This is a genomic window from Adonisia turfae CCMR0081, assembly GCF_011009555.1.
Taxonomy (GTDB): domain Bacteria; phylum Cyanobacteriota; class Cyanobacteriia; order Phormidesmidales; family Phormidesmidaceae; genus Leptothoe; species Leptothoe turfae.
Window position 1 is genome coordinate 6,326,737 of sequence record NZ_QXHD01000004.1, and the last position, 52,101, is coordinate 6,378,837.

General features: G+C 44.9%; 34 protein-coding genes, 3 tRNA genes and 1 pseudogene. 9 read left to right on the top strand and 29 right to left on the bottom strand.

The genetic code is table 11. The features are described 5' to 3' along the window. Positions 1–5,850: DUF4114 domain-containing protein (locus DXZ20_RS30875; protein WP_250565987.1), on the bottom strand; the 5,850-nt coding region annotated here is incomplete at its 3' end. 504 nt (positions 5,851–6,354) lie between these two features. Here DXZ20_RS30875 and DXZ20_RS30880 point away from each other — a divergent pair. From DXZ20_RS30880 to DXZ20_RS30905, 6 genes are all read left to right on the top strand, one after another. After that, a complete protein-coding gene (locus DXZ20_RS30880) occupies positions 6,355–7,626 on the top strand; it encodes a tetratricopeptide repeat protein (RefSeq protein ID WP_163702732.1) in 1,272 nt (423 codons plus the stop codon). Positions 7,627–7,759: 133 nt separating this feature from the next. Next, positions 7,760–8,842, top strand: coding sequence for a hypothetical protein (locus DXZ20_RS30885; RefSeq protein ID WP_163702733.1), 1,083 nt, complete (start codon positions 7,760–7,762; stop codon positions 8,840–8,842). Positions 8,843–9,198: 356 nt separating this feature from the next. Beyond that, on the top strand, positions 9,199–11,028 hold the full coding sequence (locus DXZ20_RS30890; RefSeq protein WP_163702734.1) for a ShlB/FhaC/HecB family hemolysin secretion/activation protein: 1,830 nt from the start codon (positions 9,199–9,201) through the stop codon (positions 11,026–11,028). 30 nt (positions 11,029–11,058) lie between these two features. After that, positions 11,059–16,011 (top strand): two-partner secretion domain-containing protein, encoded by a 4,953-nt coding sequence (locus DXZ20_RS30895; protein WP_163702735.1) that lies wholly within the window; start codon positions 11,059–11,061, stop codon positions 16,009–16,011. A gap of 50 nt (positions 16,012–16,061) precedes the next feature. Continuing rightward, positions 16,062–20,528 carry a two-partner secretion domain-containing protein gene (locus DXZ20_RS30900; RefSeq protein ID WP_163702736.1) on the top strand — a complete coding sequence of 1,489 codons (4,467 nt, stop codon included), beginning with the start codon at positions 16,062–16,064 and terminating at the stop codon, positions 20,526–20,528. Positions 20,529–20,597: 69 nt separating this feature from the next. Next, on the top strand, positions 20,598–23,378 hold the full coding sequence (locus tag DXZ20_RS30905; RefSeq protein ID WP_163702737.1) for a CHAT domain-containing protein: 2,781 nt from the start codon (positions 20,598–20,600) through the stop codon (positions 23,376–23,378). Between the two features lie 318 nt (positions 23,379–23,696). On the opposite strand, the gene DXZ20_RS30910 is transcribed toward DXZ20_RS30905, so the two are convergent. The 12 genes and pseudogenes from DXZ20_RS30910 to DXZ20_RS30960 form a co-directional block, all read right to left on the bottom strand. Continuing rightward, positions 23,697–23,936: a hypothetical protein gene (locus tag DXZ20_RS30910; protein ID WP_163702738.1), complete on the bottom strand. Its 240-nt coding sequence runs from the start codon at positions 23,934–23,936 to the stop codon at positions 23,697–23,699. 48 nt (positions 23,937–23,984) lie between these two features. Beyond that, the gene (locus tag DXZ20_RS30915) at positions 23,985–24,320 is read right to left on the bottom strand and encodes a type II toxin-antitoxin system RelE/ParE family toxin (protein ID WP_264315410.1); all 336 of its coding nucleotides are present in this window, start codon (positions 24,318–24,320) and stop codon (positions 23,985–23,987) included. 1 nt (position 24,321) lies between these two features. Beyond that, complete coding sequence (locus DXZ20_RS30920; RefSeq protein ID WP_163702739.1) at positions 24,322–24,582, bottom strand: hypothetical protein; 261 nt, start codon at positions 24,580–24,582, stop codon at positions 24,322–24,324. 219 nt (positions 24,583–24,801) lie between these two features. Further along, complete coding sequence (locus tag DXZ20_RS30925) at positions 24,802–25,815, bottom strand: tyrosine-type recombinase/integrase (protein ID WP_250565988.1); 1,014 nt, start codon at positions 25,813–25,815, stop codon at positions 24,802–24,804. Positions 25,816–25,827: 12 nt separating this feature from the next. Beyond that, positions 25,828–25,971: pseudogene (locus tag DXZ20_RS38795) on the bottom strand (Arm DNA-binding domain-containing protein); the annotation flags it as partial. A gap of 279 nt (positions 25,972–26,250) precedes the next feature. Continuing rightward, a tRNA-Gly gene (locus DXZ20_RS30930) sits at positions 26,251–26,322 on the bottom strand. Between the two features lie 144 nt (positions 26,323–26,466). Continuing rightward, complete coding sequence (locus DXZ20_RS30935; RefSeq protein ID WP_163702741.1) at positions 26,467–27,891, bottom strand: ferredoxin:protochlorophyllide reductase (ATP-dependent) subunit N; 1,425 nt, start codon at positions 27,889–27,891, stop codon at positions 26,467–26,469. 127 nt (positions 27,892–28,018) lie between these two features. Next, entirely contained in the window at positions 28,019–28,375 is a 357-nt protein-coding gene (locus DXZ20_RS30940; protein ID WP_163703670.1) for a DUF5331 domain-containing protein, read from the bottom strand. Positions 28,376–28,502: 127 nt separating this feature from the next. Next, positions 28,503–29,366 (bottom strand): ferredoxin:protochlorophyllide reductase (ATP-dependent) iron-sulfur ATP-binding protein, encoded by an 864-nt coding sequence (gene bchL / locus DXZ20_RS30945; RefSeq protein WP_348918737.1) that lies wholly within the window; start codon positions 29,364–29,366, stop codon positions 28,503–28,505. A 600-nt stretch (positions 29,367–29,966) separates the two neighbouring features. Further along, a complete protein-coding gene (locus tag DXZ20_RS30950; protein WP_163702742.1) occupies positions 29,967–31,001 on the bottom strand; it encodes a hypothetical protein in 1,035 nt (344 codons plus the stop codon). 269 nt (positions 31,002–31,270) lie between these two features. Then, positions 31,271–31,483 (bottom strand): CHAT domain-containing protein, encoded by a 213-nt coding sequence (locus tag DXZ20_RS30955; protein WP_163702743.1) that lies wholly within the window; start codon positions 31,481–31,483, stop codon positions 31,271–31,273. Next, complete coding sequence (locus DXZ20_RS30960; RefSeq protein ID WP_163702744.1) at positions 31,480–32,043, bottom strand: tetratricopeptide repeat protein; 564 nt, start codon at positions 32,041–32,043, stop codon at positions 31,480–31,482. Before DXZ20_RS30960 ends, DXZ20_RS30955 begins: the two co-directional genes overlap by 4 nt. Before the next feature lie 340 nt (positions 32,044–32,383). On the opposite strand from DXZ20_RS30960, the gene DXZ20_RS30965 reads away from it, so the two are divergent. Continuing rightward, on the top strand, positions 32,384–33,097 hold the full coding sequence (locus DXZ20_RS30965) for a DNA-binding response regulator (RefSeq protein WP_163668924.1): 714 nt from the start codon (positions 32,384–32,386) through the stop codon (positions 33,095–33,097). Positions 33,098–33,100: 3 nt separating this feature from the next. On the opposite strand, the gene DXZ20_RS30970 is transcribed toward DXZ20_RS30965, so the two are convergent. The 9 genes from DXZ20_RS30970 to DXZ20_RS31010 all read right to left on the bottom strand — a co-directional run bounded on the left by DXZ20_RS30970 (position 33,101) and on the right by DXZ20_RS31010 (position 43,315). Beyond that, on the bottom strand, positions 33,101–34,738 hold the full coding sequence (locus tag DXZ20_RS30970) for an acetolactate synthase large subunit (RefSeq protein ID WP_163702745.1): 1,638 nt from the start codon (positions 34,736–34,738) through the stop codon (positions 33,101–33,103). Positions 34,739–34,844: 106 nt separating this feature from the next. Next, the gene (locus DXZ20_RS30975) at positions 34,845–36,224 is read right to left on the bottom strand and encodes an NAD-dependent succinate-semialdehyde dehydrogenase (RefSeq protein ID WP_163702746.1); all 1,380 of its coding nucleotides are present in this window, start codon (positions 36,222–36,224) and stop codon (positions 34,845–34,847) included. Positions 36,225–36,910: 686 nt separating this feature from the next. Further along, entirely contained in the window at positions 36,911–37,861 is a 951-nt protein-coding gene (locus DXZ20_RS30980) for a Sll0314/Alr1548 family TPR repeat-containing protein (RefSeq protein ID WP_163702747.1), read from the bottom strand. A 153-nt stretch (positions 37,862–38,014) separates the two neighbouring features. Continuing rightward, positions 38,015–39,601: a glycosyltransferase family 39 protein gene (locus tag DXZ20_RS30985; protein ID WP_163702748.1), complete on the bottom strand. Its 1,587-nt coding sequence runs from the start codon at positions 39,599–39,601 to the stop codon at positions 38,015–38,017. Between the two features lie 52 nt (positions 39,602–39,653). Further along, positions 39,654–40,019: a dihydroneopterin aldolase gene (gene folB, locus DXZ20_RS30990; protein WP_163668933.1), complete on the bottom strand. Its 366-nt coding sequence runs from the start codon at positions 40,017–40,019 to the stop codon at positions 39,654–39,656. Positions 40,020–40,130: 111 nt separating this feature from the next. Continuing rightward, complete coding sequence (locus tag DXZ20_RS30995; protein ID WP_163668935.1) at positions 40,131–40,382, bottom strand: hypothetical protein; 252 nt, start codon at positions 40,380–40,382, stop codon at positions 40,131–40,133. A gap of 175 nt (positions 40,383–40,557) precedes the next feature. After that, positions 40,558–41,871 carry a glutamate-5-semialdehyde dehydrogenase gene (locus DXZ20_RS31000; protein WP_163702749.1) on the bottom strand — a complete coding sequence of 438 codons (1,314 nt, stop codon included), beginning with the start codon at positions 41,869–41,871 and terminating at the stop codon, positions 40,558–40,560. Between the two features lie 64 nt (positions 41,872–41,935). Next, on the bottom strand, positions 41,936–42,751 hold the full coding sequence (mazG, locus tag DXZ20_RS31005; protein WP_163702750.1) for a nucleoside triphosphate pyrophosphohydrolase: 816 nt from the start codon (positions 42,749–42,751) through the stop codon (positions 41,936–41,938). Between the two features lie 39 nt (positions 42,752–42,790). Next, the gene (locus DXZ20_RS31010) at positions 42,791–43,315 is read right to left on the bottom strand and encodes a metal-binding protein (RefSeq protein ID WP_163702751.1); all 525 of its coding nucleotides are present in this window, start codon (positions 43,313–43,315) and stop codon (positions 42,791–42,793) included. Between the two features lie 179 nt (positions 43,316–43,494). Here DXZ20_RS31010 and DXZ20_RS31015 point away from each other — a divergent pair. Next, positions 43,495–43,567, top strand: a tRNA-Val gene (locus DXZ20_RS31015). A 50-nt stretch (positions 43,568–43,617) separates the two neighbouring features. Beyond that, positions 43,618–43,690 (top strand) — tRNA-Val (locus tag DXZ20_RS31020). 111 nt (positions 43,691–43,801) lie between these two features. Here the strand turns inward: DXZ20_RS31020 and DXZ20_RS31025 are convergent. The 7 genes from DXZ20_RS31025 to DXZ20_RS31055 all read right to left on the bottom strand — a co-directional run bounded on the left by DXZ20_RS31025 (position 43,802) and on the right by DXZ20_RS31055 (position 51,921). Then, entirely contained in the window at positions 43,802–44,968 is a 1,167-nt protein-coding gene (locus DXZ20_RS31025) for a glycosyltransferase (protein WP_163702752.1), read from the bottom strand. Then, on the bottom strand, positions 44,965–46,083 hold the full coding sequence (locus tag DXZ20_RS31030) for an acyltransferase family protein (RefSeq protein WP_163702753.1): 1,119 nt from the start codon (positions 46,081–46,083) through the stop codon (positions 44,965–44,967). Before DXZ20_RS31030 ends, DXZ20_RS31025 begins: the two co-directional genes overlap by 4 nt. A 76-nt stretch (positions 46,084–46,159) precedes the next feature. Then, the gene (locus tag DXZ20_RS31035; RefSeq protein ID WP_163702754.1) at positions 46,160–47,221 is read right to left on the bottom strand and encodes a glycosyltransferase family 4 protein; all 1,062 of its coding nucleotides are present in this window, start codon (positions 47,219–47,221) and stop codon (positions 46,160–46,162) included. After that, a complete protein-coding gene (locus DXZ20_RS31040; protein WP_163670873.1) occupies positions 47,221–48,378 on the bottom strand; it encodes a glycosyltransferase in 1,158 nt (385 codons plus the stop codon). The genes DXZ20_RS31035 and DXZ20_RS31040 overlap by 1 nt, the downstream gene beginning before the upstream one ends. An 82-nt stretch (positions 48,379–48,460) precedes the next feature. Then, the gene (locus tag DXZ20_RS31045; RefSeq protein WP_163702755.1) at positions 48,461–49,753 is read right to left on the bottom strand and encodes a glycoside hydrolase family 17 protein; all 1,293 of its coding nucleotides are present in this window, start codon (positions 49,751–49,753) and stop codon (positions 48,461–48,463) included. A gap of 4 nt (positions 49,754–49,757) precedes the next feature. Further along, the gene (locus DXZ20_RS31050) at positions 49,758–50,228 is read right to left on the bottom strand and encodes a hypothetical protein (protein ID WP_163702756.1); all 471 of its coding nucleotides are present in this window, start codon (positions 50,226–50,228) and stop codon (positions 49,758–49,760) included. A 247-nt stretch (positions 50,229–50,475) separates the two neighbouring features. Next, positions 50,476–51,921 (bottom strand): O-antigen ligase domain-containing protein, encoded by a 1,446-nt coding sequence (locus DXZ20_RS31055; RefSeq protein WP_163670878.1) that lies wholly within the window; start codon positions 51,919–51,921, stop codon positions 50,476–50,478. Positions 51,922–52,101 lie beyond the last annotated feature (180 nt).

Genomic DNA, 52,101 nt, shown 5'->3' on the forward strand with positions numbered 1-52,101 from the left:
CAGGTAGGAAGCAACTAGGTCGGGAGCTGCCAGAGCATTGCCTTCACCTTCAGGAAACGCATTGAGGCGGAAAGTATTGTGAGTTTGCCAGCTGTTCTCGGGGTTCGTGGGGATGGTGCCGTCATCGTTGACGTTATTAATGCTATAGGCGTGCTGGTTCCAAATCTGACGGGTAGAGACCCAGGTATCGTTGCGATCTCCAATCACGAAAATGCCCGTTTGCGGACCAAAACCAGCAAGTTGGTTAGCAACTGCGACAATTTCGGCATTGCCATCTGCATCTACATCAGCAATTACGGGTAATTCATAGGTGGTACCTGAGCTTTTGGGCAGCTCATAAAGAACCTCTCCATCAGAACCGTTGTAGATTCTCAAGAATAGCTCATCACCATAAACCACCTCGACTTGGCCATCCCCATCAAAGTCAAAGACGGATGAACCTGTCACATTAGAGCTATTATCACGAGTCTGTTTCTGCCATTTAACCGATCCATCGGCTTCAAACACAACATACCTATTTGCACTAGCTACACCAATTTCAGGCTCTCCATCTCCATCCAAATCTGCAATTGTGGGAGGACCGCCTCTACCACCACCAGGAATAATGACATTGCCCCACTTTAGTTCACCAGTGTATTCGAGCAGGTGAACCCGTCCGCTCGAAACAACAACAATTTCAGGATTTGGGTCATCATCAAAGTTACCGATAGCAGGGAACCCGTCCCTAATGGTCGCATTCCAATACAGAGATCCGTCTGCTCGGTAAGCGCTTCTACCTGCGACGACTTCTGGAGTGCCATCCAGATCTAAATCTGCAACCGTGGAAAGTGGCCCTCCGCCGTTATTTCCCTGGCCAAGACCGCCAAACGTGTTACCACTCCAAAGTAATTGCCCTTCATTATTCAGAACATTTGCTCCAATAATAATTTCTGGAGTGCCATCTTGGTTCAGATCGGCAATTGAAGCTCCGCCCCAATGAGCAGCTCCCCAAATGGCATCGCTCTTCCATTTGAACGTACCATCGTTTTCAAAAGCAATCAGACCACCATTCTCATAACCGGCAATAATCTCTGGTTGATCATCATTATCAATATCACCAATGGCGACGCTAGCAGCAGCAATGACTTCATACTCAGGATTAGTGACGGTCCAAATCTCACTACCATCCGCACCGCTAATGGCTCGTAATTTTCCGTTAGCATTGTAGATGCTACCTGTATACGTACTGAAGACAACATCAGGAATTTCATCTTCATTTACGTCGATGACGGCAGGAGTCATCATTACCTGATTCGAGTTAGGTTCGACGGTGAACTCCCGCTTGTTCCACTCCACTACTGGGTCAAATTCACTGATAGACTGTGCAATGCAGTCATGGCTACTAAAGGATAAGTTATTTGTCTCGTCAGTTTCGGTAACTGCATTGTCACTATCTACAAATCCCCAAATGGGCACACCCAAGAAGCTAACCGTTCCTGCCAGATCAGCCGTGACAGTTTGAGAGGCACCAGCTGCTAAAGGAGCCGTAATGGTTGTGCTACCCAGGACATTATCAATATCCTGGTCATAGGTTTGATTAGCATTAGTGTCCTCAAAGAAGAGAACATCAAAGGGTTGGGTGAGGTTATTATTTCCGTTATTGGTGATTTCAGCCGAAGCAGAGCCGGTTAAGGCTAGGGTTTGACCATTAACAGCAAGGTTGCTAGGAGTGACTTCGTCAATTGTCAGGTCAATATCTGGGGCATCAACAAACTGAATCGTGAATTCTTGTTCATCAGCTCCGCCGCGACCATCTTCAACGCGAACAGTAACATAAGTGCTGGTGTTGTCAGTCTCAACACTCAATCGGGCAAAATCAATGAAATAAGACTCATTAAATTGTTGGCCTGAATCGGTTTCAACACCTCCTTGAATGAAGACATCAAGGATACCATCGGAGGTAAAAGAGGTTAATTGTTCATCTGATAGTACAAAATCAACTAGACCAGTTCCTGTAGTACTTTGGTCTAAGTCATCAAATGCATTTGTCACTTCAATGTCTTCGATGAAGAGCCGATCATCGAGCCCTCCGGTTCCAAATCTATTTCCTCCATCTTCAATACCACCAATGGCAATTTCTAAGCTTGCTCTACTTGGAGTTAGACCTGCTAAAGCTTCTGACAAATCATGGCTCCACTCAAAGTCATTGTTACCTTCAGGGCGGAAGCGCTTGTTGAATCTTGCATCTAAGTCTGTAAATGATGGATCGTTGGATTCTTGATTATTAAATTCGATTTCTGGAACAGGCTGGCCAATATTTCCTGAACCAAAGCCAAAGAAATCCTCATCTCCAAAAGTATCGATAATTATTTGGTTCTCAATAGGCGAAGGGAACCAAGAGATCTCTCCTGTCTCTGGATTAATCTCCATGCCCTCTGGTTTTTCCACCAAAGAGTAGGTCAATGTGTCATCATCAGGATCGATCGCATCAACGTCATAGTTATAATCGCCAACCCTAAGCGATTGTCTTGTGAATCCACTATAAACAAGATCTGGTTGAGAGAAGTTATAGAAGCCAAACTTTCCAGACGTATAAGTATCATCTTGTAAGGTTATAGATTCTATAACTTGATCATCTTGCTGAATTGTGATTGTGAACTCACCTGGCGTAAAGTCTAGAAAGAATTGGTAGTCGGTAAAGTGTTGATATGAAATATCATTTTGAAAAATAGTACGAACCCGTTCGCTACTATTTTCCGTGGGCCACAGGTCAGTAAAACTAATAGGAGCATCAGAATCAACTACCTTGATACTCATACCTTGTTCAGCGATACCCCAACCCGGTTGATTTTGGGTAGCCTGCTTCCAGTCAAAGAGATAAAAATGATCAGGATCTTGATATCCAAATACAAATCCCATCAAGTCATCATCAATGTCTGTATCTACACGCCAGCTACCTTCAATACGATCATTTGTTAGATCAAAGTCACTTAAGAAAATAGAAGGATATGCATTTACAGTTTGTCTGACTACTGTGCTGTCTTCTTCAAGAACCCAATTTGCAGAAATAAGATCATCGGGCTTATATTCTATAACTGACCATTCAGAGAGGTTAGCCGGAGCTGCTTGATCCAGAGTCGAAGAGAGTTGTAATTTTACAACCGGTTCACTCACAATTACTGGATCATGGTTGCCTTCTTCCGGCAACACATTCACCACATAGTTCTGCACTGCCACACCACCCTGGCTATCGGAAACCTCAATGGACACCTCATGCTGACCACCGTTTTCTGCTGAAAGACTTTCTGCTGTTGGTGTCCAAGTGACTTTGCCTGTACTTGGATCAATCTCCATCCCTGATGGATGTTTCAACAACCCATAGGTCAGCTCGTCATAATCGAGATCCGTTGCATCTGCATCATACTCATAGGCCGTATTCACCCGTGCATCCACCACCGGTCCGGTCGTAAACACTGGTGGTCGATTGGGCGGTGCATCGCCTACCACTACATCAAACAACTGCTCTGCCACACCACCACGCCCATCCACTACCCGCACCGTAATACTCTGGGTACCCCGATCTGCTTCTTGGGGAGCCCACTCAATTTCCCCAGTTTCTGGGTTAATAGTCATTTCCCTCGGTGCTACCACCAGAGAGTAGGTTATCGGATCTCCCTCAGGGTCAGTGGCGTCCACATCATAGCGATAGGGCTTACCAATCAACCCTTCTACATTAGGCTCAGAGGTAATTACTGGCCCGTCATTTAGGCTACCTAGAAACACCAAATCATAAGTAAACTGATTCCCTTGGGGATTCTTAAAGCGAAGGGTAGCACTTTTGGTTGCATTGCCCGGAGCCAGGGTACTGTCTGTAACCAGATTAGAAAGGTTGTAGTAGGGCAATCCATCCAGGGTAAGTCCATCTGCTTCCAATACAGTTACGGTTGGGTCGCTAATGTTAGTGACTGCCACGATCAAAGGCTTATCAAGCCCATACTGACCAGTGTTGCGCGCCGTAAAGTCTGCAAATAAGGTCTCAGTCTCTTCATTAAATGACGTTTGATCATAGTCAACTGCAAGACTGGCAGACACATCTTGAATACCTTCAAAGATAAAAGACTCTGCTAGGTCTTGCGTCGGTGTAGGAATGCCCTCTGTTGGGGGCAGCACATCAGCCGCTAAGGTTTTAATATCCCTGATGCGGGCCTGTGTAGTCGTATCGTCATCATTATTAACCAGTCGCAGAATCAATGTGGCCTCTGTACCTTCTGCAATGCTTGCCAGGTTAACAGTAATGGTTTGCCCATCCTGACTAACGCCATTGGCCAGTTGGGGAGTTTCCCCTTCGGTCCAGTTAAAAAATGCATCTCGACCGTTGGTAATGGTATGGACCAGGGAATTCCCCTTACTATCCACCAGAGCAGCCTCAAAGGCATCGTTGATGGCATCATCATCGGTTGTATCAAAGTCGAGATTTGCCAGCGTAAACTGCAGCTTTGACGGCTGCTCTGAAACGACGATTGATTGCCTATGGCTAACCTCAAATTGGCTACCTTCTGCCAGCGCAATTTCCCCCTTAACCTGTGGAGGTGCCTTTAACTCATAGCTAAAAATAAGGTCGTTATAGTCGCGATCTCCCCCACCGGTCATATCCTCCCAGACCATTTCATTGGCAGCCTGGAAGTGAACATGACTCAGTCCGTCTGGATTTGCACCTGGGTGGGAAAAGAAAGCAATAGGACCTCCATCCAAGCGGTTGTAGGGGTTCTGGGTAAGAAATTCTGTTGTTGTTGCATCTTGAATTAGATACCACCCCAGGAACTTACCCGCAGGAATCTGATATTGACTAACCGAGCCTGCATTTTGCCCTCTAGCAAAAACTACCTGCCGATTTGCTTGAGACAGTGCAGCAACGGCATATCCCTGGGAACCGGGTTTAAGATTACCAATGTGCCCCTCAGCATCATCCACTAAAAAAAAGCCCATTTCATTACGGAAACCTGCTGATTGACTTAGTAGATCTACCGTTAACGTAGCGAATTGACCAATGTCTCCAGGAATTTGTACCCCAGCTTTGCTAACCAGCAGTACAGCATCATTAAAATCTTGATCGCCACCACCCCATAAATCTTCCCAGGCAAATCGCTGAATGTCCTCACCAAAAGATTGACTACGGACATGGTCAACCCCATCCGGATTGGCACCATCTAATGAGAAAAAGGCCGTAGGACCTTGCCCTCCTTTATTATCAGGATTATGCGCTAGCCAATCTGCAGTACTACTGTCTTGGACCAGATAAAATGCAAGCCTGTCTCCTGCTTTGAAACTCAACTCTTTCCAAGCACCCGTTTGCTGTCCATGGGGAAACAACACCTGTCGAGACGGGCTATTCAGAGCGGCTTTGGCAAAGCCTGTATCTCCAGGGGCCACACCATTAACCTTGCCATCAGCATCAATGGCAAACACTCCAATCTCGTTGTTTAGTTTAGCATCCTGATAGGTCCACTGAAATCGTAGCGTTATCGTTTCACCCGCATTCCCAGATACTACAAATAAGTCACCAATGGCGCTTGTATTATCAGCTAGCAAACTGCCATCAGTAATACCGGTTAACGTATCACTTTCAGGGACATCTGATGTAGGGATAATCTGTGAACTATTAACATCAGCAGCTGCGATTAACGGGTCTTCACTGACAACATCCGAGAAAAACGTTAATGGTTCCAATACATGGTCATTTTCCGGCAAGCTAACATGGCTATCCGCTGGAGTATTGAAACGACCATTCTTTTGAGTAGTCCCTGGTAAATTAGGACTCTCTTGCAAGGGCAACAGGCCTTCATCGGAGAAGGACGAATCCAATCCGTTCATGTTGTTATCTACAGGGGGCAGATCAAGCGTTGGAACTAAACCGCTAAGTACGTAATTTCACGATTACGTACACATAAATGATCGGTAACTAGATTGAAAGATCCGGATAATTATTGTTAAGAAAAAATATTAAGCTCTAACAGCTAATTTCTAAACATGAGTCAAATTTTGAGGCTTTGTAAGGTCTGACTTTTGTCTAAGAATAGGATTTGGAATTGCTGAGACGGTAAACAAGCTAGATGTAAAATATGTTCGAAGCCAATAGCTAGTCGGCACTAATAGCTAGTCGTTACGTCTATATCAATGTCAGTTAATACATGGGAATTTTGACCTAATCAGTCTTAGCTTCTTGCTTATAATTTTTTGCGCTGGATGCATTCGGACTGTACTTATGGTTAAAACTCATTTTGAAAGCATTAATCTACCTATATCAGGGCTTTCAGCTTCTATAATTTCCGGCTAAAGGTTGGAAATCCTTGCATCTTCCAGAAATGTGTACTTAGTATGGGTGCTTCAGCTCTCTCTGATTTAGCAAAATTACTTGAGCAGTATGAAAGCATGCTGTCACATCTTCAAATCGAAGAAAAGTCAAGCATTGATGACATTTGCTTGAATATCTTAATTGTCAGAGATCAAATCCAAGACTTGTTTCAATCTCAACGACCTCTATCTAGCAAATATTTACCAACACTAAGTAAGTTAGACAAAGAGCTTAAGCAAAAAAGCGAATTAATCATTCAACATATCCCCTTAGCAGAGTGGCGAGAAATCATTAAACCTTCTGAGTATGCCTGGTGGTGGCATTTCGAAAAGAAACCTCCAGCTCATCCATGGAATCGCCTAAATTGGCTATGGGAAGGTGCAACACTAATTACTTTAACTATTGACTTTGCATTGGTAGCAGCCATTTCATCTCGTTTCTTGGCAGGTGGTCCAGATACATTGAGTGCTTTAGCTATTGCAGGACAAAGTGCTGTTGCTTTGCTGGTAGCAGGTGGCCCCCTAACCAAGATTGGTCAGCAGGCTATTGAAAGGCTCCTTCAAAGGATGAAGCTGCCTAAATACTTATGGCATGAAGCAAAGCTAATAATGGCAGTAGTATTTTTGCTTTGCTTAGTGGGATTACAAAATTCATTACCAAGGTTTGCTAATTTTTACGTTAAACGTGGCATTAAGTCACAACAGAAATTTCAAACTACAAGTGCCTTAGCTAACTACAAGCGTGCTACTGAGCTAGACCCTAGCAATACAGAAGCTCATTTTCGTTTAGGGAGTACTTATGAACAGTTGTTAGATTTAGAACAGGCTCGTTCTCAGTATCATATTGCGATGTTAGGGGGTTGCATTGAAGCCTATAACAATTTAGGCAGACTATATCTTATTGAAGATGAAGATTTCCCTGCAGCTGCTTTATTGTTAAAGCAAGGATTTGCATACCTTGAAAATGATATACGTATAACAGAATGTATTTCAGCAGATGAGAATGCTCTTAAATATGCATTTCTTAAAAATTTAGGTTGGGCTGAGCTAAATCAAAGCCGTTACGGCGAAGCAAAAGGCGATTTACAGACAGCAATTGAGCTAAATGATGAAAAAGCAGCTGCTTATTGCTTGTTAGCTCAAGTTCTAGAAAAAGAAGGACATCCAGATACCTTGTCAACTTGGAAAGCTTGCCTTGGTAGAGCGAGCGAGTTCAATGCTGATGAGGCTCAATGGATTGATATGGCCCAGCAGGCTATTGAAGCTAACACCTCAGTTAAAAATACTAGACCTTAGTCGTATTCAAAGTATATTTTGCATCAAGTTTTTTCCCAGAAACACTAATTTACTCACGTATCCCTATATAAGTTCTAAGGTCCATCTACATCATTACAAAGTGTTTCTTTAACCCTGTAGATCGATTAAGTATATGCCCCTTCAAAAATATGTTGTACATGCGCTTTTAGCAAGTGGTGCCGTACTGGTTTGCCCGTCAGCTGTACTAGCAGCCAACAGTTATCGAATTATTGAAACTCAGGGAAATGTCTGGGCTCAATATCCAGGACAAAACCATTTCCAAATTGTCAGGACTGGAATGCAATTCCCAGCCTATACTCTGTTAAAAACTGGTCCAAATAGTCATGCTCAGATTGGATGCCCTGGTTCGTCAGTTTGGACGCTGAGAGCCAATCGTACATCAGGAATAGAGGCAGAGTGTTTAGAACATGCTTCTGATGAGGTGATACGGATAGGTCTTCAGACTGACAACCTTCTGGGAGGTATCAATTCAGAAATTCCTTATGTTACCAGTCCACGTCGAACATCGATTCTTGGTTTAGCGCTGACTCTTCGTTGGAATCCTGTCGAAGATGCATCGGGCTATATTGTGAGAGTAATGGAATCAGGCAATGAGGAGATTTGGATAGAACAAGTTACTGGTTCTGAGGTGAAATATTCAGGAGAACCGTTAACTCCGGGTAAAAGCTACAGAGTCATTGTGGAAGTCATTGACGGATTATCCTCTCAATTAGATGAAGGAGCAGATGAGTCAGACTTTGAGCTACTTTATCCGGAACATGTAGCACGGGTAAACACTGAAATCGCCAAAATAAAGGAACAAAATCTGCCAACTAATATGCAGGCATTAGAGTTGGCATACCTTTATATGGAGGAAAACTTATTGTCAGAAGCCATTGATGTACTTGAGTCTGTTACAAGTACTGCTGATAGCAATTCCGAAGTGTTTCAGGTACTGGGAGACTTGTATCGCTACGTAGGACTTAATTTATTAGCATTATCGAGCTATGAACAGGCCATTAGCATCGCAACCCAACAACAAAGTATCCTGGGGCAAGCAAATGCAAAATCTGGTTTAGCAGAAATAAAAGTATTGCTAGGTGAATTAGATAAAGCCCTTCAGCTTTTAACTGAAGCACAGCAAGCTTATGATGAGTTGGGCAATGCAGACCGTTCTGAAGAGCTGCAAGAACGTTTAGATGTACTAAGTCCTTAAACAGACTGTCCAATAATTTTTTCTATTAACTACGAATACTGCAGGAGCTTTAAATGATGGGCTGCTCTCGTCCTGCTTGTTATCTGCCAATAAGCATATCAATTTTCTCAAGTGTTCTATCTGGTACGGCTTATGCAAAATTGATAGAACACTACTCGCCTTCTCCCTTTTCTTCAGCGCCATCTGAGGATTTAAATACTACTAATGAAATAGAAATTACAACATCTAATCCTGGTGTTGCTGTTATTATAGATGAGACTACTGTTACATTCACTCCCAAGTTTTCGTCTGAACTAAGTCCCACAACGCCAGAGCAAAACAATATACAGACAAATGTGGAGTCTGAAGTTGTAAACTTGCCTACTGTACTTGACTCGAAAGATACGATAGAGGATACAACAGAACTTTTGGAGCTACAACAGTTATCCACCTCGACTTCTACTATTAGCCATGCGCATAGCACTGGAGACATAGCAGAGTCAGTTTCTATAGAGCGATTAGATGAAGTCAACTCTGTCAGTCAAATAGCTCAAACGCTTCCTCCGTCAATCCCTGATTTATCTCCTGATATTCAGCGTATTCCAGAGGATAGTGGTCCTGAGGAAATTGAACTAGCTCCTACCTTACCTGAATTAGATGAACTATTCAGTCCAGAAACGCTATCTCCTGTTGAAGATTCTGATATACCAGCCACTGAAGAGGAAACAATCATCATTCAGCGTTTTGAGGTTATTGGTAGTACAGTGTTTTCCTCAGAAGAATTAGAGGCTGTAATATCTGAATTTACTGGACGCCCCATTACGTTTACTGAAATTCTGCAAGCTCGTTCGGCCATTACAAAACTCTATGTTGAGAATGGCTATATTACGTCAGGAGCTTTTTTCCCACCCCAGCCATTACAAGATGGTGTTGCAAGAATTGAAGTCATTGAAGGTAGTTTAGAGGATATTGAGATTAATGGCACTCAGCGTCTTAATGATAGCTATATCCGTAGTCGTTTAGAAGTAGGGATTGAACCTCCTATCAATAGTGCTGATATTCTAGAGCGACTACAACTTCTGCAGATAGATCCTCTAGTAGAAAGCATATCAGCTGATTTACAGGCAGGTGTAGAGCCTGGGACTAATCGATTGGTTGTCTCGGTAACAGAAGCTGACAGCTTCAATGTAAATTATGGTGTTGATAATAATCGTTCTCCTAGCGTTGGTAGTGTACGGCATCAACTGCAGCTTAATCAGGCAAACTTATTAGGGTTGGGTGATAGCCTTAACCTCGGCTATTCGTTGACAGCAGGTAGTGACGATTTTGATTTTGCTTATACGCTTCCTATTAATCCCAAGGATGGAACGTTAGCATTTGCGGTCAGTCACTCTGATAGTGAGGTCATTGAAGATCCTTTTGAACCACTGGATATAAGTTCGGATACAACACTATATGAACTGACTTTACGCCAACCCTTAATAAAGAAGCCAACACAAGAGTTTGCGTTAGGTCTGACAGCATCGCATCAGGATAGTCAAACATTCTTAGGTTTTGATGAGATTGGTCCTTTTCCGCTCTCACCAGAGGCTGATAGTGATGGACGGACAAGTGTTTCGGCTGCACGTTTCTTTCAAGATTGGACTAAACAAAGTTCGAATCAAGTGATTGCACTAAGATCGCAGTTTAATCTTGGTTTAGATGCTTTGGGGGCAACGGTAAATGATGATGCTCCGGATAGTCGTTTCTTTTCTTGGCAGGGACAGGCTCAATGGGCTCGTTCACTGGGGCCAGATGCGTTGTTATTGCTCAAGGGGAGTTTGCAGCTAACGCCTGACTCATTGCTATCGCAGGAGCAGTTTGGTATTGGTGGTCAATCTACTGTGCGGGGGTACCGTCAGAATCAGATTTTGACTGATAACGGTGTGCTTGGTTCAGTTGAGGTGCGTTTGCCTGTCTTAGGTAATAGTCGTAATGGACCTTTATTACAGGTTGCACCTTTTTTAGATATTGGCCATGGTTGGAATTCGGGTGGTAATAATCCTGATGATAATACTTTAGTGGGTGTAGGTACCGGGCTGCTATTTAGTACTAATAACCTAAATGCTCGTTTAGATTGGGGCATACCTTTGATTTCGGGTGACTCAGATCGAGATTCTCTACAAGAGAATGGTATCTACTTTTCATTAGATTATTCATTTTTCTAAGCGTGTACTTTGCGCATAGGATGCTGTCTCATGCCTTCTCGAAAAAGTATGTCAAAGATTTCCTGGGGTTTAGTTGTTTTGGGTAGTAGTTTGCCGGTAACTGCTCAGGGTGCAACCGTGCCAATGGAATTATCTGCTTTAGATCAGAATATTTTGGATGATATCAATGTGGTGTCAGATGATGCAGCATCAAACAATACTTCAGAAGAAAGTGTTTCTTCGTTACCAATAGTCCCAGAATCATTGATAGAGCCCCGTTTTAGTTATAGTGATTCTCAAAACGTTTCAAGATCAAAACCATCTACTACCGCAGAATTAGAAAATTCATTAATTGCTCAAATCCTACCAGATACTACACTTGGTAGTGAAACATCTATAGTTACCCCGAATGTTGCGATTAACGGAGACTCAGCTGATCAAATTGAGGGAGGAGCTGTTCGTGGAGCCAACTTATTTCATAGTTTTCAGGAGTTTAATGTCAACTCAGGTCAGCGAGTTTATTTTTCAACACATTCTGGAATTCAGAATATTCTCAGTCGAATAACGGGTGAAAATGTCTCCAATATCGATGGTCTACTGGGTGTAGATGGGTCAGCCAATTTATATCTTCTAAATCCCAACGGAATTGTGTTTGGTCCAAATGCTGAATTAGACATTCGAGGGTCTTTTGTCGCTAGTACAGCAGAAAGCATCGAATTTGGAAATGGTATTGAGTTTAGTGCTACAAATCCAGAGAATGCCCCTTTGCTAAGTATTAGCGTTACCCCTGGACTGCAATACGGTAACCACACTACATCGATTACTACTGCTGAAGACAGTAATCTGCAAGTTGAACAAAATTTGATCTTAGGAGCACAACGCTTAGATTTAGCAGGACAACTAAAATCCGGACGAGATATTATCCTGCAAGGAGAGGAACGGCTCCTTAGTAATGCAAGGTACACTACAGGTGGTTATTTGTTCACTCAGGATCTTAGCGGTGAAACTATAGATTTCTTAATTCCTCATGAACGTGTGATTACAGCTAATGGAGATTTTCAGCTAAATAGTAACTACGATGATCAATCACTCTACATAATGGCTGGTGGTCAAGTTACCCATGAAGCAGCAAATAATATAATTTTTATTCGAGAGGAACGTGTTCGAGAGGCCAGTGGCAGCAGCATCACACAAGAGATTGATGATGGGATAGGTGGGAGACAATCCATTACAGTCAATTCTAGCAATGAACCGATTGTCGATATCCGTAGTGGTATTGACTGGGATCAATGGGGAGGAGTACGAGGGAATACACCAACCGGTTTAGGAAGTTTTGGCAATGAAGTAGACCCTAATGCTGTCACTGGTAAGGGAATAAACTTAGGTTTCATCCAAATCGAAAAAGGTGGAGGAGCGATTACGCTCATTGCCCAAGGAAATGGTGATATCCAAACAGGGTCTCTAAACACACGCTCCAACTCTAATGGATCAGGAGATATCATAGGTGGAGATGGCGGTAATATTATCTTATCAACCAAGGGGAATATTAATATTAGCCATACTTTCGACCCTATAACAGCTTCTGGTATAGACGCTGGTTCAGATACAACATCAACTACGGGTAATGCTATCGGAGGAAATGGTGGCGATATAATCTTCTTAGCTGGTGGAAATATTGACATTGATTTTGCTACCTCCCTAGACAAAATAAGCTCAAGAGCAAACGCTGGTTCAGAATCAAATTCTCAGGGCAGTCTTCAAGTTGGAGAAGCTGGAGATATTACTCTCTCAGCAGGAGGCAATATTAATATTCCTGTTGGATACCTACAAGCATCCTCATTTTCGGTTTTGGGTCCTCGTGATTCAGAGAATGTAGAGGTCACGAATGAAAATATAATTAAATCGTCTACATCTGGATATGGAGGCAATATTAACCTCTTAGCAGGAGGCAGTATAAATATCCCTGATGGATTACATACTCTGTCAAGAGTAACAGTTCAGCAAGATGTCTCGAACTTAGATTCGCTGATAGGTGCAGAAGGAGGAGAGATTAGTGTTGATGCTGTTGGTGATATATCAGTTGGAGAATTGGTTTCCAATGCATTCTTACTATCACTATCAACCCAATCTAGAGTCAATATCGATCAAGGAGGTAATGCAGGCAATATTTACATGAAAGCAGATGGTGATATTCAAACTGGAAATATAGAAGCGGAGTCTTTGTCAAGGGTGGGTGCAGGCGGTTTCATCCAAGGAGGTGACGGAGGTGATGTATCTATTGAAGCCAATGGTGATATTCAAACTGGAGTTTTACGTTCATACTCGTATTTAACCTCAAATCTTCCAAATGAATCTTCTAATACAGGGTTAGATAATGTTATTGGAGGTAATGGTGGAGATATCACCTTATTGGCTGGCAGAAATATTTCTACTACTGATTTTAATTCATTTGGCAATTTTAATTCATTTTCGTTGGCGCTGTCGGATGCTGGAGATGTCATAGCCGGTAATGGCGGAGATATTTATTTGTCCGCCCAAACTGGTGGTATTCAAGCCCAACCTGTTAATAACTCTGCCCGTCTCTATTCTTTTTCTTTTGGAGAACAAACCGAGGGAGGGATGGGAGGTAATGGTGGAGATATTCGGTTAGAGGCAGCAACTTATATCAATGGTTTAGAAATTTTAACTTTTTCACCATCGGCAAAATCTGGCAACATTCAGATTGATGGTCTACAAGATTTGGATGTTATCGATACCAATATTATTGCCAGTAAGCAGTTGACAATAGAAATACCATCTCCTCCAGAAGGAACATCACGTATTACTATACCCATTGGTGGCCAGGGACAGTCAGGTGATGCAATTTTAACTGGTCTCGGCAATCTCACTTTTACTAACAGTTCTTTCCTTAATAATACTAATAGCTCCGATCCTGCAGGGGAGATTATTATCCGTAGCCCAGAATGGATTATTTTTGACAACAGTTCAATCAACAGTAGTACGAACGATGCAGGACAAGCAGGTAACATTAATATTGATGCAGGTCGGGGGGTTCGCTTCACTGGGGCTGATACTCAGCTACAAGCTCAGACCAATGCTAAAGGAGATGCTGGCAACATTGAAATTCAGGCCCCTCAAATTATTGCTGAGCAAGCAGCCCAGATTTCAACTGCGACCAGTAATCAAGGAAGAGCAGGTAATATTACTCTGAATACCGATGTTCTCTCACTAAACGATGGAGGTGAAATTCGTGCCTCTACATCTGGATCAGGCAACAGCGGTACCATTACTGTTAACGCTTCCAGTGCCGTGAATTTGGGTGAAGGTGTGCAAAATTTTGAACCTATCATCTCGGTTGTTACCAGTGATGCAGGCCGAGCAGGCAATATTATCATCAATACTCCCGACTTTACTCTTTCTGAAACTGCCCGCGTTACCGCAACCGCAACTACAACCGCTACAAATTCAGAAGGAGGCGGTAGCATTACCCTTAATGCCGATCAAATGGATTTAGCTGGCACTGTTGGTATCTTTGCAGAAACTGAAGGTCAATCCCCTGGGGGAGAACTTACTCTCCAACCTTATGAAAATAACCCTGACTTAGATGTTACCCTAGCTCCAGGTGCTAAGATATCAGCGTCTACCTCTGGTACTGGTCAAGGTGGTAGCTTACGCGTGTTAGCCCCAGAATCAGTTATTATCAGTGGCCCTGGTCAGCTAGCCGTGGAAACGATCGGTCCTGGCCAAGCAGGCAATATTGCAATAACGTCTCAGCAACTCTTTCTTTCTGATGGTGTGACAATTTCTGCCTCTACTCGAGGTTCAGGCAAAGCCGGTAACATTACCCTTACCGGACAAAACATTACTCTCAACGAGGGTGCCCAAATCAACAGCAACACCAATAGTTCAGGCGCTGCTGGGGATATCGAGATTACAGCAACCGAAGGAATTTCAATTCAAGGTGTAACAAGTGAGGCTGAAAATAGTGGCATCTTCGCTCGCACACTTAGCGATGGTCGTGGCGGCAATATAAGCTTAAATACACCGCAAGTCACTTTGAGTGATACTGCTGAAATAACTGCTGCCACGACCAACAGTAGTCGAGGTGGTAATCTAACAGTTCAGAATACTAGTCCCATTAGAATTAAAGGGGCAGGAAGACTGTCTGTTGAGAGCCAAGGGGCAAATAGTGGCCGCTCAGGTGACTTGGATGTGATTGCTCCCAGTGCAGTCTTAGATGATGGTGTGATTATTTCTGCCTCTACCGAATCCCAACAAGGTGGAGGTATTATTACCTTTGATATTCATGATGTCTTACTACTGCGACGTGGAAGTCTCATAAATGCCGAAGCCACCAATGCGACAGGTGGTACTGCTGGCAATATTGATATCGATGCTGGCTTTGTCGTTGCAGTGCCCAATGAAAATAGTGACATTATTGCTAACGCCAATGGTGGCAATGGTGGTCGTATTGATATTACTACTAACCAAATATTTGGTTTTGAAGAGCAAAGCGAAGTTAGATTTACCACCAGTGAACTAAGAGACAATACAAGCAGCGATCTCAGCGCCAGTTCCCAGTCTGGCCAGCAGGGCATCATTGCCATTTCGACGCTAGCCCCTGACCCTAACCAGGGGTTAACTGAACTACTACTCATATCTCCTGCGCCCCCTATTCAGCAAGGTTGTTCTGCTGCCTCAATTGGTAATAGCAGCTTTACCGTGACTGGACGAGGTGGACTTCCTCCTGGCCCTGCTAGTGAACTTAATATAGAGCGACCCTTAGCTGATTTGGGTCCTGATGTCTTACCACCAGATACATCGGTCAGTTCTTTATCAGATGTATCAATACCAAAGCCATCTACTCAAATCCTGGAAGCCCAAGGATGGATTACAGATTCCGATGGACAGACCACCTTTGTTGCCCATACTCCAAACACAACATTTGATAATGACCAACACCCATCCATTCAGTGTTCAGGCAGTGTTGTAACCGACCTCTAGCTGCACACATTTGAAAGATTCACGTCCTATACATCTCAGGATATTGCCCCATGTCTCATCAGAAAACGTCTTTCAGAATCCCCCTTGGTTTAGCTATCTTAAGTAGTAGTTTACCGACAACTGCCCAGGCAGCAGCGTTGTCAGTAAATCTTTCTATGCCAGCCCAAGACACTGATGTAGTTTTAGATGACGTTACATTCAGTGATGAAACAGAGGTATCTATCCCAGCTATATCCACTTCTCCAGAAAGTTTATCAAGTCCAAGTTTTACACCGAACCATTCGCAACAGAAAAAATCAGACGATACTTTACTTGCACAAATCTTACCAGACAATAGCCTGGGAGCTGAAGCATCAGTTATCACACCCAATGTTTCAGTTAATGGAGATTCAGCTGATGTCATTGAGGGTGGTGCTGTTCGTGGTTCAAGTTTATTTCATAGCTTTCAAGAGTTTAATGTCAATGACGGAAAACGTGTTTATTTTGCCAATCCGGCACAGATTAGACAGATTTTAGGTCGGGTAACTGGAAATAACGGCTCTGACATATCAGGGACATTAGGTGTCAATGGTCCCGCTAGTCTATTTTTGATTAATCCTAATGGAATTATCTTTGGCCCTGATGCAGAACTAGACATCACTGGCTCATTTATAGCCAGTACAGCAGAGAGTTTTATATTTCCAGATAGCAACGTTTTTAGTGCAGTCAATCCAGACTTAGCACCATTTCTGACCATGAGTGTAGCTCCAGGACTACAGTACGGTGCAGCAGGAGTTCAGCCACTTATTAGTGAAGCAGATCTGAGTGTAGGACAAGATCTAACACTCTCTGGCGGAGCAGTAACCAGCAATGGTGAACTATTTGCTGGAGGAGAGTTGATAGTAGAGGGAGTAACTGGAAATGTACAAGTACAGTCAGTTACTGGCCGCACTGCATTCTTTTCTGCTAATGGTGATTTACTACTCAATGGTAGTCAGTTAGAGACAGTAGGGAATTTAATCCTACAAGCAACTGATGACGTGTTGATTCAAGATAGTTTAGAAGATCCCTTTATTGCATCAGCCGGTGTTGATTTAGTAATACAAGCTGACCAATCCATCAATACGCAAGATTTAGAGAGCCTGGATAGTAGTAATCCAGATAGTAGACTGACATCTGGACGTGATTTAGTGCTGCGATCTCCTCTTTTACTGCTGGGGAACCGGCCTGATCCAAATAATGCCCTTTATGAGGTTGGCAGCTATTTCAGAACAGAGCAGCTAGATGGAACCATCACTGATTTATGGATTCCCTACAATGATGCTCAGGTAGTAAGGGCTAACTCTGATATCGAATTTACTCAAGACTACGATGGCTCATCGCTGTATATCTTGGTTGGAGGACAGGTTACGGCAGAAAATGATATTACTATTGATACGATCGAGCAAGGAAGTGTTGTAGCGACTCTTTTGAATGGGCAAGACATTGTTTTACAATCTGTTAATCTCGGAACATTTGATATTCGAGCAGGGGAAGAACAACTAATATCAGAAAGCTTTCTAGGAACTACGAATCTTCCGTTTATTAACACCTCAATTCCTGAAGTTTCACTCATAGGCTCACCAACTGGCTCAGATATTATCCTTGGTAGTTTTGATGATGGTGAATTTATTGGCAATAATATTATGAATCGGGGTGGAAATGTTGTTCTAGCCAATCATCGATCATCAGACAATCTTGTTATAGGGCGGATTGACGTGTCATCAGATGATGGAGCAGATGCAGGAGATATTATATTAAAATCAATCAACGATATTATTATTTATGGAGATTTAGAGTCAGGCTCTGTAAACTCCTCAGGTAGTGCAAGAGATGCAGGATCAATTTATCTCTCATCTGGCAATAATATTACTACTCAGGGCTTTTTGTATGCAACTTCTTCCGCAAGTTCATCGTTTTTTGGTGGCTCGGGAAATGGTGGTAATATTTCTCTCTTAGCTAATGGCGATATCATTACTAACGACTTTTTGAGCGCAGGGTCTATTACTGCATCAGTTTTCGGGAATACAGGTAATGGAGGAGCCATTACCCTTTCAGCTGGGAGAAGTATAACTAATAATTCTAATGTAGATGTTGCCAGTATATCTTCAGGGGTCTCATCAATCTCAGCTTTCGGTGATTCTGGAAATGGTGGGGCAATTTCTTTCTTGGCAGGTGGAGACATAACAAGCAATATCCCTGTAGACTCGACTTCATCAACAACATCATTCTCTAGCAACTCTGGAAATGGTGGGGCAATTTTTTTCTTGGCTGATGGAGATATTAACACTAAAAATTTTCTGAGTTCAGCCTCTTTTTCCAATTTTGGTGACGCAGGAAGTGGAGGAGGAATTATACTTTTTGCTACAGGAGATGTGACTGCAGGTGGCAGTATACTTAATGATGGTAGGCTTGGAGCCGAAATGGCTTCTGTTGGTCTCAACACAGTTTCACTATCGCAGCTAGGTTCTTCAAACAGTGGGGGAGAGATTAATATTATCTCTGGCGGTACGATTACTACTGAGCACATTTTAAATTCAAGTTCGATTTCGCGCTCTCGGATGAACGCAACTAATGCAGGAAATGGAGGAGAAATAATACTTTCATCCGATGAAGACATAGTTACTAAAAATATTTTAAATTCAAGCTCAACTTCAAATGTTGGTACTGCGGGAAATGGCGGAGATATTTCCCTCTCTGCAAGTCGAGATATTTTGACTGAGGGAATAGATACAGGACTCTCATCGAATCAAAATATTAACACTAATAACTTCGTTTCCATAAATTCATCCTCCTTTTCGGGTTCGGGTACTGCGGGGAATGGTGGAGTGGTATCCCTTGCTGCTGGTAGAAATGTTGTATCTGATGACTTACTCTCATTTTCAGTTTCTGAAACAGGTATGACTGGAAATGGAGGCAATGTTTCACTTATTGCCAGAGAAGGTGAGATTGTCGGCAATAGTGCCAGATTACTCACACTATCTGTGGCTAATTCAGGAGGTGATGCAGGGGCTGGAGGAGCCCTAACGCTTGAAGCTCAAGATAGTATTTCAGGATTTGAAATTACTACGCTTTCAAGTACTGGACAGTCAGGGCGTGTTGATATTGCAGGTTTAAGTGATAATTTTGCTATCAACGATTTTCGTCTAATCACTAGTGGTCAGACAGAAATCGCTAATCCCATAGAAGATCCTACTGATCCTACTGATGACAGTATCACCCTAAATCTTAATGATTTTGGTCAAGCAGGTGACACATCCATCATCGGTGCTGACAACTTAATTTTCAACAATGTTGAGATTCAAAGTGACTCTAATGGCAGCAGGCAGGCAGGTGGAGTTTTTATTGAAAGTCCTGGGCAAATTATATTCAGCGATAGTCGCATCGACAGTAATGCTAACAGCACTGGTACCGCAGGCAATATTGAAATTATCGCAGGCGAAGGGATTACACTTCAAGAGTCAATCAGTCCTATAGAAACTGGCATCTTTGCTCGCACTATTAACGATGGACAAGGTGGCAATATTACCTTAAATACGCCACAACTAACTTTCAACAATGCTACTGAAATATCTGCTTCAACGACCAACAGCGGTATTGGTGGAAGTATAACAGTCCAGAGTTCTAATCCTCTTAGAATGGAAGGTGAGGGACGCCTTGCAGTTGAAAGTCAAGGAGAGAACAGTGGTCGTGCAGGCAATCTAAATGTGTTTGCCCCCAGTGCAGTGTTAGATAATGGTGTAACTGTTTCTGCCTCTACCGAATCCCAGCAGGGTGGAGGAATTATCAACTTTGATATCGATGATGTCTTACTACTCCGGCGTGGTAGTCTCATCAATGCCGAAGCCACTAATGCAACCGGAGGCACTGCTGGCAATATTGATATCGATGCTGGATTTGTCGTTGCAGTACCTGATGAAAATAGCGATATTATTGCTAACGCTGATGGTGGTAACGGTGGTCGTATTGACATCACCACCAACCAAATATTTGGTTTTGAAGAGCAAAGCGAAGTCAACTTTACCACCAATGAGCTAAGAGACAACTCAAGCAGTGACCTCAGCGCTAGTTCTCAAGCTGGTCAGCAGGGTATCATTGCCATTTCAACGTTAGCACCTGACCCTAACCAGGGGTTAACCGAGCTACCAATTCCATCCCCTGCCCCTCCTATTCAACGTGGATGTTCCGCTACATCCATCGGCAACAGTAGTTTTACCGTGACTGGACGAGGAGGACTCCCGGCTGGTCCTGCTAGTAACTCAAATAATGACCGCCTTTTAGTGGATTTAGGCCCCGATGCCCTCCCTCCGGATGCATCTGCAAATGCTTTATCGGATGAATCAATCCCTACTCCATCACCTCAAATTATAGAGGCTCAAGGATGGGTTACAGATTCTGATGGTGAAGTAATCTTTATTGCCCAGGGTTCAGGTACTTCATTTGAAGAGAATCGACAACCATCTATTCAATGTTCAGGCCATGCATTATCTAGTCTGTAATTGAACAAGTTGGAAGTAAGAAAAACAGTTCGGCTATCTAGAACGATTAATACTTAAGAGGCAATTCTTATGTTAAGGAAACGCTTGATAGGTTTTAAATTTCTGAGCCTTTGTCTTGTCACCCTGTCTTTGACTTTAACTTTAGCTTGGGTAGAAGCTCCTACCTTAAGAATAACTAACAAAGTTCAGGCAGCTATAACTGCTCCTGATAATACTCTGAATCAGGATCTGCAGCATTTAGTACAACAGGGACGTGATTACTATCGTGATGGTCAATGGGAAGAAGCTTTAACTATCTGGCAACAAGCAGAACAAGCGTTTGCTGATCAAGAAGATACGCTTAGTCGCTCAATGGTACTAAGCAATCTAGCTCTAGCCTATCAACAGTTAGACCAGCTACCTAATGCTCAACGGTCGATTGACATCAGTCTAGATTTACTCAATAACTATTCACCTCAGGCATCTGCCAATAAACAGCGAATTCTAGCTCAAGTTCTCAACACCCAAGGCCATATTCACCTCGCTAAGGGAGAAGCCAGACAAGCACTTGACACCTGGCAAAGAGCAAATAAGCTATATACTGAACTTAAAGAAGAGAGTGGTATTGTTCAAAGTGCTATCAATTTAGCTCAAGCTCAAAGGACCTTGGGGTTTTATAGCCGTTCTCATAAAACATTAGAAGAAACAAAAGAATATCTTGATAGCCAACCAGATTCTTTAATCAAGGCATTAAGTCTATATAGCCTTGGTAATACCTTGCGTCCAATGGGGCTATTAGCCGACTCTCAAATATCTTTAAAGGATAGCTTACTAATTCAGCTTAAATTGCTAAGTCAGGTGAATAACCCTCAAGATTTTGTAATAGGCAGCTGTCGACAGCAAAGTGATGGACTTCCTCGCAGTATTTCTATTAAAGAAACGATAGTTTCTTCTCTAACCAATTCAGATATTAGTGCAACAATTCTCAGCCTGGCGAATACTGCTCGACTGCAAGGTTGTAGATTAGAAGCTCAAAAGCTATATGGTCAAGCTGTTATGACAGCAGTAACTGATGCTGAGAGAATAAATGCGCGAATTGATGCTATAGGCTTCTCTATAGAGTTGGGCTCTTCTAATGTTTTGAAAAATGCTTCTCAGCTTGCAACTCAAATTAATGAATTACCATTACCTAATAATCGTTCGGAGCTGTACACAAGATTACATTTTGCCCAAACTGTAATCAAGCTCATAAAGGATGATCCGAGCTTAACCAACTCCATAGCTCCTATACTGGTACAAGTTCGTGAACAAGCTTATTTACTTAAAGATAAGCGCTCAAATTCATACGCGCTTGGGTATTTAGGAAAGTTATATGAACTGCAACAGCGATGGCCTGAGGCTTTAAGTCTGACACATAAGGCATTAGAGCTATCTAATCAATTAAATGCACTAGAAATTTCCTATCGTTGGGAGTGGCAACTTGGACGTATTTATAAGGCTCAAGGAAATACCACAGACTCAATTTCTGCCTATCAAGCATCGGTCAACTCTCTGAGCGCTATTCGACAAGATTTAGCTATTATCAGCTCTGATGAGTTTTCTTTTGAGGAGAATATAGAACCTGTATATAGGGAACTAGCTAGTTTGCTGCTAAAAACACCTCAAACAAAAGCAAGTAGCAAAAATCAACCTCTATTCAATAATTTAGATCAAGCACGCAATGTCATTGAGTCTCTACAAACAGCAGAACTAGATGATTTTTTTAGGCAGGCTTGTTTGGAAGTAAAGACAGTTAACACCAATGACGTTGATCCCAATACTGCATTAGTATATGCGATTGTCCTGGATGGACAGATTAACGTTATTACCAGTGTGCCAAATCAACCCTTACACTTTCACACTACATCTCTTTCTTCTGGAGAACTAGATCAGTTACTAAAAGAAACAGAAGAAAAATTAAACAGAAATCCTAGTAATGACTCAGTCGAACGCCAAATCACTGATAGAAAACAGCTATTAGAACGATCACAACATTTATATGATTGGATAATTCGTGACTCTGAGCGATACTTGAAAGATAGCGATGTTACAACCCTCACATTTGTTCTCGATGGGCCTTTGCGTAATATTCCAATGGCTATTCTCCATGATGGGCAAAAGTATTTAATTGAAAAATACAGTGTGGTACTTAGTCCTGGGCTTCAGTTGTTAAATCCAAAGCCACTGCCCCGTCAAGAGATAAAGGCATTAACAGCAGGTATTTCAGAAAAAATTGGAAAATATCAAGCGCTTCCAGGTGTCCGTCTTGAACTGGATGCTATTAAAGCGGTAATACCCAATATTCAAGAACTATTTAATTCAGGCTTCACAAAAACGGCTCTTCAAAAGAAGCTTGATAAAAATCACTTTCCGATCGTCCACCTAGCAACTCATGGTCAATTCGGATCAAAAGCAGAAGATACTTTTCTACTTGCTTGGCAAGAAGATGCGAGTGATGATGGACGAATCAGCATCGATGAATTACAGGAAGTTTTGCAAATCCGGGACTTCACAGGTCAAGAAGCTATCGAACTTCTAGTACTCAGTGCCTGTCAAACTGCTGATGGTGATGATCGAGCAGCTTTAGGCATAGCTGGTGTGGCCCTGAGGGCAGGTGCTCGTAGCACTGTAGCTACGCTATGGCCAGTAAGTGATAGAGCAACAGCCATTTTTATGAAGCAGTTTTATCAGGAGTTTACTGACACGGAATTGACTAAAGCCGAGGCACTCCAACGTGCACAAAGATTTCTGCTGGAAATAGCTGATGGCTCAGATGACTTTTCGCACCCTTATTATTGGGCACCATATACACTCATTGGCAATTGGTTATGAATCTAGCTAGCAGTTTAACCATCGATAGGAATTAGCATTCGCGTGAATCCCTTTTATAGACCTCTGACAGTATTTGCTGCCTAACTAGATTATCGGCCATTACACGGGTATCCACTCGGAAAAATACTCAAGAAAAATATACATAGATGAGGTCAACCTATCTGATTATCAGAACTAGAAGCGGACATTCAGTTAGACGCTAAACTGACTAACCCAAGCTAACCCAGGGTTCTATGATTTTAGCTTGATTTTTTGGGGTAAAATTGGGGTAAGGCCAGATTATAAGCGCTGAAAATACTGATAAATAAAGCTTGAACGTCAGTTTCCCAAAGTGGGTTTTGAGATTTGAAGGGCATCTAATTTTTCTAGCAAATTCAGACCCTTTTGCTTATTCCCAATAGCGGCCATTGCTTTGAATCGATTACGGGTATCGAATTCCTTGAGTGCGATGGTTGAAAGTTCTTCCATCAGTTGATCAAGACTGATACCTAAAACTTGTGTTAATTTTTTCAGCTGTTCATACTTATCATCAGAGAGTTGAATTGTTAGGGCTGCCATGATTATACGCTCCCTGTAATGATAATTATGAATACAACAGTTTATTGCTTACTCAAAATTTTCAATAATTCTTTGAATCGTTGAAACCTCCATATTGTCTTGTTCAGATTTTGAATAAATATCCAGTAAAACAATACTGTCAGACAATTGAAGCCAGTAAATTAATCGGTACCCACCACTTTTACCTTTTTGAATATCACTGTTTTTGATCCGCAGCTTGTAGACAATGGCTTTAGTTCCTTGGATGCGGTCGCCTAATACGTCCCCCTTACTCAGCTTATCTAGGACAGGTTGAAGATCTGATTGAATGCGACGATATTTCTTGGTGAGAGTTCGGACTTTCCTTTGGAATTCACGAGTGACCTTAATTTTGATAGGTGGCACTTCAGGCAATGTCTGAGTCCTCCCACAATTGGGAAACGGGAACGGTATCACCACTAATAGCTTGCTCCCAGGAGCGCTTAAAGCTTTCCTCTGAAAAGTTTTCCTTTACTTCAGGTGACTCGTCATCTGATTCATCAGGTTCTGTAACGAGGATAATCACCTTAACAGTAGTGGGATGTGGCAGAGTGGGGGATAGCTGAAATTCAGGCAATTCGATATGCCCATCGGCTGTGACAGTAGCATTAAGTTCGTAAGCTTTCATGATAATGGGTTCTGAGTGGGAGTCGCTCCTGCAATTTTATTGCTAATGCCCTTGATTAGCCATGTTTAGGTTCTAATTCACAACACGTCGCCGTTTGGTGCATTGACTACGCTTAGTCCTACTAAGCGAGTTACTGCCCTCTAGTATATCTAGCGATCTCAACCCTCTGCTTAGCCCAGAATTATCAAGCCTACAGGCAGACCGTCATCTAACACTTATCTAGAAGAATGCAGGTACATCAACTCGGTGAATCACATCCGCATAGTGATCAAGCAAAACTTTAGGATCATGACCTGTCAACTTTGCCACCTCAACAACAGACATCCCCTTGGCTAACATATGACTGATAAACGTATGACGAGTATTGTACTGGCACCGGTATAAGCCATTCTCTTTTGTCATCCCACATTTACCCAGAACTTTTGTCCATGGACGGTTGAGAAAGTTTGTCGCATCCATGGACTTTCCAGAAGGACTCGGAAAAACAAGCTGATCAAGGTTGTAGTCCTTAGGTCTGATTGATCGCAATAGTTTCTGAAGTTCCTTGTTACACGGGAACTTACGAGTGCGATTTGTCTTTGTCGATTTCCGGAGTCTGCCAGTACCCGTATCTTTACGAACAGAGGCTTCCATAAAAGTGATTTCAGAACAGTTTTTGCTTACATGCTTCCATTGCAAGCCAATGGCTTCAGACGTGCGACAACCTGTCATAAACAGAAATCGCACATATCCCAAATAATGGGCATAGTATTTATCTTTCTCAAAGCCAGCAATGATTGTCCTAATTTCTTCCAGAGTAAATGGAGGGGGCTTCTGGGTAGGTCGGGGCTTGCATAACTGTTTTAAGCCTTTGAAAGGATTCTTCCAAGTATCTTCAACCAACTCATTTTCCTGAAGCCAATTGCAAAAATTATTGAGCGTATTCAGGTACTTTTTAACTGTAGTTGGCGAAATCTGAGCCAGCAGCTCCTCAATAAAAACAGTTGCCTCTTCCTTTCCAACAATTTTCTGTTTAAAGGTCTTCAGCTTCTTCTCAAGGGGAGAATACATCGAGATGATCGTAAATGGATTCTCTACACGACGCTGTTTGTAGACAACGAAATCACCCCAATGATTCTCAAATACTTCTGAAAAGGTTTGAGGGTTCCCCAACACTTTCTTAGGTTCTGACTCCTCCTCAAAAGGTTCTGGCTTGTATTTGTCCAAGCTAATATCAAAGTTATCGCTGATCATGTCCAGCTCAATCTGTTGAGCTTTCTGGATTGCCACTCGACGATTAACTTGTGTATCGTGCAAACCTAATGACAAACAATAGCGTTTACTGCGATAGCTCCAACGCAGCCTTAATCGGTCAGCAAACGACTCAAGTTTTACCTGTCCCTTAGCCATGACTCAAAACGGGTATAAATGCCCCGCACCGTCTATACCAATTGTTTGAACTTCAGAACGAGTAGAGACCTTTTGACCAGTCCTTTATATCACTGATCTAGTGCATGAGGACCTCAAACTAGATCGATTGTACTGCTTTTTTATACCAGTTTTATACCACTTTTAGGTCTAAATTGACCCAAAATGACCCAACGCAACTACCCTCTAGCAGAAGATAATTGCGTTGGGTCATCGCTTAAATCCTTTGAAATCAGTGGCTTTCAGCTCTGTGATTGGGAAAGCGGATGATGGGACTCGAACCCACGACATTCAGCTTGGGAAGCTGACGTTCTACCACTGAACTACATCCGCACTGGACTTGAATAGTAACAGTTGAAGTTGTATATAGGCCAACCCTTTAGCCTGACTTAAGCTTTTGTATAGTTTGAGATGTTCTTCTTCACCGGCAATTGTCCTCAAACAACAGCCGGTGAAACGTATCTTAAGGCTTAGCCGCTAGGCATTTGCTTCTTCTCGCACCAGCTTATTCCAACCCAAATCTTTGAGATTGCTATTGCGGCGTAGAGGCCGAGTCACTAACTCAAGAATGTCGCGAGTGTTGCCAAAACCGTGAATTTGGGCGAAGGTGAATTCTACTGACCACTTGGTATTAATGCCTCTGGCCTCTAAGGGATTGGCGTGGGCCATCCCCGTAATCACCAGGTCGGGTTCAATTTCTAGAATGCGTTGAATCTGGTTGTAGTTGTCTGGTTTTTCCGTAATCTTGGGCTTGGGTACACCCATTTCCTCGCAGGTGCGCTCTAGGAACTGTAGCTCAGCTCCCTGGAAGCGTTTGTCCATGTAGGGAATACCAATCTCCGGTACAGTCATGCCACAGCGGATCAAGAAGCGGGCCATAGCAATCTCAAGGAGATTGTCACCCATGAAGTAAACAGATTTGCCACGAATAAGACTGACGTAATCTTCTACGGATTCCCAAATCTTGGCTTCTCGTTCGGCTAATCCCTTGGGTTCAACGCCTAAGACTGAGCAGATTTTCTCAACCCAGGCACGGGTACCATCGGGACCGATGGGGAAGGGGGCACCGATGACCTTTGCCTTTTTCCGTCGCATTAGAGTAGATGCAGTGCGAGATAAGAAGGGGTTTACGCCAGATGCAAAGTAGCCTTCTTTGATTACGGGCAGATCGGTGTAGCGGTTTTCTGGTAACCAGCCAGATACCTTGATGCCTTGCTTCTTAAGTTCTAAATTAAGCTGGGTGACCACTGGGTTAGGGACCGAACCAAATAGGATCAGGGGGCTGTGGTCGTAATACTCATCTGCAGCAGGGGCTTCGTCCGGAGCGACGGCTTCGTTTTTGCGACCTAGGGATAATAGCTTGCCAAGACCATTGCGTTCTTGCTTTTCTGGTTCGATGGCTTTAGTCGCGGGCTCTGCAGTGGGACAGCGCTGGGCCATGGCAGCGAGTACGGTGTCTTCACCCTGGGTAAAGGCATAGTCAAGGCCATTGGCACGGGCGACGACGATGGGAACGCCAATTTCATCTTCTAGGATGGGGGCAATGCCCTCGAGGTCGGTTTTGATGATTTCGGTGGTGCAGGTGCCGATCCAAACGATTACGCTAGGGTTGCGATCGCGCTTTATCTGCAAACACAACCGCTTCAGTTCTTCATAGTCATTCAACTTGGCAGAAATATCCCCTTCCTCCAACTCAGCCATGGCATAGCGTGGCTCAGCGAAGATCATGACACCCATGGCATTTTGCAAAAAATAACCACAGGTTTTTGTACCAATGACCAAAAAGAAACTATCCTCAATCTTTTGGTAAAGCCACGCAACACAACTAATCGGGCAAAACGTATGGTAGTTGCCCGTATCGCAGTCAAATTCAAGAGAGGGAGTGTTAGCAGGTGTTGTCATCGTGATTATCGTCCTTAGAGCAGTAATAACTCTCGCTAAAGAGGAACGGTGAAAAGGGGGGTAACTGAGTCTCTGTAGCGATGGTTCACCGGGCAATAATCCGATAGGTTATGACTGAGATGGCGCTTTAGAGTCCTTCCAAACCTTCTAAAAGAGGGGGATCGTCACCAGATGAAGCATCCAGTGTTGGACCATCTTCACCTGTGCCATTTAAGGCCATCTCTGGATCAAAATTAAGACCTAACACTTCGACTAGTGCATCTTCGTCAGAGTTGAGCTTATAGAACGGCACCATCAAATTTGATAGCTTAGGTTCTATAGCATTGATCACCCCTAAAATCAGGAGCGAAGATGGCCGCCGTCCACCGTCAGGCGTTCTAACGGAGACGTTGTTCATCTGTAGCTCTAACCAGGCGCGATTGTCTTGCACATAGTTCAACCACTTGTCGCGGATAGCGGTGGTGAAATTCTCAAAAAAGGCCATATCTTGAGATTTTAAATCAGCGGGCACGCAGCAATTTAGCACCTCAGCGTCAGAATGGCCAGTCTTTTGAGAAACTCAAAGCAAATAAATGACTAGTAACCTATCGGATTAACCCGTGAATGTTGGGCTAAACCATCATTAGATCCATTTCATTTTTCTGAACAGGGGCGTCTTCAGGGGGGTTGAGATAGAAGTCTGACAGCAGTGAGAAGAGCTCACGGTCGGCAGCATCTTTAGGTACCACACCTTCAGGACGAGCAATGAGCTGATCGGCAATGTTCAGATAGTACTGGCACACTGGCTCCAATGATGGATCAGATTCAGCCATTTCAAACATGGTTTTGCCCTTGACCCGTGAAACACGAATATCTTCAATCAGGGGCAAAATTTCTAGCACCGGCATCGGCACCGCTTCGATATACTTGTCAATCAGATCCCGTTTAGATGTACGGTTACCGATGAGCCCAGCCAGCTTCAGCGGGTGAGTGCGGGCTTTTTCCCTGACGGATGCCGCAATGCGATTAGCGGCAAACAGGGCATCAAAGCCATTGTCAGTGACGATCATGCAATAGTCAGAATAATTAAGCGGTGCGGCAAAGCCACCACAGACCACGTCCCCCAAGACGTCAAATAGAATGACATCGTATTCGTCAAAGGCGTTGAGCTCCTTAAGGAGTTTGACGGTTTCGCCGACCACATAGCCGCCACAGCCAGCACCTGCGGGGGGACCGCCCGCTTCTACGCAGCTAACATCCCCATAGCCTTGGTAGATAACATCTTCGGGCCAAATATCTTCGTAGTGATAATCCCGTTCCTGTAGCGTGTCAATAATGGTGGGGATTAAAAAGCCCGTTAGGGTAAAGGTGCTGTCGTGTTTAGGGTCACAACCGATTTGCAGGACCTTTTTGCCGCGTTTAGCAAGTGCGACAGAGATGTTGCAGCTGGTGGTGGATTTGCCAATGCCGCCTTTTCCATAGACCGAGAGTTTCACGCTCGTTGTCTCCTTCTGGTGGGTTGGTCTAAGCGACCATGTCTGTGGGTCATTGTGGGTAATCAGCGGCTGATTGGATAGGGTTCAAGAAAATGGATGACTACCAAAAATGCTTTCTGAATCAGAATTTATTTCAAAATAATTACTCAAGGCTTTTTAAGCTTAGAAAAAGGATATTTGGGCCACTAATATTATTTTTAGGGTCTAATTAAATAAAATATGGATCAAAAAGCAAATTTTTGAAATGCTTCTATCTCCTTCTCCTAAAAGACTTTTGTCGTTTTATATAGACCTGAATAAATCCATTTCAAAGGGTGTTTCAGGCTAAAAGATGTCTGGTTGTTTGAACTGATTCCGTAGAGTCTTCCCTTGGGAGTGCCCTAAGATTTAGTTTGATAAGACAACTTCATTATCCTCAGCTTTTGTAGGGCTGGCACGAGGCACAGCCCCTACAGTGGAGATCCATTTTGACTGGGGAATGAATACTGGGTTCAGTTAGACTTACCCATGGCTGATGTGGATCTGGCTAAAGAATATTCGACAGTTATCACTCAGCATAATGTTAAGAATGTTTTATTTGAAAATAAATAAAACAGAATGCTAAGAATTTGTTTCGTCTTTTGAAATGTTCGCAATGTGATTCTGGGGGAACCAGGTCAAGTCTTGGTCAGCGGTTTCAAAATTATTGGCCGTAAAGAGTTGGCTGCTGACTGATAGTTCGTTATCCCACTGGGGCTGACTGATCTGTGCTAGAGATTGGTAATTCGCTCTGAATTGAGCAATTGCTTGATTTATTTGGTGGATAATTTCTTGCTCAGACTTTGGGGCTTTGGGGGATGGGATTTGCAGCTGTTTTTCGAAAAAAAGAATACTGGCTAAGGCGTATAGATTTTCTTGGGTGTCCAATGCTTTGGAAATTTTGACGTTGCTGTTGCTCAGGGCAGTGCGGATAAATCTGACGCTTGGTGGATGGGGCTGATTGTTTGGAAGTTGGGCAATAAAATTGGCGCAGAAAGCTTTTACGCCATCGGTAAGCATTATTTTTTGATGCTGCACCAGCTGAGTCACTAATGCCGTAATTTGTGTTGGAATTTTTGTGCCTAGGGGAGGAATGGGTTGGGATAACTGAGTGCCAAACGTTTGCAGGGCAATATATAGGAGGCGTTTTTTCTCAGGCAGGCTCAATTTTGGCTCTGGTTGAGCGTTATTGAGTATCGCGATCGCAGCCTTAGTCAAGTTGACAAAGTCTAATGCCGATAGTTTTGATGAAATCCGCTGTAGATAGGTGCGAATTAAGAAGATGAGTGTTTTTGCTGCATCATCTAAACGGGCTTTTACTTGGTGAACAGCGGCTGCAAGAACAGCGTCTCCGTTTGCATCACTGTACTTATCCAAACGCTCTAGCCAGTCTATCTGTCGGTAATTCTGACGGTAATCATGATGCAGTTTGTAAATTGAGATGCCCAATTCCTGGCCCGATTTCTGGCCTGTGATGTCCATCACTATGATTAACGCTGCCAGAATAGCCTGGCATTCCAGGTCGGACCTGGCCTTACCGTAGGTTTGCTCAAAAAGCGCTAACGCTATTAACAGTCTTTGGCTATCAAAATTGGATAAGGTGGCAGGGCTGACCATAACTGTCTGCAGATGTTAAGAAGACCGGACTCTCAGCCCCTGTATGTAGATAATGCAGGAAATCTACTTGGCACCTTTGCAATGTGCCAGGAACTAAAGTTAAAGTATATGCTGATGGCTGTGTTGAACTCTAATTAAGAAATTACACAACAGAAGTAGACCATTATCCCAACGGCAACATTCGTTCCATGGCATGCTCGAAAGCATTGAGGCTAGCCACACCCGATATGGCACTCGAATTGTTGTTGTAAACTAGAAAAAACATAGCCTCAGAGGCCATTACCAATCAAGATGAAGGGTGCCCAATAGTAGGGATGGCTTAGATCTGTCGCATCGATTGGAAGATTCCCATCAATTGAAAGTGTCAGCAGTGCTGCTCGACTGCTGTCGTCAGCCATACTAATTAAGCGACGTTGAGCATGCTGTAGTGCTTCAGCTTTTGACACTCCTCCTCGACTCAGAGCATCATAAAACGCATTCATAAGAATTTGGGTTCCCCCGTCATCCTCTCTCGATAATATTGCAATGCTTCGAAATTGTTTCCATGCTGATATGCGATATTGCCAATATTTGCCAAAGTAGTGGCTTCGCCTGTCCGATGACCTAGTTCTCGTTTGAGGCTTAAACTCTCCTCATAGTATCGTAACGCTTCTGAATAATTGCCTAGCTTCTCGTAAACAACGCCAATGTTACCTAGGGTGATGGCTTCATTTAAACGATTACCTAATCTACGGGAGAGCTCTAAACTCTCCTCATGGTACTGAAGGGCTTCGGGATAATTGCCAAGGCGTTGATAAAAGACGCCAATGTACTCCAATACATGAGCTACTTTTATCAGATTATTTGTTCGCTGATAGAGTTCCAGAGCTTTTTGCAGTTTTTCTAGGGCTGATTTCCACTGCTCCGTTTGATAGTATTCGATACTTTCATCGAAAAGTCTATCGGCCTGACGATTCAAATCTGTTTGTGCCCTTACCAACTTTGGCCCGATGGTATCCAATAGCACAATCGACGCTGTGCCAAAGGCTATCGAAAAGACCAATGAGCTTAAAGTAAAGCAACGGGCTAAATACATATTAAGCCGCTAAATTACGCTAATTTACTACATCTTAAGTTACATACAGTTTCTGACAATTTCAGTAGACTTACGGAATGACTTTATAATTCATGGCAATAGGGAGATGATGGCAATATGGCAATGAATGCTAGCATTTGCAGACTGATCAAGCATTCAAAACCCCTCGGGATTCTTATCCTGGGTTCCTCGCAACTACATCTGAAGTGATAAACCGGTTAGGTAAAAACTTGCAAACCATTTGTACAATGTCTCAAGACCTGCGCAAGAATGGGCACTACGATGAGCACATCTGAAACCTGTATCCATGGCAGCTACTCCCGAGCAAATCCAAGAAGTTTTAGCGCTACGCGATCGCAAAGTAGGTCCCAAACAAATCGCCCGTAAGCTAGGTCTACGACCCGCCGAGGTCAACAATATTATCCAAACCCAGTTAAGCGCGAATCCTGAAAACCATAGTCAGCCTAAAAAGCACTCTAAGCTTAAAGAGTGCTTAGTTGATTCCCAAGGATTTGATCGCTTTTTTGGTAGCCGAAATACTCGCAAAGATCGTAAAGGGCTGTCCCAGATTATGGTGACCCGTGCCGATGGCACCCATTATCTGGTCACCACTTTTCTTATTGATGCATGGTGTCTGGGGGTAAAAGATGCCATGGGACCTCGCAAAGTTAAAACCACTGACTATCCGTTAATGCGAGAGAATGCTTATGCCCACACCATGGATGATAGCCATAGAACGATATCTCTGGAACAGGCTCAATCAGTTATCTACGGTGCTGTGGACTATGCTAAACGTCTAGGCCTTGACCCCCATGAAGACTTCGAACGGGCCAAGCATAATCTCGGCCCTCGCATGGATAATCTGCCTCGCCATGAATTTGGTAAAAACGGTAAGCCCTATTACTTTGCTGGCCCCTATGACAATCCAGATAAAATTATTGCCAAACTCAGAGAAAGCGTTGGTGAGGGCAACTTTAAATACACCATTGGGATGGACTTGGGTATGGGGACTGTACTCTAGCTATCAAATAATACAGGCCAGTTCCCGTGACTTTTCAGTGAATAGAAGATTTTCACCATAGTCAATGGGGCAGTCAATAACAGCGGGCACATCAGCTGCCAGAGCTGCTTTGAGTGTGGGGATAAAGTCTTCTGTCGACGTTACTCGATAACCCTGGAGACCAAAGCTCTTGGCCAGGGCAACAAAATCAGGATTGGTAAATTTGATAAACGCAGATTCACCATAGTAATTATGTTGTTTCCACTCAATTAGACCATAGCCACCATCGTTAAAGATAATGGTGACAAAGGGAGTCCCTAAACGTAGCGCTGTTTCTAGCTCCTGGCAGTTCATCATAAAGCCGCCATCACCTGTGACCGCAACAATCTTACGGTTGGGATAGACAAGTTTAGCTGCGATCGCACCCGGTATGGCAATACCCATGGAGGCAAACCCATTGGAAATCAGACAGGTATTCGGTTGCTCACAATGGTAGTTGCGGGCAATCCACATTTTGTGGGCTCCTACATCTGAGAGCACAATGTCATCGGGTCCTACTACCTGACGCAGATCGTAGAGTAGTTTCTGGGGCTTAATGGGAAATGCCAGATCGTTACAATATTGTTCATAGTCAGCCCGCATTTCATCTCGTACCGCTTGGAATGGATAGCTTGATTTTGCATTACGTTCCACCCGTTTTAAAATCTGTTCAAGGGAATCTTCAATATCCCCAATCACTTCCACCATGGGGACATAGCTACTGTCAATTTCTGCAGGGGTCAAGCTCACATGCACAATGGGAATTTGTCCATGGGGGTTCCACTTTTTCGGTGGATATTCTACTAAGTCATAGCCCACGGCGATGACTAAATCACTTTTATCAATGGCGCAGGAAATAAAATCTCGCTGCTGCAGACCAACAGTCCAAAGGGCCAGGGGATGCTGATATGGAATGACTCCCTTACCCATAAAGGTATTGGTAACAGGAATCTGCAATTCATCTACTAGTTTAGTGATCGCTCCACTAGCCCGCGCTCGAATAGCCCCATTACCCACTAAAATTAGCGGTCGTTCTGCCCGAGAGATCGCGTCCGCCGCTTTCTGAATGGTGTCAAAGGCCGCAAAGGTTTTACCGTTGCGATCGCAGGTCAGCGGTTTTCCCTCCGCTTCCATATCGGCAATATTTTCGGGTAAGTCAATATGCACAGCCCCTGGATTACCCGTTTGCGCTAACTTAAAAGCTTTACGCACAATTTCCGTTGTATTACTAGGTCGCACAATTTGAGTGTTCCATTTAGTCACGGGGGCAAACATCGCCACCAAATCTAAATATTGGTGAGACTCAATGTGCATGCGGTCAGTCCCCACCTGACCAGTAATCGCCACCAATGGGGCACGATCTAGATTGGCATCGGCCACCCCTGTGATTAAATTGGTTGCCCCTGGCCCCAGTGTGGATAAACACACCCCCGCCTTGCCCGTTAGCCGACCATAGACATCGGCCATAAACGCCGCCCCTTGCTCGTGACGAGTAGTGACAAACTGTATAGAAGACTGTTTCAACGCCTGAAGTACTTGGAGATTCTCTTCTCCGGGCACACCAAAAATGTACTCCACTCCTTCATTTTCGAGACAACGGACAAGGAGTTCTGCAGTGTTCATAAAAGATACCTAGGGAATGGGTAATGCAACGTCAAAATTTCAGTTGTAGGGGTGTTCCATAGGTGGCGGCGTTCCATGGAACGCCCCTACAAAATAACAAAATGCCCTAACTCACACAAACCGTCTTGGCATTGACAAACTCTAAAATGCCATGTCTGCCAAGTTCACGGCCAATACCTGACTGTTTAATCCCGCCAAAGGGCAAACGTGGGTCGGATTTTACCATGCTGTTTATAAATACAGCACCGGCTTCAATCTCATTGACCAAACGTTGTTGTTCCGCTGAATCTTGCGTCCAACCGCTGGCACCCAAGCCAAAGGCAGTAGCGTTAGCTAACTGAATCGCCTCGTCTAGATCCTGGACTCGGAAAATCAGGGCCACAGGACCAAAAAACTCTTCTTGATCAGCCGGGGTGCCGGGGGGGATATGACTCAAAATCGTCGGTGGGTAAAAATTACCCAGCTCTAACTCAGGGGGTAATGTGGCTTTTAGTTTTTCTAGATTACCCCCCACTAGAGCCTTGGCCCCTGAAATCAGACAATCGTGGACCTGTTTGTGAATGTCCTGCAAGATAGACGGTGTTGCCAATGGACCAATGTCTGTTTCAGACTGCATGGGATCGCCTACTTTCAAGGCATTAAACTTATCCACTAAGCGTGTCTCAAACTCATCCGCAATGGTGCTAACCAAGATAAACCGCTTAGCCGCAATGCAAGATTGGCCATTGTTTTGCAAACGGGCCATAACAGCGGTCTCCACCGCCTGATCTAAGTCAGCACTGGGTAGGACAATAAAGGGATCGCTTCCCCCCAGCTCCAACACTACTTTCTTCAAATGCTGTCCAGCGGTGGCAGCCACCTGGGAGCCAGCAGGGCCACTGCCAGTGAGGCTAACGCCACGGACGCGCTCATCGGCAATCACTGTAGCCGTTTGCTCAGCCGTAATTAGCAACGTTTGAAATGCACCCTCAGGAAAACCAGCCTTGCGAAAAATTTGTTCTATAGATAGAGCGCATTTAGGGACGTTGGAGGCGTGTTTCAGTACGACCACGTTACCGGCCATCAGAGCGGGTGCAGCTAACCGAAACACCTGCCATAGGGGAAAATTCCACGGCATCACCGCCAAAATAATCCCTAGGGGCTGATAGCGGACGTAGCCTATGGCTGAGCGCTCATCTGCTAGATAATCTGCCCCATGCTCAGCATAGTGACGACAAACCCAGGCACACTTTTTTACTTCTGCGATCGCAGCCCCGATGGGCTTACCCATTTCCTGGGTCATGATGCGACCCAGCACCTCAGCATGGTCTTCTAAATAATCAGCAGCAGCCCGTAGCCAAGTGCTGCGATCGCTAAATGATGTCCATCGATAGTGCTGATATTGTGCTTCTCCTGCTGCTAATTTTTGCTCTATCTCGTCTAATCTCAGAGGAGAATAGGTTTTATAAACTTTACCAGTGGCCGGGTTAATACTTTGAATTGCCATCGCGGACCTCCCGTAGGTCTTCTCATCTGGCCTAGGTCTAGGCCATCATCCATTGGGTGGGTCAGATGTAGCAAAACAGTCAAGGTCGGATACACTGCACATTTTCCATCAGCTGGCTTACCCAACCCAAACCCAGAAGGTATCTCTAATGTGACAAATGTGACAATTTCCGTCTTCAGAAAAGCAGTTTCTGCATTGATTATTTACTTTTTTAAACAATTCCAAACAAATGCCGATGGTTTTTATCTGGTGACGGTTAAGAACTTGTTAAGTTAGGGAGCAATCACTATTACGACGGTTATGGTAGTAACCAAGATACCTCCTAACTGCGTCTCCAGCCCTGTTGAAGCCCGTATCGGCTAATTTATCGACAGGGCTGCTACTTTTTTAAAGCTAATTCAGTATTGATTTTTACGTTATTTCTTATTTCTTTATAAATTGAAATAGTAGTTTTTTATTCCTAATTGATTTAGATAGATCAATATCAACCATGGATTTTTATTTAAACTATTGAAATCCGGGTTTAACCAGAAACTAGTAGTCTGTCAAAGTCAAAATTTTGGGTAGGGCTGACACGGAGACACGGGGAGGGAGAGACGCGGAGACATTGATTGCTTAAACGTTTCGCGTCTCCATATCTCCTCTTCTCCGCGTCTCGTTCTAAATCAGTAACGGTTTTTAGGTGATTATTCAGACTTACCTAGTTCCGCAACAAAGTCACTTGCTTCTTTGCCACAGGTCTCATGGGAGCCACCTAAAGTGCGACATTTTTCCTTATATATTTTGCGAGTAAGGCTAGGGGGTAGCTGCGCCGCATACTCCAGTGCCTTATCAAACATGGCAACACTGTCATCAGTCTCTTCCTGGCGTCGATGGAGTTGTGCCTTGAGATAAAACAGTTCTGGGTTTTCTGGGGCTGTTTCTAACGCTTGTTCTACAGCTTCCATGGCATCGGGCATCTGACCCAAATCGCGATAGCCCAGCGCAATACCACGGTAGGCTAGATAACTAGGGTTGCCATACTGTGACAGGCGCTCAATGGCGTCCTCAGGATTGGAGAAAGGTAAATTAACAGCCAACATTAAATCCATAAACCCTTTGACCAGGTTAAGTTCTGGGTCAGTGCTATCAATCTTTTCTGCTTCACCAATATGGCCAAAAACCTGTTGTAACATTGCCAATGCAGCCGGTGTACTACGGGCCACACCCTGAGTGCTCATCATGTGAGCCCCTTCCATAAAAATACCTACTGCCGAGTAAATATGTCCTCGTAATGGATCCGTTTCCAACAGAGTTTCAGCGGTGGATCTGGTTAATGCTACTTCTTCCTCTAGTTTGTCCCAGTCTTCATCGAGATAGGCCATGGATGCCGCCATGCTATGTACCAAAGGTTCGCCTGCTTCAGAATCCTTTGCCAATTCCAAAGCAGTCCGGGCTCCCACATAGTCACCTTCTTTAAAGAAGGCTTCAAAGGCCTCTTCGGCATGGGGACCAATATTGCGCTCGTCACCAGCGCGAAATGGGTCGCCAGCTAACGCCGGAGACGTCGTTATGGTCAGTGTTGCGGCCATTAGCGCCCCGAAGAACTTTAAAGAGCGTTTGGGACGATTAAAAAAATTCAAAACTCGAAACGTCATGGTGCCTATCCTAATGAAGTGGGCGCTGTGAACGATGGCAGCGCTTGCATGGGCGCTTTCAAGAAATGAGTATAGCGACTTGATTCATAAACTACTGGTAATCTATGAAACTCTTTAAGCTGTCATAGTGTGAGGCGGTGCTAACTGCGCCCCTTAAGTCGTTGTATGACACTGATATTGTTGTTGACGAGTGCCTTCTGTTTTAACCCGTTTGCCTATCTGAAAACACCTGTGTTGAGACAGGCTAACAGTGGGTGGAAATGGCCCCTGACGTTGTGGTTCTACTAACCAAAGGGTGAAATTATTGGTTGGTATGGCTGCGCTATTGTTCAGGCTGGGCTGCCAAGTTTTGACATCAGCCGACCCCGTAAAGGCAACTTGGATATTTTCACGCTGGGGAATAGCTAACACATAGCTTAAGGCACGGGCACGATAGCCATCTCGCTGGGGGGCTACCAAAACAACCGTAGCTTCAGGATCTGCCCCTATACGTCGACCAATTTGACCGGGCAGGTAGGGTTTGAGTAAAGCGATATCGTAGCTGATCAAAACCTGGCTGAGGACACCAGCTGCGATCGCAACCCCCAATACCCAGGGTTTACATCGAGCCATTGCCATGGCTGCCATCACCGTTACCGCTGGATACAGCATAAAAAAGTAGCGGGGGGCCAGGGTGAGATCTTTGCCCAAACCATAGGTAATGGCAATCATGATGGCAAATACGGCCACACCATAGCCTACAAGTGGAGCGCCTAAATCCAGCTGCGGTTCCAAATGCCACCCCCTAATTAACGGACGCAGCACAATGCCAAAAACCACCAGCATAATTAGGGCTGACCCAATGGTGACCCATTGCGGCACCTGCTCTACAGGCAGCAAAATTAGCATAAACAGCCCGGTCACCAGGGACTGTAGCCAGGGCAATATCAGGGTTTCCCAAAGGGGGGCCGACTGACTCAGCCAACCAGTGCCGCCTTCTCTGTGAAAATGGATGAAGGCGGTGGGCAACCATGGTACATACAACAGCGCTGTAACTGCCATCGCTAGCAACCAAGGCAAGGCTTCAGAGCGTCGGTCTCGACGCCAGAGGATGCGGCTAGCGGTGATCAACCATTGGGCAATAATGCTAAAGCTATAGAAGTAGTGAACGTAAATACCTACTGCATTTAAGCCAACCCAGCTCAACCAGCGCCAGGGAGACCGATCACCCTGGAGTAAGGCCATCCAATTGGTGAGGGCAAACAGTGCGATCGCAACTGCCAAACTATAGTGCCGCGCTTCCTGGGATAGATAGATGCCGTAGGGCGACACTGCCATCAGCAGGGCGGCTATGGTGCCGACGCGTTCTCCCGCCAATCGACGTCCCAGGTAAAATGCGCCAGCGACAGCCACAATCCCCCAGAGCACGGCAAAGGTTCGTAGCGTCCAAATGGACATTCCCAGTCCGTGTAACCAAACATTCATCGCCATAAAAAACAGCGGTGGATGGTTGCTATAGGTGGTTAATGCCTGGGCGGCCTGTAGGGTAGAACCGGGAGTATCTAATAGCGCCCAGTAACGTTCCGGCGGCAGTAACGTATTCATGGGAATCTCATTCAGATTCTTCCCAAGACTATAGAACGTGGTGTAAAGCTCATCCACCCAAAGGGGCTTAGCCGCTAGACGCCACAATCGCAGGAGCGCTGCCAGTAATAAAATCAGCGCTAAAGGGTGTTGTTGATTTAGCCTCAGCTTAGGCAATGGTTTGCTCTCGCTAATGGTGCCCCCAGCATGGTAGCCGATTCACTCCAGATTAAGAACGGGTTCTCACCATTGTTATGGCCACTCGTCCATCAAAATTAGGCACTGGAGCAGTCAGTTTAGTGACTGTCACTTGAATTTTTTCTAGACGTTCATCGTTGGCAAGGGCTTGGGTTGCGATCGCATCTCCTAGCCGCTCAATGAGTTTAAATTTTTCCGTCTGAATAATCTGCTGTGTCTGCTGGATAATATCGGCATAGTTGTGGGTATCTGTCAGACTGTCGGATTTGCCCGCCACCGACAAGTCCATCCACAGGGTCAGATCTACCTCAAACCATTGACCTAAAACATTCTCTTCGGGCAGGGCCCCAATGTAGCCATAGGCACGGATGCCGGTCACATTAATACGATCAGCCATTTAACAGTTATCTAAACTATTTCCAATCAAGGAATCTCTACTGCCAGGTGAACCTCTATGGGTCCTAGTCTTGCCGCTGACTGTAGCGGGTTCAGTCAGCGGCCACTAAAATCAGCTGCCAATATGGGAAAGTACCGAACCCACTATCAAAAGAGCTGTACTAATGGCGAATTTTTGTAGTGCTTCTCTTTTAAAAGCCTCTCCTAGTTGAATATTGCTATCTGTACTTTCATTGTCGGTGCCAACTTTTTTGGAAACCTTTGCCCCAAGCGTGCTACTCCATGCCAATAGAAACCATAGGAGAAACCAGGCCATATTGACAGCTCCTATCAACAGGAAAGCCGTGCCAATCAGTGCAATCATGAAAGTCTTTTTGTTGTTCTGTTGTGGGGACGTTTCATTCTAGGCGACACAATATGAGGTTGGCCATAGGTGGCCACAATCTAGTGACTAAAGTCATGAAGGGGCTTAAATGGTCTATAGAAAGGCTGATGCTGTCCCCATAATCCAGCTGTCGATTAACAACATCCATTAACAATCAGGCTAAATCGCGATGGGTAAATGGTTTAGCGTTTTCTCCTGAGTAGGTGGCAACAACATGACCGTTGCCGACTACCTGATATTTATAGGTCACCAACCCCTCTAACCCAACCGGGCCACGGGGAGGCATCTTTTGGGTGCTGATGCCTACTTCAGCGCCAAAGCCATAGCGAAAACCGTCGGCAAAGCGGGTAGAGCAGTTGTGATAAACGCCTGCGGCATCCACCTGGGCCATAAATCGATCGGCAGTGGCTTGGTCTTCGGTTGCGATCGCATCCGTATGCCGTGACCCATAGGTATTAATGTGGTCAATCGCCGCATCGACCGAATCCACCACTCGAATTGCCAAAATCAAATCACTGTATTCAGTGGACCAGTCGCTCTCACTTGCCGCCTGAATATCAGTTAACACCTGTCGTGTAGCATCATCGCCCAGCAGCTTTACCCCTTCTTGTTGTAGTGCTTCAGCTAGAATCGGCAGCGCCTTAGCTGCAATCTCTTTATGCACTAGCAACGTCTCAATGGCATTACAGGCCGATGGATAGCCCACTTTGGCATCCACAGCAATTTTGGCCGTCTTTTCTAAGTCAGCCGCCACATCCACATATAAATGGCAAATACCATCCGCATGGCCTAGCACCGGAATGCGAGTATTCTCTTGAACAAAGCGAACAAAGGCATTAGACCCGCGAGGAATAATCAGATCCACATAGCTATCTAGCTCCAGCAGCGCCCGCGTTTCTTCCCGAGTAGTCAATAGCTGCACGGCATTGGGGTCCAAACCCACATTAGTCAAGCCCTGACGAATGGCCTTGACCAGCGCCTGGCAAGAGCGCACAGCTTCTTTTCCCCCTTTGAGAATGACGCCATTACCAGACTTCACAGCCAATGTAGAAATCTGCATGACAGCATCGGGGCGGGATTCAAAAATAATCCCCAGTACTCCCAGCGGACAGGCAATCCGCTTGAGCTCTAGGCCATTGTCCAATTCCCGATGAATCTGGACTGCACCGGCTGGGTCGGGCAGCTTAGCCACATCCCGGACACCCTTAATCGCGCCCTTCAGCTTCACAGCATTCAGCTTTAGCCGTCCGTAAAGGGGCTTCGCCAGGTTATCGGCTAACGCCGCCTGCAAATCAGCTTCATTGGCGACTGTGATATCTGCCGCCGCCGCTTCTAATGCCTGGGCAATGGCCTCAATGGCCTCGTTTTTTTGCTGGGTGGACAGACTGGCCAGGGTGCGGGCTGCTTGACGTGTGCTGGTTGCGATCGCAACCAAAGAATTCTCAACAGCAGCCGAAGATACAGACATGGGGTTCCGTGGGATGTTTACTCATTTCATCTAGATTACCTAGAATAACGCGTCCTATGCGTCCTCAACCTTCCCCCGCAATCTTCCGTTTTGCGCGCTGCCAGAGCGCCTCTAATTCCTCAATGCTGTGATCATCCAAAGGCTTTTCCGCTGACTGCTCCAGCAGTCCAAACCGCTGCACAAAGCGACGATTTGTGCCCTGTAGAGCCGCCACCGGGTCAATGTCACACCATCGGGCCACCTGCATTAAACTAAATAGCACATCACCAAACTCAGCTGCCTGGTTCTCGGCACTTTCATGGGCCAGAGCATGGCGAAATTCTCCCAGTTCCTCCTCCACCTTTTCCCACACACCATCCAGGGTTTCCCACTCAAACCCAGCCTTAGCCGCTTTCTTAGAAATTTTCATGGTGGCAGTCATTGGAGGCAACGTACGGCCATAACGAGCCAGCTTGGAGGTTAAGGTCTGCTCATCTTGATTGCCCTTCTCTGCCGCTTTAATGGCTTCCCAAGTAACATGCACCTCTTCGGGGGTTGCCGCTTGGCTGTCACCAAATACATGGGGATGACGTCGAATCAGTTTTTCCGCAATGCCTTGAGCCACATCTCCAAGGTCAAACGCATCTGTCTCACTAAAGATTTGCGACTGCAACACCACCTGTAGCAACAAGTCCCCTAGCTCCTCGGCCATATGCTCACGGTCACCTTGTTGAATTGCATCGACCACCTCATAGGCTTCCTCCAGCACGTAGGGAGTTAGACTCTCAGGCGTCTGGGCCAGATCCCATGGGCAGCCGCCTTCAGGGTTACGCAGCTGAGCAACGACATCAATCAGACGCTGGAGGGATTCTAATGTTTTAGATTGCAGGTTTGTGGTCATGGATTTTAGCAATAGAGGCAGGTTGTGACTAAGCTCAGCCTATCGTTTACGATGGCCCTGATGACGCCGCTTTTTCTTAAATGCGGAGACTAGCCAGTCGCTGGTGTAATGACTCAGTGCCCCGAGTTCAAGGCCCACTAGCAACGCTAGCCACTCCCTCCAGTATTGAACAAACAGGCTGAATAAGATGGGTTCGAGCCTTTGCCAAGATAGCTGGGCCTGCCAGAAATGATTGATTGCAAGTACCCCTACAGTTGCAAACAGCGCAATCCAAACACCTAGATACAGTACCCGGACTATCGTGCCAATCAGAGGGCCGTGGGACCACCTAGAACGATGCTTGATAGCCACCTGATAGGGATACCAAATCCAGCGCATCAGACCCCATCGGCGATATTGCACTGACTGAATATCTAGATCGGGACCCATCATCAATCCACTGAGCAAAAAGCTGAGACCGACAATAACAGTTAGCGGCATATCAAGGGTTATGAAAAAAGCACTTATCAGCACCAGAGGTAATAGCCACAGCGTAATTCGGTCATGATGTTTTCCAGATGGCATAGGTCCTCAACAGCACAGCGCCCGTTCCTCGGGTTTTAATAATACAAATGAATTACCGCTGTTTTGAAAAAAGATTCCCTTTGACCGCTGTCACCTGAATTACATTTTCTTTGAAAAAAAGTTCGCCTTTAGTCGCTATCATCTGTTAATATCTATTCCTGTGCAAACACGCAGTTCACGGACGGTTAGCTCAGTTGGTAGAGCGCCTGCCTTACAAGCAGGATGTCACTGGTTCGAGCCCAGTACCGTCCATACTTACCCTAGAGGTAAGTCACTTAAGTCCTGTTGGCACAGGCAATTGCGGACGGTTAGCTCAGTTGGTAGAGCGCCTGCCTTACAAGCAGGATGTCACTGGTTCGAGCCCAGTACCGTCCATTCAGTTTCAATTTAAGTTGGTTAAAGCTTCTGGTGAAGTAGCATAATGCTCTAATTCTTTAGAGAGTCTATGCACAAGTATTTATTCGGCAAGGTTTAAGTGGCTCAAAGCTAAACCTTGATCATCTCACTGAGTAACTGTGAAATTTGATCGTTAGTAGTTTCTAAATTAAACCTTTGACCAGCTTGCGCCTGTGCCTTTTGTGCAAGGGCTTTCGCTTGACTAGACTGATCCTGACAGGTGCTGATAATGTCTGCCAACTTTTCAGCATCTCCAGGAGGCGTTAACCAGCCTGTTTGTCCATGGTCGATGAGCTCAACAGCTCCTCCAGCCGCTGCTGCTACCACTGGAGTACCACACAACATTGCTTCCACAATCACCCGACCAAAGGGCTCAGGGGCTGTAGGCGTATGGGTGACTAAATCACAGGCTGCCATCAGTTGAGGAATATCAGAACGAAACCCCAGAAACTTAATTCGATGCTCCAGATTAAGGCCCTGAATCTGTTGGTGTAGCTGCTGCACATAATCTTGCTCACCAAAAAGGGCATCACCAATAAATACGGCCACAACATTCTCCGGACAATGTTGCAGAGCTTCGATCAGCACATGCTGACCTTTCCAAGGAGAGAGACGACTAAAATGTCCAACCAAAAATGGAGAAATACCCTCTGTGAGATCAGATAGTTCAGAGACCATTTCTCCTTTTGAAAACTCTTGCTGACTACTACAGTCAGCGTAGTCTTCCAGGCGAAACCCGTTATAAACAACATGCACTCGATCTGCTCGCCCGCCTGCTTGAATAAATGCTTCACAACTAGCGTGAGAATTAGCGATCACGAAAGCCGCTCGGTTGGCCAATGTAATAATAATGCGACGATTGACCGAACTAAAGTGGTCAGGAGAAACAATGTCGTGCAAATGATAAACAAAAGGACGACCACTTAAAATACTGGCAAGAGCTCCAACCACTAAAGCTTTTTGGGTGTTGGCATAGATCACATCATATTGCTTGCTGAGTTGAGCTACCCTAATAATCAAAGGGATTAATCGGTTGAGATTTTTGAGTCCTGCCAGCAGGCCACTTGCCTTTTGGACCTGCAAAGCTTGGTCGGCAAGAATTTTGATCGGAATATTGTTTTGATGTAGGTAATCTGGGAATGTCCCCTCAGCAAAAACACCCACCAGGCTAGTTGTAGAAAACTGCTGCGCAATATCGGCCAAACAAAGTTCAGCGCCTCCTAGCTTGCCACTCTGGTCTAGAAACAGAATCTTCATGCTCGTTTATACGCTAGACGATTTCTAAATATTGATGCGAGTCTCTTTTCAACATAAACGTGAGTAATACACCCAATCAAAACCGTTATCACGCAGGCCAACATCATCCCTATGGTATAAAAACCAATACTGTTGATGCCTGTGGCCTGAATCACTTTGGTGAATATGGATAAGATCAGATAGTGGGTGAGATAAATGGAAAAAGAAGCTGCTCCTAAAACCACGAATCCTTTACTAACCGATAGCTTATGATCTTTTTCTAGAAAAGCAGCGCCTCCTACAATCAAGATTGACGATAGGCCATAGGCCACAAATTCATAATAGTGGGCAAAGCCTGAGCTATTGGAACTCGTCTGTAAAACATAGACGTCGAGCAATCCTGATAGCATAAAGGTGCAACAGCCCGTTAATAACATCAATAAACTGACCGACTTTTTCAGTTGGATTCGTCTAAAGAAAATACCAATTAACCATCCGCCTGCAAATTCAAAATTATAGTAAGAGAAAATAAAATCTAGCAGAAAATGATTGTTGTTCCTAAGCTGAAAACTTGAGAGTATATCAGTTAGCATAAAAACTGCTGACACTGACAAACCAGCAAGAATAAGTTTAGATGCCACTTTAGGCAACAGAATAACAGTAGTAAACGCTAAGTAGAATAATACTAAATGGCTTAGGAACCAGGCTACGGAAAGTATGGGCGGATGCTCCTGGGGAATAAGTAGCAATGACTTGATAATGACACCAATATCTTGCTCATGACCTTTTCCAAAGGATGGGACTAAAAAGTAAACTGGAATTACGCAGAGGCTCAGCAACCAATAGAGGGGATAAATACGAACACAGCGCTTGATTAGAAAAGCTTTTGCCGTATGCCGATGACCCATATATTTAAAGCTCGACAGTGCTAAGAAGAAGCCACTCAAGACAAAAAAGAAATCAACGCCCGAATCTCCAAAATCAAATAAAGATAGTAAAAAGGGTTGATCAAATTTGAGCGTAAATAACTCCGCTGCATGAAAGGTAACAATAAGTAGAGCTGCGATCCCTCTAAGACTTTCTAAAAGCTCCAACTTTTGAGGGGGTTGTTTTCTCATTTTATTGGCGTACGTCATAGATCCCTGGTATTGCTTTAAGTTGGAGAGTAGGGAGTGGGGGAATAGGGAATAGGGAGTAGTTTTTTTATATCAGTCAATTGGGTTTGAGCTCGCCATATACTCCGAGAGTTTCGGTGGCAACACGGGTAGCATTAAGCCAGTCAAGATTTTTTTGAGCCTGTTCTTTCCAATAATTGAGTTTGGTAGAATGCTTCAGCAGATCGGCTATGGTTGTGGCCAGGGCCTGACTGTCGCCTGGTGGCACTAACAACCCGGCTTTGCCATGTTCCAATACTTCTGGGATGCCGTCAACGTGACTAGCGACGATGGCACAACCAACTTCTCGGGCTTCTGAGATAGCCAATCCAAAGGGTTCTCGATGGGAGGCTAGAACAAAAACATCTGTCGATAATAGATAGGCGCGAGGATCAGACTGAAACCCTTCAAAATGAATGCGATGTGCTACACGGGTTTGGCGGGCCTGGGACTGAAATTGCTCTTTTTCCGGACCATGGCCCACCAGGTACAGATGGGCCTCTGGAAAATCTGAAGCCACTCGTTCAAATGCCGCAATCAGCTCAGAAATTCCCTTGCGAGAGTTCATGCCAGCTACTGTGGTAATTGCTGGGCGCTGTAAATAGGCAGGAGAGCACTCTGTTAGGGCACCTACCCGAGGACTTTCAAGGGTGCCGTTGGTGACAACTCGCAGCTTGCGTGTGGGAATACCTCGCTGCTGCATCGATTTAGACACCGCCTGGCTCACGGCAATGACGCGATCGGCCAAACCCATGAACTTGGCGCTTTCTTGAAATTCGTTGTGAACGGTTGCTACTAAACCGTATTTACTCCAAAGCTTTAAACCGCGAGCCAGGACAGCCCCTGTCATCATGTGGGCATGGACAATGTCAGGCTTTACCTGACGCACGATTGTACGATACTGGGACGCTGCATGCATCAAATTACGCCAGGTTCGGGTTTGGTTTAACCGAAAATGGGTCACCTGATATTGGTCCAACAATGCTTCATATTCACCGCCACCAGAGATAACACTGACCTCATATCCAGCTTGAGCCTGAAGGCAAGCCAAATCCACCGCAACGTTGACAATCCCATTCCCTACTTTTTGAATATGGTTGAGGATGTGTAGGACTCGCATTATATGGCTCCAGCAGTGGTTTGTTGCATAGCCTGTAAACTGTTCAAGACGTCTAGATATTGGCGCACGATGCAGTCTATGGTGAAGGCTTGCGATCGCGCCTTCAGCACCGTGGTATCCATGGGGTCTTTCAGGGTCGAGACGATAGCATTAGCCATCGCTTCATAGTTACCCACCGGCACCAGTGCACCGTACTGACCCTTGTTTAAAATTTCCGCCGGACCGCTCTCACAGTCAGTGGATACCACCGGAGTGCCAGCTGCGATCGCTTCTGCTACCACATTGCCAAAGCCCTCATAGATTGAAGACAACACAAAGACATTGGCTCTCGCCATATAGGCATAGGGATTCTCCACAAAGCCCAGAAACAACACATCGTCCTGTAATCCAAACTTTTCAATTAAGGCATCCAACTCAGGCTTAACCTCAGGCTCTCGCGGATCTACATCTCCCAAAATCATTAGCCGTGCCGGATGTTGTTTACGCACAAGGGCAAACGCCTGTACAAGGGTGGCAAAACTCTTTTGTTTAACAATCCGTCCCACCCCCAACAACACAGGCGGTTGACCTTCTTCAAACCATGGATGAGCAATGGTTTCCTGCGCTTTCTGAGTAAAGTCTGAGGTAACCACGGGGTTATGGATAACCGTCATCTGCTGCATTGAGATTTGGGTATGTTGCTCCAAATCACGGGCCACCCCCTCTGATGCGGTCACAATGGCATCGGCCCATGGATAAAACCGCTTGACCACCGCCCACTTAATCTTTTGCATCAGCATGGCGTGGCGATCTTGAAACTGTTGGGACAGATTGGTTTGAACACACATCACCACCCGCGTGTTCACCCCCGCTAAAAGTTTTGCCCAAGTAGCAGAGCTAAAAATATCCAGCGTTGAGATTAAGAAAGCAGGCTGTTCCTGCTTCAGATACTGTTTTAGGGCCAATGTCTTAAACAGAAGTACAGGTGATTTGGCCTCTAAATTTATCAGCCGGATATTGTCTGGAATATTCGATAGATAGGCTCCCTCAGCCTTGGCAACCACTAGATCAACAGCAAATCCTCGCTCAGCAAATCCTTCCGCCAGGTGGAGCATGACTCGCTCCGCCCCGCCGCCATCAAGATTGGGAATAAATAAACTAATAAATGGTTTTGGCATTTTGACTCTTAAAGATCGAATACAAAATCTCTGGCATCAATCGCTACTCGTTAAGCCGTAGAGAGCACAAGCTATATTGCATCTACGCTGGAGCAAGCTCCACCACCAAGGGTTCATCAGCAACATTTAAGACCAGTGACCGAGGATTGTTATACCTGGCCGTAGCATCCGTTGACCTTAGGGGTTGATAGAGGCTGGCGGATCTAATGGCCGTGGTTAATCTCACTGTCACTGCCTGGGTTGGCACTGAAATATCTCGCTTGTTGGATACATCAAAGCTTGGCACCTCTTGCCAGAGAATCAGATAAAAGCGTCCATCCCGTTTTTGTAGCAAGGTGTGATGCACATTTGTTGTTGCTCCAACCATAGTGTAGCTGAGAGCACCTGGCGAGAATACACCTTCCCCATCTCGCAATAGCGCTATTAGGTTCTGTAGCGCAGTAAACGCTGGTTTAGGGGTGCCATTTTGCCGCAGAATACCAAAATTCCCCTCCTTATCAGCCGTCTGCCACTTGTCGATGAACTCATTGATATATACTCGCTGAATATCGCGATTAAAATATTCCAGCCAAAGGCGAGGGACATACTTTCCAGCCGCTGCTTCTGAAATGCCTGGCTGACCAGATTCAGCTGCAACTGCATTATGCCAGCCAGTCTCTGTTGCGATCAGAGGCTTATCAGGACAGATTTGTCGTGTAGATGGAATCCAGTGCCAATCTAAGCCCGCTGTCGGAGGCTGGCCGCCGGGGTAGCTATGCATCGCTCCATAATCACAAACAACTTCACCCAGCGATGTGGCATTATGCCAAAGGGCCACCGTCGGGCTCAGTACGTCAAGTCTGGCGGTGGCTGGATCTTGCTTGACAGCATTGAAAAGTTCAGACTGAAACAATCTTACTCCCTGGGGAAAGGGCTGTCCTTTGTAGGATAAATCAGGCCAAACATCCCACTCATTCGGACCTTCAACCGCCTCGACCGCTGTGGGTATTGCCTTCACAATATCAACGGCAACGGAGGCATCTTGCTGATCTCTGGGATCCATTACTAACGTGGACTTGATACCGACGGTGGCAAGATCCACAAATTTTTGCTGGGTTTCTCGATCATCTAGCCGAACGCCGTCTCGAATATGACGCACACCCAGTTCTTGTAATCTCGGCTTAATAATGGAATCGTAATTACGGTAGGCACTATTGGATCTGTTTAGATGGACAACAACACCCAGTGAATCAATAAATGAGCTAGCCGCGTGAGCCGTTTCGGATGGGTTCTGGGATTGACCTGGCAGCACCGTACTACAGGCAAATACAGTGCTCACCAATAACACAAGCAAATACTGACGACGCTGAATCCAGGGTGACAACAACGATTTCATAGGTTTAGATTTCCAAAAATCTCCGATAGAGCGAATTAGCGGTGGGTAAGAGCGGATGTTCTTTCAGTTCTTGAAGCACATCCTGTTTAATTCGAGCCTTAGCTACAGTTGGAATAGCAACTAAATGCTCAGGTTGTTTCAGTTGTTTTTGAGTTTCCTGTAGCTGATTAAAAATCGTATCTCGGGTTTCAGGGGTAATGGGCTCCATATGAAATGAAGTGCCATAGCGCTGGTTGATTCTTTCCACCACATACTGAGGGCGTTGGGTTGTATCTTTGAAGTCTGAAATGGTGACATCATCGCGAACGGGCCAAATCTTCTCGTAAAAATTGATGTAGCTTTGAATGGAAAAACGTGTAGACAGAGTACGATCAACCACCAAAACAGAAGCGATAGCATCAATGGGATTGCGAATCAACACAACACAGGGAATGCCATAGTTGACAGCTTTAATGACCTGCAATGGCGCGTGCATATGGTGCGCGGCTTTAGCAGTCGGATTATACAACCGAAACATCTTCGCAAAAAAAGAGTTCGCCGAGCGGGGGAACCCTTCTATACAAATATCTTTATCAGGTGATATTTTCTTCCATCGGTTTTTTTCAGAAAAAGGAAGGAACTGAAACAGGATTTCATGGCGTCCCATGATGTGTCCTGTTCGATATTTTGTATTTTTAATCAGGCCTTTAGCAATCATGATTTTAACTGTTTAGATTATGGAGTTAATTTTGGTCCCAAATTTCATAACGCTCAAATTTGGATTTGGCATGATAGCGGGATGCCGCTAGGCCAATGCCTAAAAAGCCCCACAGCACCATGCCAACAACACCCACCATGGAGACATTGAGACCCATCTGAGCAAAAATGCCAAATGCGATCGCACGCGATGCACTGGCAAATGTATCAAAACTCGCTTCGGTTCCCTCAAACAGCTTGAAGAAGATCAAAAATACTCCGGTAATGTAAGGAATTGTTCCCATCCACCCCAAAGAAAATAACAATGTCAAAATACCGCTGTCCTGGCTTCCTAAACGGCTACTTTCTACCACCGTTCCCAAACCGCGACCCACACCTTCAGTAAGAGCCTGCCCGAGCAACTCGTTATAGCCATCCAAACGGGCTTGATAACTACCATCCTCTTGGGTGTTTGACAGAGATTCTAATCGAGGAGCAATCTCGCTGGCCAGGGGCTCTACGGAGGCTAATGGAACCACCAATAAAGCCATACTCATTAGAGTAATGAGCAACCTAACTTGCAAGTGTGATTTAAGTGAGGGCAGATAAAGCATTAGCGCAGCCACCCAGCTCAGCCACCCTGAGCGAGCCAGGGTCAGTAAAAAGGAGAGATATCCGACGCCAGTGGCAACAAACTTTATGCTTTCGCGATTACTCAACAGCAAAATCAGCCCTGCCATAATCACAGCTGCAAACGGCTGAGGAGAATTCATCGTGCTCCATACCCGAATCCCTAAGGGTTCTGGATAACCAAACACATTTGTATCCACCGCATTGCTTAACCAAAAGCGATCCCATTCCGGAGCTGTTAGATACTGCCATACGCCGTAGCCCCCCATCACCAAAGTCCCCCAGAGGAAGGTGCGCTGGATTGTTTGACGACACACAGGATATTGACGCCAGTTAACAAATAGGTGAAAGCCAAATAGGAGTGGGGGCAGCCAGTTTAACAATGCAACAAGGGTGCCTGCTACCGAGTTTTGCACTAGGCCCATCAGAAATCCATAAAAGACGCTGACAAAACAGAGAATAAAGGGCAGCCCCCCCTGACGATGAATCTTCGGCAAATAGCGCACCAGTGTGGCAGCAGAGATTAAGGTCACCAAAGGGGGTGCCAATAAGACAATGCTAGGATCTTGCCAACCACTGCGCTGATCAATTAACCGACGTACCAGGGGCGTTAAAAACCAAATCCACCAGGTAAATCCTATGTAGAGTAAGGGATAACGCACATACAACAAAACACCGACGGCAGTGGCCATCAATGGAAATAACAGCCGTAACAGGCTGCCTGCTCCAGCAACCGTGCCCAGGCCTGTGATTAGCACCAAGCTCAGAATACCGGTCCAGGCTAACGCAGGCCGAAAACGCAGCCATGAAAACGTGCCATGGCTCGGGAAATAATTGCCTGGTTGTTGCTCTTGCAAGATCATCTAATGGCGTTAGAGGTCTATCTCAGAAATCTGTCTTGGAATTATTAGCATCAGAAAATAAATAGCCAGCGCTGTCTGCTATCGGAATCTTGTGAACAGTCCAGGACTGCGCATATGGGCTAAGGAGTAGGCCATGGACTGTGGTAGGTAGCTGGCGCTAAGTGCCACCAGCGTACGCAA

Bases quoted from the DNA above. Each gene is read 5' to 3' on its own strand.
- DXZ20_RS30880 (WP_163702732.1), top strand. From the start codon at position 6,355: ATGGGTGCTTCAGCTCTCTCTGATTTAGCAAAATTACTTGAGCAGTAT.
- DXZ20_RS30885 (WP_163702733.1), top strand. From the start codon at position 7,760: ATGCCCCTTCAAAAATATGTTGTACATGCGCTTTTAGCAAGTGGTGCC.
- DXZ20_RS30895 (WP_163702735.1), top strand. From the start codon at position 11,059: ATGCCTTCTCGAAAAAGTATGTCAAAGATTTCCTGGGGTTTAGTTGTT.
- DXZ20_RS30900 (WP_163702736.1), top strand. From the start codon at position 16,062: ATGTCTCATCAGAAAACGTCTTTCAGAATCCCCCTTGGTTTAGCTATC.
- DXZ20_RS30905 (WP_163702737.1), top strand. From the start codon at position 20,598: ATGTTAAGGAAACGCTTGATAGGTTTTAAATTTCTGAGCCTTTGTCTT.
- DXZ20_RS30910 (WP_163702738.1), bottom strand. From the start codon at position 23,936: ATGGCAGCCCTAACAATTCAACTCTCTGATGATAAGTATGAACAGCTG.
- DXZ20_RS30920 (WP_163702739.1), bottom strand. From the start codon at position 24,582: ATGAAAGCTTACGAACTTAATGCTACTGTCACAGCCGATGGGCATATC.
- DXZ20_RS30925 (WP_250565988.1), bottom strand. From the start codon at position 25,815: ATGATCAGCGATAACTTTGATATTAGCTTGGACAAATACAAGCCAGAA.
- DXZ20_RS30935 (WP_163702741.1), bottom strand. From the start codon at position 27,891: ATGACAACACCTGCTAACACTCCCTCTCTTGAATTTGACTGCGATACG.
- DXZ20_RS30940 (WP_163703670.1), bottom strand. From the start codon at position 28,375: ATGGCCTTTTTTGAGAATTTCACCACCGCTATCCGCGACAAGTGGTTG.
- DXZ20_RS30950 (WP_163702742.1), bottom strand. From the start codon at position 31,001: ATGGTCAGCCCTGCCACCTTATCCAATTTTGATAGCCAAAGACTGTTA.
- DXZ20_RS30955 (WP_163702743.1), bottom strand. From the start codon at position 31,483: ATGAATGCGTTTTATGATGCTCTGAGTCGAGGAGGAGTGTCAAAAGCT.
- DXZ20_RS30965 (WP_163668924.1), top strand. From the start codon at position 32,384: ATGGCAGCTACTCCCGAGCAAATCCAAGAAGTTTTAGCGCTACGCGAT.
- DXZ20_RS30970 (WP_163702745.1), bottom strand. From the start codon at position 34,738: ATGAACACTGCAGAACTCCTTGTCCGTTGTCTCGAAAATGAAGGAGTG.
- DXZ20_RS30975 (WP_163702746.1), bottom strand. From the start codon at position 36,224: ATGGCAATTCAAAGTATTAACCCGGCCACTGGTAAAGTTTATAAAACC.
- DXZ20_RS30980 (WP_163702747.1), bottom strand. From the start codon at position 37,861: ATGACGTTTCGAGTTTTGAATTTTTTTAATCGTCCCAAACGCTCTTTA.
- folB (WP_163668933.1), bottom strand. From the start codon at position 40,019: ATGGCTGATCGTATTAATGTGACCGGCATCCGTGCCTATGGCTACATT.
- DXZ20_RS30995 (WP_163668935.1), bottom strand. From the start codon at position 40,382: ATGATTGCACTGATTGGCACGGCTTTCCTGTTGATAGGAGCTGTCAAT.
- DXZ20_RS31000 (WP_163702749.1), bottom strand. From the start codon at position 41,871: ATGTCTGTATCTTCGGCTGCTGTTGAGAATTCTTTGGTTGCGATCGCA.
- mazG (WP_163702750.1), bottom strand. From the start codon at position 42,751: ATGACCACAAACCTGCAATCTAAAACATTAGAATCCCTCCAGCGTCTG.
- DXZ20_RS31010 (WP_163702751.1), bottom strand. From the start codon at position 43,315: ATGCCATCTGGAAAACATCATGACCGAATTACGCTGTGGCTATTACCT.
- DXZ20_RS31025 (WP_163702752.1), bottom strand. From the start codon at position 44,968: ATGAAGATTCTGTTTCTAGACCAGAGTGGCAAGCTAGGAGGCGCTGAA.
- DXZ20_RS31030 (WP_163702753.1), bottom strand. From the start codon at position 46,083: ATGACGTACGCCAATAAAATGAGAAAACAACCCCCTCAAAAGTTGGAG.
- DXZ20_RS31035 (WP_163702754.1), bottom strand. From the start codon at position 47,221: ATGCGAGTCCTACACATCCTCAACCATATTCAAAAAGTAGGGAATGGG.
- DXZ20_RS31040 (WP_163670873.1), bottom strand. From the start codon at position 48,378: ATGCCAAAACCATTTATTAGTTTATTTATTCCCAATCTTGATGGCGGC.
- DXZ20_RS31045 (WP_163702755.1), bottom strand. From the start codon at position 49,753: ATGAAATCGTTGTTGTCACCCTGGATTCAGCGTCGTCAGTATTTGCTT.
- DXZ20_RS31050 (WP_163702756.1), bottom strand. From the start codon at position 50,228: ATGCACGCGCCATTGCAGGTCATTAAAGCTGTCAACTATGGCATTCCC.
- DXZ20_RS31055 (WP_163670878.1), bottom strand. From the start codon at position 51,921: ATGATCTTGCAAGAGCAACAACCAGGCAATTATTTCCCGAGCCATGGC.